The sequence below is a fragment of the Rhizobium sp. BR 317 genome, from assembly GCF_047445835.1.
Taxonomy (GTDB): domain Bacteria; phylum Pseudomonadota; class Alphaproteobacteria; order Rhizobiales; family Rhizobiaceae; genus Rhizobium; species Rhizobium paranaense.
In genome coordinates this window covers 56270-102109 of the sequence record NZ_JARWLB010000022.1, presented here as the reverse complement: position 1 = coordinate 102109, position 45840 = coordinate 56270, and the positions used below count along the sequence as shown (strand labels likewise).

Below are 45840 nucleotides of genomic sequence, written 5' to 3'. Positions count from 1 at the left end.
CTTCTCATTCATCACCAAGAACTGGCGTGGCAAACCGCTTGTCAGCTACCATACCATTGTCCAACTGATTGCCGCAACCACGACCAAAGCCGGTCTCACAGTCAAGTCCGAGATCGACACCAATATCTACCCCGCCGGCATCAAGGTCAGCGATGCCGAGATGGATGCGATCAACATCAACCGTCATCAATTCCATGGCGATTGGAACTACACAATCAGCCCAATCATCCCACCACCGGTGCGATAATTTATCAACAGTGCCTTAGCGGACGATCTGTCCCCGCTCAAGCATCGCGATGCGCTCCGTCAAGGATCGCGTCGATGCCCTCCATCAATTCGTCGTGGATGTGTTCCGGCGCATCCGCCAGCCGATAACTCTGCACTTGCTGCTGTCCCTTCAGCCGATCATAGGCTTCAGCCGTCAGGATCACCAGCTTCTGCTTGCCACGCTTGGTGAGTGCGACCGGCTCAATCAGTGCCGTCTCAAGGATTTCCCCGGAGGCGCGGTTCATATCGGAAAAGGTAAACTGCTTCATCGGGACCTAGTGAATGGTTTTACCTAAAATACGTATTTCATGCGAAATCTGCAATAGACGTTCGGATCGTTGAGATTGGAATAACCGAACTGGCATCATCTGTTCCCGCCGATAGCACGCCATCAACTCCGCGAACTGGGGCATGGCTGGAGCGCTTGGCGCGATCTTGTTGCTCTCCACAATCCTGCTCTACGGCATCTATAATCGCCTGCAACCGAACGAGGCTCGAACCTGATGCCTCGAACGATGATCATCGCCAAGCCGTTGTTCGGCGCTCTCATGATGGCGTTCCTGCTCGCTCCGCTTGCGGCAATCTTGCCGCTCGCCTTCACATCGAGTGTGTTTCTCGCCTATCCCATCCCTGGATATTCCATGCGCTGGTTTGAGGAACTCCTGACAGTTGATGTCTGGCGGATGTCGATCGTCAACAGTTTGCTGATCGGTGCCGGCACCACGCTTCTTGCAGGAGCGCTGGGAACATCGGCGGCGCTCGGCCTTCGGAAAGGCGGCCTTCTGTTCGCCGACCTATTCCGGACCGTGTTTCTCTTGCCGATGGTCGTCCCGGCCGTGGTTCTCGGCGTCGGTATGCAACTGATGTTCGTAAGGATCGGTTTGGCCAACACCTACGTCGGCGTGATCTGTGCCCACACGGTAGTTGCGGTGCCGTTCGTGATCGTGACGGTATCCGCTTCGCTGGCCGGGATTGATCGGCGTATAGAGCAGGCGGCTCAGTCTCGGTGCACCCGCAATCACCGTGTTCCGTCGTGTCACGTTCCCGCTGGCTTTGCCGGGCATTCTCTCCGGTGCCGTCTTCGCATTTGCTACCTCACTGGACGAGGTGGTCCTTACGCTCTTCGTTGCCGGACCGAACCAGCGTACCTTGGCCCGCCAAATGTTCTCCACGATTCGCGAGAATGTCAGCCCGGCAATTGCAGCTGCAGCGTTCCTGTTCATCATCGGCACTGTTGCTATCGTCGGCCTTGCCATGTCGCTTCGATCTCGCTCAAATCAACCAGTTGAGAGGCCCATGGACTGCTCACTCCTGTTTCCTATCCCCTTGCCGTTATACTGTTTTTGAAAAACAGTATAACGGTGGAGAAGCACCATAAGTGACGGTTTCGGAGTCTGCGAACGCCGCGGCGAGAAGGCTTGGAGATGGAGTAAGGCCTCACGAAAGTACTCCCGTGGTGGCCGGAAATGGCAACCGTCTTCCGTCAGGGCGCCTTTGGACGAACTACAGCGATTTGCCTTATTCGAAGATGATCGTCGTTATTCGCGTCTGATTTCACTGACCCAGCAAGCCGACAAACCTTGTTGTTACGTATATCCGCTTGACATATACAAACTTGAGATATACATCGTGTATATACCAGATGGAGGCCATCGCGATGTCACGAACCACCATTTTTCAATCAAACCGAACCCAGGCAGTTCGTTTGTCAAAAGATGTCGCTTTTCCCGACAATGTGAAGGAAGTGGCAATTCTACGAGATGGCAACCGCCGTGTAATTGTCCCGGCCAACAGTATCTGGGATGATTTTTTTGATGCGCCCGGTATTGATCTTGGTGAGCGTAAACAACCCGCAGCACAAGTCAGGGAAAACTTCTGAGATGTTGCGCTATATGCTCGACACCAATTTGTGCATCAGGCTTCTGCGTGACAGGCCACAGGGCTTGCGCGACCGTTTCAATGAAAATGCAGACGCACTTTGCATTTCAACGATCATCCTGAACGAACTTCTGTATGGCGCCGAAACATCTGCCGATCCTGTGAAGCATCGTGCAAATGTCGAGAATTTTGCTGCTCGCCTCGTAATTCTTCAGTTTGACGAAGCCGCCGCCGCTCATGCTGCGAATATTCGAGCGGTTTTGGAGCGAAAGGGACAAATGATTGGCGGTTACGACGTGCTAATCGCCGGACACGCCAGAAGTGCCGGCCTTTCAGTCATTACTGGAAACCTGCGTGAATTCACGCGTGTTGACGGGTTGATCGCCGAAGATTGGCTTCCCGAAAAGCCAGACTCCAACTGAGTTAAAAGAGGGGGGGATATTCCAATAATTTCGAGAAGAGATATCCCCGACTTGTGCGGAAGGTTTCCTAGCCGCGGCCGTTGATTTCCGTGACGATTTAACCCGGTTTTGCGTTTGGTTATGACCCAACCGGAAATTTAAATTATCAATCTTTTCAAGGTATTGCATCTATTTAGGCGGGTTGGTGCAAAATGACAGTCGGGGTCAAAATCTCGCAGAACTCAACAATTATAGGCTGGAGCAGATTGATTCGGAGAAGTTCATAATTCCTATTCGCCACAAAAATTGTCGCCCAACCACGCCGGCCTCGGAATACAACTCGGACGCTTGGACACCGAGCGGCTGGTCGTAGGGCCGGACACGCCAGAAACCTGCACTTCCTTCATTTCGAATTTTAATCGAAAGCCGCAATCGGAACGGACAAAAGTAAACATCGGTTGAAATTAATCCGCCACAGCCGCATTTCCGCTAAACGCACTGGTAAGCTTCGCGGTCAGTCGCCGCGCCGGAGATGCCGAAGGCCTCGATACCGTGCTGGCAGCGGCAATAGTCGCTGGTCTGTTGGGGGCKAACGTCGTTTKAGCGCTTATTCTGAATTGCGACAGCAGTTGGAATAAAGCCTCGGCCTCCGATGCAAGGTTGTGAGCCGCCGCGGTTGCCTGTTCGACCATGGCGGCGTTTTGTTGCGTGCCTTGATCCATCGTGTTTACGGAGGTGTTGATTTCCTTGAGGCCCGTTGCCTGTTCCTTCGAAGCTTCGACGATCGCCCCGACATTGCCGTCGACCTTTTGGACCTGGGTGACGATCTCTTCCAGGGCCTTGCCGGTTTCCCCGACCAGGGATACGCCGCTTCTGACATGGTTGTTGGAGGTGTTGATCAGATCCTTGATCTCTTTCGCGGCCTTTGCGGAGCGCTGAGCCAGCTCACGCACTTCCTGGGCGACGACGGCGAAGCCTTTTCCGGCTTCGCCGGCGCGTGCTGCTTCGACGCCGGCGTTCAATGCGAGGAGATTGGTCTGGAAGGCGATCTCGTCAATGACGCCGATGATATTGCCGATTTCGGTCGCAGAAGCCTCGATCTTGTCCATGGCTTCGACGGCGCTGCGCACGACACGTCCGGAGTGTTCGGCGCTTTCCTTCGTCTTGCGCACGAGATGGCCAGCTTCCTGGGCGCGGTTACTGGAGCCTGACACGGTTATCGTGATCTCTTCCAGGGCTGCGGCGGTTTCTTCCACCGAGGCAGCCTGCTGTTCGGTCCTCTTTGCAAGGTCGTCGGAAGCAGAGCGAATTTCCTGTGCGCCGGATGCGATGGCACTGGCATTCTCTGCGACCTTTTGCATCGCCAGTCGCAGTTTGTCGACAGCCTGGTTGAAATCGACGCGCAATTGGTCGAGCGACGGAATGAAGGGGCCGGCGATCTGGCGCGTGAGGTCACCGTTCGCCAAGGCCTGAAGGGCGTCTGCAAGCTGGTTCACCGCCGCATTGGTTTGTTCGGCAAGAGCCTCGCGCTCCGCCGCCTCGGTCTGTAGCCGGTTGCGTTCTTCGGTGGCTCGCCTTGCATCCGAATCCGCGTCGTGCTCCGCCTTTGCCGAGATTGCGTCGCGGAGCGATGCGACAGCGCGGGCCAGCATGCCGATCTCATCGCTGCGCTTTTCCAGTTTGCGATCGCCCTCCATATTGCCTTGCGCCATCGATACAAGCGATGTCTGGAGTTTAGCCAGCGGTCCAACAATGGAGCGGGCGGTCAAGGCAGCCGCCACGCTTGCCAGGAAAATCGCGATGGCGAGCGCTGTCAAAGCCAGCGAGTTGAAGCCGCCGGCGGCGCTTCGAACGTCACTTCCGATCGATTTGTTGAGCGCTTCCTGATAGTCGATGAACTTGTTGATCGCTTTCAGCCAGGCGACGAAATCAGGTCTTGCCTGTTCCAGAAGGATCTTACGCGCGCCTTCGCCATCGCCTTTTTCCTGACGTGCTATAATCTCGGCGACGAGCGGATTGGTCTTGGCCTGTATTGCGGCAATTTCATCGAGGATGGCCTTCTCCTCAGCCGTCGCACCGGCCGGCGAGGCGACCATATCCGCCATCTTCTTTTCATTGTCGGCATAGGACGAGGCCAGCGTCTCGATGAGCTTTTCAACCGCTTGGCGTTCTTCCGCTGACGTGACGAGGGTCACGTCCCTGATTGCAATCGCTCTGTCGTGAACACTGCCGCGGTAATTGATTGCAAAGCGCTGTTTCACACTGTTGGTGTCGTTGATGACGCTAAGATTGCGGTCGATCGTCTTGACCTGGCCGATCGAGTAGAGCGTCAAACCGATCATCAGGATGAGCAGAAAGCCAAATCCCGTTGCCAGACGCGCGACAATGCCGAATGTTTTCCAATTTACCATATACAGGTCCCCATCCCCGGATTTGGAATTCTGCTGTCAACGCATCAGCTGACAGGATCAAGGGAAGGTTGCGTCGGATAGGTCGGTGCTATCGACCCCTCATCCCGAAAGTTTCTGGGCGCTGAATCATGCGCCCGCACCACGGTTCCCATTTAATGTCACTCTTATGGGGTAACATAGTTTATATTGTGTAAATCGGCTCAATAGAGTCTCTAAAGGCGGTGGTTATACCTGACGGTGATAAATATTCATTCTGGCTACCTTCAGAAATCTACTTATAAAGGTCGTGATATGCAGCATTTTCAATGATTTATACAAAGATTCATTCTGATTTTCGCGGCGCGGAATTAGGCTGTAGCACTACGTCCTGATTCCGGGGCCGCAAACAACGACACACCGGCTTTGAACGATTTTTCAGTGGAATTTATACGGAGGTGTCTCGCGGTTTGCCTTGGGCTACTCAAGCCTGCGGCGGAAGAGCCATGACGCGGCGCTCAGCGTGACCGACGCAATCACCAGGAGCGGCCAGGTCTGATTGACCACCTCGGCAGCTGGGATGTCCTTGAGAAAAACGCCTTTGACGATCACCAGGAAATAGCGCAGCGGGTTGATGACGGTCAGCGGCTGCAGCCAGTCGGGCATATTCTCGATCGGCGTGGCGAAGCCGGAAAGCAGCATGGCGGGAACCAGAAAAAGGAAGGCGCCGAGAATTGCCTGCTGTTGCGTTGCCGAAAGCGCCGAAATGAAGAGACCGAGACCAGCGACGGACGCGAGATAGAAGAGCGAACTGCCGTAGAGCAGAAGCAGCGAGCCGCGCAGCGGTACGCCGAAAATGAAGATTGCGGCAAGGATATAGACCGTCATGTGAAAGAGGCCGATCATCATCGGCGGGATGAACTTGCCGATCAGGATTTCGTGGGTGCGCAAGGGCGACACCATGAGCTGATCAAAGGTGCCAAGCTCCCGCTCGCGTGCGATGGAGAGAGCGGTAACGATGAGGCCGATGAGCAGCGCGATGCTGGCAATCAGGTTCGGCACCATGAACCATTGAAAGATAAGATTGGGATTGAACCAGTTGCGCGGCACGACGGCGACGGATCGTGCGGCAGCGCGTGTCCCCGCCGGCGTTTCGGCGGAAAGCGTCGCCACGATCTGGTTGAGATAGCCTGCGACGATCTGCGAGGCGTTMGACCGGCGGCCGTCGAGAATGATCTGCAGGTCGGCGGGCCTGCCTGCCTCAATATTGCGCGAAAAATCAGGGCCGACGACGACAGCGGCGGTGACACGCTGGCGGTCGATCGCATCGCGCATTTCGGCGAGATCTTGCACCGGCGAGATGCTGCGGAAAGTCGGTGAACCTTCGATCTGCTGGACGAGTTCTTGTGCCCAATGGCCGCTGTCACGGTTCAGCAACGCGATATCGACATTGCGCACCTCCAGGGTCGCCGCATAGGAAAAGACCAGAAGCTGCACGATCGGCGGCCCGATCAAGATCAAGCGGCTCTTCGGATCGCGCATCACCGCCAGCAGCTCTTTTATGATGAGGGCCTTCAGCCTCGACCACCACATCTTAGGCGATCCTCTTTTTTGTGCTTCGCGCGGCAAGCAGGAAGAAGATGCAGCCGATCGCAAACATGATGGCGATCGCCTGCAGGAACATCGGCCAGATATCTCCGGCGAGAAAGACGGTCTGCAGGCTAGGAATGAGGTACCGGGCCGGGACGATGAAGGTGATCCACTGGATGACGGTCGGCATCGAATTGATTTCGAAGAGAAATCCGGAAAGCAGAAAGGCCGGCAGGAATGCCGAGATCAGCGCGAGCTGCGAGGCGAGAAATTGATTCTTGGTCACAGCCGAGATGAGCAGGCCCTGGCCCAACGCCGGCATTAGGAAAACCGCTGACAGAGCATAGAGCGCCAGGACCGAGCCGCGAAACGGTACGCCGAAGAGAAAGACCGCGAGCAGGACGCAGAGCGTCATCGAGGTCAAGCCGAGCAGGAAATAGGGCAGCAGCTTGCCGGCAAGCAGTTCGGCGGCTGTCACCGGTGTTGCCATCATCGCTTCCATCGTGCCGCGCTCCCATTCGCGCGCGACGACCAGCGATGTCAGCAATGTTCCGACCAGCGTCATGACGATCGCTATGGAACCGGGGACCAGGAAGGAACGGCTGGTAAGCTCCGGGTTGAACCAGAAGCGTTGTTCGACGGCGATGGCCGGATTGCCCCTCATCATCTCCGCCTGCCGCTGTAGCTGCCAGTTGGTGACCGCGCCCTGGGCATAGTTCTGCACGAAACTGCCGGTGTTGGGATCGGAGCCGTCGACGATGACCTGAATCTGGGGGCGATTGCCGGCTATATAGTTCGCCGTGAAGTCTGCCGGTATGACGATGATGCCGCGGATGCGTGACAGGATCAGGTCTTCTTCGAACTGCCGGCGATCACGGCCGCTGACGACCGAAAAATAGCGGGACGCCCGGAAGCTCGCGGCAAGATCGCCGGTCAGCGGCGTCGTTTCCTCCATGACCAGGCCGACGCGCGTCAGCTTGGTATCGAGCGAGACCCCATAGCCGAACAGGAAGAGCAGGATGATCGGAAGCACGAAGGCAATCAGGATGCTGCTTGGATCGCGCATGACCTGGAAGCTCTCTTTGCGCACCAATGCGGCGAGCCGGCGCATACGCTCGCGCCATGAGGAAGCCGTAGCTGCCGGGGAAGGGGATATCATGCCGCCATCCTCTCCTCCGATGCCTGGACGAGGGCGATGAAGGCATCTTCCATGGTCGGATCGGGGTTTTCTGCATTGGCAACCCCAGCCTTCAATTCGTCAGGAGAACCCAGTGCGATCGAACGCCCGCGGTAGATCAGCGAAATGCGATCGCAATATTCGGCCTCGTCCATGAAATGCGTGGTGACGAAGACTGTGACGCCTTTTTCGACGAGCGCATTGATATGGGTCCAGAATTCCCGCCGTGTGATCGGATCCACGCCGGACGTCGGCTCGTCGAGGAAGAGCACCTCGGGCTCATGCATCACCGCGCAGGCAAGCGCCAGTCTCTGTTTCAGGCCAAGCGGCAGATCCTTCGCCGACATGGATAGCCGGGAACGAAAATCGAAGATCGATGTCATCAGATCGACCCGCTCGCGCTTGCGCGCGCCGCGCAGTCCATAGACGCCGGCGAAAAATTGCAGGTTCTGGGACACGCTGAGATCGCCGTAGAGCGAGAATTTCTGCGCCATATAGCCGAGACGATTGCGTGCCTCTGCCGTGTCGCGGCGCAGGTCGAAACCGGCAATCCGGCCTTCGCCGTTCGTCGGCTTCAACAGGCCGCAGAGCATTTTGAACGTCGTGGATTTGCCGGCGCCGTTCGGTCCGAGCAGTCCGAAGATTTGCCCGCGCGGGATCTCGAAGGTAATCCTGTCGGCTGCGATGAAATCGCCGAAACGCTTGGTCAAGCCGCGCGCCTCTATCACTGGTTTGTCGCCTTCAACGGTAAAGCTTCGCTGCGTCTCGGCCAGTTGCGAGCGACCGCCCGGTCCGCCGCCCAGCATGTCGATAAACGCGTCCTCGAAACGCGGCTCTGCAGCCCTGACCTCGGCGTCGCCGGCGGCCGCAAACCGGCTTTGTCTGTCTTTGACCGCAACAAGCCTTATCGCTTCTCCTTGAATGACGCCGTCGACCACGCCGTCTTCGTCAAGGAGTTTTGTCAGCATCTGGCGACGCCGGCCGGCAATGCCGCTGATCCGAAAAACGCGGCCGGCGACGCGTGCGGTCAGTTCCTTCGGCTCGCCGGCAAAAAGCAGTTTGCCTTCGTTGAACAGGAACACCCGGTTGCAGGCCTCGGCTTCGTCGAGATAGGCGGTCGACCAGACAACGCCGACACCCTCCTCGGTCAAGTTTTCGACCATCTTCCAGAGATCGCGCCGTGAAATGGGATCGACGCCGACACCGGGCTCGTCCAGCAGCAGAAGCTTTGGTTTCTTAAGAAGCGCGCAGGCAAGGCCGAGTTTCTGCTTCATGCCGCCGGAAAGCTTGCCGGCGAGGCGGCCGGTGAAGCGCTTGAGGTCGGTAAAGGTAAGCAACTCGTCGAAGGTCGCAGTTCTTTCCTGCCTGGGAAGCCCGCGCAGATCGGCATAGAGATCGAGATTTTCCTGAACCGACAGGTCCTCGTAGAGGCCGAAGCGCTGCGGCATATAGCCGATCCCCGCTTGGATTGCGGCGGGATCTTTGCGCGTGTCGAAACCAAGAACCTGCACGGTACCGCTTTCCGGCAGCATCAGACCCGTCATGAGGCGGATGAGCGTCGTCTTGCCGGCACCATCAGGGCCGACGAGGCCGGTTATCTCGCCGCCGCGGATCGCACCGGCGATGGCGTCAAGCGCCGGCTTTGCCGCGTCAAACCGTTTTGTGACCCCGTCGAGCCGGACAAGGTCGCCGCTGCCGGCTCTGTCGACCGCGTCGCTCATTTTTCCGCCGCCTGTAGTGTCGGGAAGTGAATGGTTACCGGCATGCCCTGGCGCAGATCTGGTCCGGGCTTGTCGATGGTGACCCGCAGCCGGTAGACGAGGTCCGTGCGCAGCTCGGGTGTTTCCACGGACTTCGGCGTGAATTCGGCAACAGGCGAAATGAAGCCGATCGTGCCGTCATAAGCTTCGTCCGGCTTCGTGTCCGACGTCACTTTGACCTTCATGCCGGGGTGGACCCGGCCGAGATCCGGCTCGGCGACATAGCCGCGCACCCAGACGGGCTCGGTCAGCGACAGCACGAAGACCGGATCGGTCGGTGCCACGATCGCTCCTGGCTCCTGCACGCGGGAGAGGATCACACCGTCATTCGGTGCGCGCAACTCGGTATCCCCGAGCGAGGTGCGGGCCGTTTCCAGTGTAGCTTCGGCGGCTTTTAACTGGGCTTCCGCTGCCGCGATATCTTCGGCGCGGCTGCCTTCTTCCAGCAACTTCAGCGCCTGATTGGCTGAATCCACGCGCGCGGCCGCCATAGCCCGCGCTGCCGTCGCTTGATCCAGGCTGGCTTCGGATATGTTGCCCGAGGGTCGTAGCTGTCTGGCGCGATCGTAGGCCAGATTGGCATTTTCCAGATCGGCAAGCTGCTCTTGATAAGAGGCGCGCGCCTGCGCGATTTCTGTCGGCCGCGCGCCTGCCTTGAGTTTGTCGAGCGTGGCGCGCAATGCTGCGGCATTAGCCTCGGCGGAGCGGACGGCATAGTCATAGGGCTCTGCATCGAGCCGGGCGAGCACGGTGCCGCGCTTTACGACATCGCCCTCATCGACAAGAGCCTCGCTAAGTTTGCCGCTGACGCGAAATGCAAGCGAGACTTGGCGAATGTCGACATTGCCGTAGAGTGCGAACTCCTTTTGCTGTTGCCATTTCCAGCCGAGTTTTGCCGGCGCGTCGGACCACCACGCGGCCGCACCCGCGGCTATGATGGCTACGACAGCAATCGGAATGATCCTGTTCACGATATTTCTCCTCTCGCCGGCCCGAGGGCGGCGACAAGCCTGCGCGCATGCTGCTGCAATATGGCGATCTCCTTCTCGCCGATCGCATCCCATTCCATCTGAGCGAGCACAGCCGCATTGGCCATTCTGAAAACCATGAGACTGCCGACGAAGGACAGGCAACGCAGGCGCACATTTTCGGATGCCGGGTCATCGGCGATAACAGCTCCGATCAAACGTCGCCCGAGAGCGATCATCGGCCCCATAATGCCGGAGTAGACCCGCTCGAATGCCGCGGTCGGCTCCATCTGCTCGCGGATGATGAAACGCGCCCAGGCTTCGGATCTCTTGCTGACGAAAAGGACGACCATCGTCTCGACGATCTCGTCCAGAAAGAGCCGCGCCTGCGCTTCGCCGAGCTTCGTACCGGTGGCATCGAGCGCCGCAATTTCCTTCGCAATGCGTTGTCGCATGCCGCCGACATGCTGACCGATCATGTCGGCGAGATATTCGGCTGTCGCGATGTAAAGCCCTTCTTTGTTGCCGAAATAGTAGGTGATCGCCTGAAGGTTCACGCCGGCCGCGTTTGTAATCTTGCGTGTCGAGGCACCGTCGAAGCCGTATCGACCGAACACGTCGAGGGCGTTTTCGAGCAATTTTTCACGCGTGATGTCGCTGCGCGCAGCCTCGGATTTTGTATCGTTTCTTGGTCTCATGCTCCCATAATGAACCGATTTTGAAATAAGTCAATCGATTGACTGAATTCGCGATAAACCGGCTCGGCTTTGCCGCCCGCAGTTTGCAGCACTAGCAATCTCAATGGCAAAAGCTCCGAGCCAAGCGCAATCGTCGAGCGAATTGTGCTGATGTTCGGTCTTCAGAGCAGAAGGGAAACAATGACGCGAGAATTGCTCGTCATGGCCCAGAGGACGGAAGACGTGACTAGCAAATGGACAACGAGCGGCATGTTCAAACACGATCGATGGGAGACTGCTCATGGTTTTGACCTGCGATCTTTGGCTTGGCAGGCCAGTGATTCGCCCACCGGCCGCTGCGTCCCGGTGGGATCGTCTGTAGATCTTTGTGCGAAGACTCTGCCGCAAGTGCAGGGTGAAAATATCTGATTAGCAATTGCAGAAATGGACGCTGCGACAAATTTCGGGATGCGTGTCTAACGACACGTCGCACTTAATCTTTTAGAAAATAAGCATAATCGCAGTGCAGGCAAAAACAGACGTGCAGGACAAAATTTTACAACTGGTCAACCTTAAGGGGGACGTATCAATGGAATCTACCCGACCGACAATACAAATCAGCGCCCCTCAACACGCTGCGAACAACCCGTATCGCGTCGTCGAGCGCGAGGAAGTACTCGCCGAGGCATTTCGAGAATTCGTGCTCACGGCAATGGCTGCAGGTTGGAAGGAATCGGAGGTCGCTTTGACCTTGGCCGATATCGCAGATGACTATGTGATGGCTCTCGCTCGAAGAATTGCGGCAAATTAGTATCGAGTTCCATCAGTGTTCGTCCGGAGCGAGCATAAGATGGCTGCCAAAATTCTTCATCCAGCCGACCGGCAAGTCGCTTCCAACCAGGCGGCTTGCCGGCGGGCAAAGACGAAATGCTGAAGGCGGCCGATCGCCCACGCATCGCCCTTTGAGTTCATACGAGAGGCCTGACGCTCTTCTCAGAAAGGGCAAGGTCGTCAGCGATAGTGACGGTCACCGATACCTGCTAATATCTGGCTATGGCCATCGAAGGTGATCTACCCCACCAACTTCAATTTGACCAAATTGTCGACCGTCTTCCCGCTGATTTCGGTGCCTTGCGCAGCGACGCGGCTTTCGAAGGCAAACGGTTTATTGAACGACTGCATGCTGAATGGCAAAGCGGCGAACAGCGCTTCACTCAAGCACACGAAGTTCTGCTGGTAATCAGGGTCAACCGTGACCTGGCGGGCATTGGAGGCATGACGGTCGATCCTTTTCTGCCGTCTGCTATGCGCCTGCGACGCTTCTTTATACGTCCCGCATACCGCCGTCGTTTCCTGGGACGTCAGTTGGCAGCGGCGATCTTGAACAGGACAATTCCGAGCGGCACGACTGTAACGGTGAATACGGACAACGCCGACGCGGCTATGTTTTGGGAGGCCTTGGGCTTTCAACGAGATCCGAAACTTAGCCACTCCCATTGGCTCATCTGGCAAGGTCTCTCGTGAGACGGCGCACATTACGTGTCTTTACGACTGACCTGCGTTACGTCAGCAAAGCCTGCAGGATGATGGCCGCAAAGAACACGATGATAACGGCTGCGGCCATCGTGATGACCTGGCGGTTGGCTCTTTGAAGGATGCGGGCTTGCCGCCCATGTTTCGCGCGAAGGCGATACCCTCGAGCCGGGGCGGTCCTTGAACGTCCCTGATCTTTTTTCCCGGACATATCTGCCTCCCTGCAGAAGATGCGCGCGGTTTTAATATAGCAGCCGATATTTTTGATGGGCAACGTCTCGCCATTCCGCCGAATGCTTGTGCGGTGGCGCATGACACTCGGGCGCGGCTGAAGTCGGCCGCGCCCGAATGCCTTCCTGTTCAGATCAGGCGATATCGAAACGATCCGCGTTCATCACCTTCGTCCAGGCAGCCACGAAGTCCTGCACKAACTTCTCCTGCGTGTCGCTCTGGCCATAGACTTCGGCAAGTGCCCGGAGCTGAGAATTCGAGCCGAAAACGAGGTCGACGCGGGTGCCGGTCCACTTGATTTCATCTGTACTGCGGTCGCGCCCCTCGAAGACATACTTCGAGTCCGCCGAAGCCTTCCACACCGTGCTCATGTCGAGCAGGTTGACGAAGAAATCGTTGGTCAGCGTTTCCGGACGCTTGGTGAAGACACCGTGCTGGGACTGTCCAGCATTGGCATTCAACGCACGCAAGCCACCGACGAGGACGGTCATTTCCGGCGCGGTCAGCGTCAGAAGCTGCGCCTTGTCGATCAGCAACTCTTCAGGCGAAATGGAGTATTCGCCCTTCTGGTAGTTGCGGAACCCGTCGGCGATCGGCTCCAGAACGGCAAAGGAGCTCACATCGGTCTGCTCCTGCGTCGCATCGGTCCGACCGGGCGTGAAGGGAACCTCGATGTCGTGACCGCCAGCCTTGGCCGCCTTTTCGATGGCGGCTGCACCGCCGAGGACGATCAGGTCCGCGAGCGATACCTTCTTGCCGCCGGGCTGGGCGTCGTTGAATGCCTTCTGGATGCCTTCAAGCGTTTCGAGCACGGTTGCGAGCTGGACCGGCTGGTTGACTGCCCAATCCTTCTGGGGCGAAAGACGAATGCGCGCGCCGTTCGCTCCACCGCGCTTGTCAGAGCCGCGAAAGGTTGAGGCCGAAGCCCAAGCGGTCGAGACCAGTTGCGAGATCGACAGTCCCGATGCGAGGATCTTGTCCTTGAGACCGGCAATGTCCTTTGCGTCGATCAGGGGATGGTCGACGGCAGGGATCGGATCTTGCCAGATCAGTTCCTCAGCCGGAACCTCCGGACCGAGATAACGCACGCGGGGGCCCATGTCGCGGTGGGTCAGCTTGAACCACGCGCGAGCGAAGGCATCCGCGAACTGATCCGGATTTTCGTGGAAGCGCCGCGAAATCTTCTCGTAGGCAGGGTCGAAGCGAAGCGCTAGGTCGGTGGTCAGCATGGACGGTGCATGACGCTTGGACTTGTCATGCGCGTCCGGCACGGTGCCGGCACCGGCGCCATGCTTCGGGGTCCACTGATGTGCACCAGCTGGGCTCTTCGTCAGTTCCCATTCATAACCGAACAGGTTCCAGAAGAAGTTGTTGCTCCATTTTGTCGGCGTCGTGGTCCAGGTGACTTCCAGGCCGCTGCTGATCGTGTGACCGCCCTTGCCTGTTTCGAAGCTGCTTTTCCAGCCGAACCCCTGTTCTTCAATGCCTGCGCCTTCGGGCTCGGCGCCAACATGGGCGGCATCGCCCGCGCCGTGGGTCTTGCCGAAAGTATGTCCGCCTGCAATGAGGGCGACCGTCTCCTCGTCGTTCATGGCCATACGCGCGAAGGTCTCGCGGATGTCCTTGGCAGCGGCAAGCGGGTCGGGATTGCCGTTCGGGCCTTCCGGGTTGACGTAGATAAGCCCCATCTGCACCGCGGCAAGCGGGTTTTCGAGGTCGCGTTCACCGGAGTAGCGCTTGTCGGCCAGCCAAGTTTCCTCGGCGCCCCAGTAGACGTCTTCCTCGGGCTCCCAGACATCCGGCCGGCCGCCGGCAAATCCGAACGTTTTGAAGCCCATCGATTCCAGCGCAACGTTGCCTGTGAGGATCATCAGGTCGGCCCAGGAGATTCTGTTGCCGTATTTCTGTTTGATCGGCCAAAGCAGCCGGCGCGCCTTGTCGAGGTTGACGTTGTCAGGCCAACTGTTGAGCGGCGCGAAACGCTGCTGACCGGCTCCAGCGCCGCCGCGGCCGTCGCCGGTGCGGTAGGTGCCTGCGCTATGCCAGGCCATGCGGATGAAAAGCGGACCGTAATGGCCAAAGTCTGCGGGCCACCAATCCTGCGAATCCGTCATCAGCGCATGCAGGTCCTGCTTGACGGCGTTAAKGTCGAGCTTATTGAACTCCTCGGCATAGTTGAACGCATTGCCCATCGGGCTCGACAGCGCAGAGTTCTGGTGGAGAATCCTGAGGTTCAACTGGTTCGGCCACCAGTCCCGGTTCGACCTGCCGCCATGGGCCGTGTGTGTGTGCACCACCGGACATTTACCGGCTGCATCGGTTTTCGTATCCATATTTCTCTCCCTCGCGATTACTTGGAAATTGAGCCATCCAGAGGAGGATCACCGTCGATCCTCTGAAAAGCAGTAGGGTTGCATGGTCAGCACGATGACGAAGTACCAGACACATGAAACTTCCTTGTTTGTTGGCAAGCAGACCGTCCCGAAGCAACGAGCTTGGGAGGCACCGGTGTCCGGACAGCCTGGACGCCAATGAGCTGCGCATCGTCCCTGGCCATTTTATGGTCCAGACGTGACAATGGCTACACCTCATCGGCGCTTTTGCGACTATAGCCAAGCAGTTCCATTAATTTAAGTTGGATTTACTGATTGCGACGATAAGGTAAGGTTATGACGAATCTGACACTCAAGCAGCTTCGCTATTTCGAGGCTTTGGCACGACAAGGTCACTTCGGACGCGCGGCTGACGTCTGCGCGATCTCCCAGCCTGCCTTGTCGATGCAGATCAAGGAACTGGAAGAATCGCTGGGCACGGAGCTTTTTGAAAGAGGCGCGCGCCAGGTCCGGCTGACCAGTTTCGGGGAAGCGTTTGTGCTGCGCGTCCGCGACATTCTTCGCTCGGTCGACGAGCTCGCAGATATGGCGCGGGCCTCCCAGGATCGGCTCGTGGGGCGGCTGCGCCTGGGTGTCATTCCGACGATCGCACCCTATCTGCTGCCTGCGATCATCGGCAATCTAACGCGCATGCACGACGGGCTCGACATTCACGTCCGCGAGACGCTGACCTCGAAGCTGGTACAGGAGCTGGCCGAGGGCCGGCTTGACGCGGCAATCGTCGCGTTACCTGTATCCGAACCTTCACTGACCGAGGTTACGCTGTTTTCGGAAAATTTCGTCCTGGTCCGGCCAAGCGAGGATGAAGGCAAGCCGGTACCCAATCCCGAAGCGCTTCGCGAGATGAGGCTGCTTCTGTTGGAAGAGGGCCATTGTTTTCGCGATCAGGCCTTATCGTTCTGCAATCTGTCTTCGGCACTGCCGCGCGAGTTGATGGATGGCAGCTCTCTATCCACACTCGTCCAGATGGTCAGCGCCGGCATTGGTGTCACCTTGATCCCGGAAATGGCAGTAGCGGTGGAAACGCGTTCGGCGTCCGTATCCATCGCCCGCTTCCGTAACCTCGAACCGTCGCGAACGATCGGCATGATCTGGCGCAGGACAAGTCCCTTGGCCAAACAGTTCCTCGAGGTTTCCGAAGTCGTTCGCCAATCAGCCGACGCGATGCGCGAGCGGCACAATTTGCTGTCGCAACCGCACGGTCCAGGAGTGAGTACGCGCATGCCGTCGTTCGACAGCTAAATAGCGAACAACGTAATCGGTGTTTTGACCGTACCTTCCGGATCGGCTTACGGCCTCATTTGTTGCCGCTCTTTTTGCGAGAGGTTTTGGCCTTCCGGTGAGTGATGGGCGTGCACCGCTGTCCGACCCCTGATTGCGGCATCAGATACCGCTGCCCGGTATGGTGACCTGCAGACGGGACCCCATCCCGGTTCTGGGCTTGCGGGATCTAGCGGTTACGCGGGCTTTCCTCTTCCAGACATGTTCGATCATTTGCCATCGAGGGCACCGAAGTTCTGGACGATGCACGGGATTGTAGAGCGCGCAAAGCTGTAACTAATCCTTTTGCTTGGGGTGACGAGCAAATTTCATTCTACTTTAGGCGGAATTGTTCTGCGGGTAGTGAACCATTAGCGTGCTGCGCTAGGTCTGCGCCTCCACCTTAAATTTTCTGGCGATCGCGCGAAGACCGATCCGCAGTGCCCACGAGGGGATGCAAGGGTATCTGCGGCTTGCTGCCGAAAGGACATTATCTCGAAAACGGGGGTTGAGATGTTTGCCGGTCCAGAGGTGTTTCAACAAGGGTTTGACGTGTGCGTCGCGGGCGCGGGACCGGTCGGTATCTCCGCTGCACTGGAACTGAGCAGGCGCGGCATGCGAACGCTGCTGATCGAAGCCGGGCCGAAGCAATCGAAGCGACCCGAACGAAACGAAACTGGGTTCGACATAGGAGAAGATACCCATCACGCTGCAGACCAAGTGACGTCTGCCACCGGACTTGGCGGCACGTCCGGACGATGGGGCGGGCAATGCGTCGAGCTGGATGACATAGACTTCGAGGCTAGAGATTATATCGCACACTCCGGTTGGCCTATTGCTCACGAAAAGATTTCGCCTTTCTATCCACGGGCGCGGGCTCTTTTGAGCAGCAATATTGCCGGCGAGCGATCGGAACCGGAGCCGGAGGCAGATTTTCCAGAATCTCGGGAAACCTGGACACGGATACGCAATACGGCAAGAGCCAACAGGGCAGAGATCGCTTCTTCGGAGAACCTCTTCGTCGCCCTCGACGCCAGGGTCAAAGCTCTGGTGTTTGATCCGGTGGAGGGACAGCTACAGTCCATATCGGTTGCCTGCCGCGACGGTTCGTACAAGGTGCGCGCCGACCACTATGTGTTGGCCTGCGGCGGCAGAGGCAATACGCGGTTGCTGCTGAACCTCCAAGTCGCGTTTCCGCAATTGTTCGGCGGAAGCGACGGGCCGCTCGGGCGCTTCTACATGGGACACATCGCCGGCCAGATCGCGCAGATCGAATTCGCCGCCAAGGAGCATGCCGAACAGTATCTTTTTAAGCGCACATCCACCGGAACCTTCGTGTGTAACCGGTTTCAACCCGGCCCCAAGCTGCAACGGGCACTCGAACTGCCGAATATCGCCTTTTGGCCGACGAACCGAAGGGCCGCTTTGGGCGAGACCGATGCGGCGCTCTCGTTGCTATATCTCTGGAACAGTCGGAAGGCCGTCGTCCACAAGGCGGCATGGGGCGAAGCCGATCGACACCGTTACCATAACGTTCTGCGCAATGTACTGCGCAATCCGCTCGGCGCGACCCTTTCCGCGCTAGGGCTGCTTCGCCAAAAATACGGCGCGGCCGAACCGTATCTTGTGCTGCGCAGGCCTGACATGAGATATGGCCTTCGCTACCACGGGGAGCAAATTCCAAGCAGCTCCAATCGCGCCTTCCTCAAGCCCGAGAAAGATGCGGACGGCCAGTTCAAGCTCGATGTCTCATTCCGATATTTGCCTCAGGATATCGGCGGCACGCTGCAAGCGCATCTCGCTCTCGATCGATGGCTCAAGGAACGCAAAATCGGCAAGCTGATATTCGATACAGCACCCGAAAAGCTTGAAGAGCATATCAATGCGCAAGCGAAAGACGGCTATCATCAGATCGGGTTGACCAAGATGGGCGTTGACCGCAAGCACGCCGTCGTCAATCAAAACTGCCGCGTCATCGACGTTGCTAACCTCTATATCGCCGGCAGCTGCGTTTTCCCGACGTCCGGACAAGCCAACCCCACGCTTCCCGCCGTCGCATTCGCCGTCAGGCTTGCCGACCATCTCGTCACTGAGATCCGCCGTCAAAGTACGCCGGTGGGTCTGTCGATAAGCACACGCTTTGAGCCCAAAATGGCATTGCCTCTGAGTGTCCCGCGACGCATTTGCTGATGTCTCGCAAAATAGTATTGGGGCGTCGAGTGGCAGAGTTGGAGTAGCTAAGCGGGTTTGCGTCACGGCTGTGCGGCCGGATGCGTGCACACGAGAACATCGTTGGTCGCCATCAGAGAGTGGTGCAACACGTGCGTGCGAAAATCTAAGGAAGTGTTTCCGAAGCTTGGATAGTTGAAGAAAACGCTAAGTCCATGTAGAATTCACTATCCTAAAAATATAGAGAGCGGTCCTATGAGTGGCCGATTTGTCAGATTCGCCGAAATCGCCGGTATTTCTGCAGGCTTATCTATCATATTTTCCGATTTTGCCTCGGCTGGCTGTTGGTCGGCTTTAAAAAGTCCGGAATGGCAACAAATCAGTTCAATAATTGCGACTGCGAAACTGTGCGAGCAGATGCCTGCTGGGCCAAATCGCACCAGGAGGCTTGAGGTAACAGGGGTCGACTTCTGCACAGCTCCAAGTGGTGTTTCTGTTACTGCAAACGTATCTCTTACTTGCGGATCGAGCACGGAATCGTTTCTCCAACTATCACCCATGGACGGCAAGGTGGTGGCGACGGTGACGCTGGATATCGGCGCATGCCGGATAACGGATTCGAATATTAATATAAGCGGCCAGGCTGGCGAAGTCTTATCGAAGCTGCCTCAAACACAAGAATTCCTACGCACATGGGCGCAGATACGCCTTTCAAATTTGTGCGGAATGCGATGATCTGCTTGTGCGCTTGGCGCAATCGCCGGCAAGGGTACCACTTCATCGTCAACATGTACCGCGCAAACGCACGCACGTCGCCGCGCTTGCCGCCATCAGCAAGCGCCACCGAAATCGTCTCTTTGTGAACATCCAATCCAACATATGTGATAGTCTCGTTTACGGCCCGTCTCCTCCGCTTGAGGCTCTGTGCGAGGATAACGCACGCAGCCCTCGATACCTGCATATCGTAAGACGGGTCACCCGGTCCCAGGCGAACATTTAGTCCAGCCTTTGGGCGTTAGCCGAGTTATTACAACGCTATTGCAGTTTCGGAGCGACGGTTGACGCTGAATTGACCTTCGGAACGAAGCCGAGCGTGAAGCCGAACAGACCCGCAATCCGCTCAAGGGTTTCGACCGTCGGATTAGCTTTTCCAGTTTCGATTTCGAGGACTTGTCGTTTTGTGATGCCTGTGATCGAGGCGAACTGTGCCTGCGTCAAACCGAACGACCTCCTAATCTCGGCGACGGCCGCAGGGAATATCAGCTCTCCTGCGGCCGCCTTCTCACGAAGGATCGCCCGCCCGGCGCTGATCTCTTCTTTGTTAGGTTTTTTCCACCTTGCCATATCTACTTCCCCAAAGCGTTTTCAGCCACCGAGATACAATCTCTCATTGCGAGTTCGGTCGCTTCTTCCGGAATGCCGACAGCCGCCGCAATCGAAGGCGCGTCCAGAAGGCGTACCGCAAATGCCGAGATCTCTTCGCGGAGCGCGCTCGCCGCAGCTTCGTCTTCGAAAATAGCTCTGCATACCGCATCCCAGTCAGGCGTCGTATCCCGATGCAAATCCCTCATGGCGGCCCACCGAGTTGAGCGCGCGACACCTTCGACGGCAAGCTTCATAGGTGCGAAATCGAACAGTGGAGAAAGTCTAACGCTTCCATCGCCCCGTTTGGACAGCGCGCTATTGCGGCCATGGTTGTCCGGATTGCCAAGCGCTCTGTTGGCGATGTCCCTCTTCACGTATTCGACGATATCGGCAAACGCATTGTCCGAATGCCGCTTGAGCACTCCGATATAGTCTTCATGGCTTGCAAGATGACCGAACGCGGCAACCCCCAGAGCGGAGACCATGCTTTCTTGCCCGATACGTGCCAGTTCGCCGCCCGCAACCTCGCGATCAAAACGCCTGATCATCAGAACGCCGTTCTCGTAACGCGACGTGTCGTGGACGTTCAACCCGAGTGTCTTCGCGAGAACCGAGTAACCCGCCTCAGCTTCGAGGATCAGGCGGTCTCGCTTCTCGCTGCTCCGGAGAAGCTTGACGATATAGTGTTCCACCGCCTCGCCATCGCTCACCAGCATATCGGGGTAATATAATCCGTCGGTCGCTAGGGTAAGCGCAACCTTGGGCCATTCGCCCTGCAGGCCGCTTGACCCCGATGCGATCATCGAGAAACGGTCGAGCACTTCAATGAAGTGCTCGGTGCGCTGGAAGATTTCATCTTCCGTGACTCCTTCCCGATCAACGCGCGCCAACCGATAAAGCTCGTCCGTCACGGCTTCGGTAACTCTCATGTTTCCGACGGGATTTCCACCTGCCCTTAGCAGCAGGGCGACGTCCGAAGCGCGAGCGTCTACGTCGAGCCGCAGATGCTCCGCAAGCTTGCGGCGGGCATGGCCCTGCGGCATGAGGTCGAGGAGAAAGGGCGGCCATGTGTCCCGGTATCGATTTTCGAGATCGACTGGGTGATTGACCGACATAGCTCGCGCATCTGTCACTTGTTTTTCAAGGCGCGCTACGGCAGCGAAATTCATGAAGTAGTCGATGTCGTATTCCACGATCGACGGTCCACGAAAGCCGAGGCTTTTATCTTTGATCGTAATAAAGCCGCTTTGGTGCCAGTTCCCCTCCAGAAATGTCTCGATGCCGAGTTGCATTCAAAAGCTCCTTTTAGTGGATATATAAAGCGAATATTTGAAATATTCAAACCACCAAAGGGATATGTAGGACGGGCTAGTGTACCCGTCACCGAGATTCTGAGTCGTTGAGCAGTGGTGTGGGATAAGACTTAGCCATTTTTTCGCGTGCTTGGTCGATTGAGACCATCCATCGGATTTGGGCGCCGCTATTGGTTCTGCGACGCTCCCATGCCTGAACCTCACTTTCGAGCAAGTTTCGGTTGTCGATGCGGCGGTCAAGACAGGGACGGCGCATCACGCCGATCTCGATCTCGGCCATATTGAGCCAACTCGCGTGGCGGGGCGTGTAGTGGAATTCAAGACGTCGCAAAATCCGACGTGCCTCGGCGGCTGGGAACGTCTGATAAAGTGCAGAGGCCGTGTGGGTCGATAGGTTATCCATCACCACACGGACCCGGTGGGTGTCGGGATAATCGCCATCGACGAGATCGCGCATGCAGACCGCAAAGTCCTCGTTGGCGCGCCGATCGGTGACCTTGACCTTGCGCCACGACCTATTGGCATCGACCGTAACGAAGAGGTTGGCCGTGCCATTGCGCTTGTATTCGGAATCGTAACGGTATCGCTTTCCCGGTTTCTGGACGATCGGCACGCGAACTTCGCCGATGAGCTGGATCGGACTTTCATCGAAGCAGACGACCGGTCGCTTAGGGTCGTGTGGCTCAGCGCAGAGGTCGAGAAGATCCTCCATCCTGGCGATATATTCGCCATCGATTTTGGCGATGCACCACATTTTCTTCTGCCATGGCTTCAGGTCGTTGTCGTCCAGTCTGCGGCGGATGGTTTCGCGTGATATACTTTCATGTTCGACCACTTCCAGCAGCGGGTTGGCCAGAAGCGTCAAAGTCCACCGGGTGCAGCCCTCGGGCGGATACGAGCAAGCCAGAGCAACGAGTTGTACCTCGTCCTTGCCGCTCAGCTTTCGAGCAACCCCGGGGCGCGGCTCTTCGCTGAGGGCCGCCTCCAGGCTGATCTCTACAAAGCGTTTCTTGGTGCGGTAGATGATCGAGCCGCTGGTCCGCACCGATGCTTCGATCGCCTTGTCGCTGACGCCAGCGTCCGCTGCCAACAGGATCTGCATACGCTTGAGCCGCCGAACTGGCTGCTTGCCGCCACTCACCGAAACGCGAAGCTCGTCGCGTTCGATCTGGCTAAGATCGACCCGATATCGTACGTTCATCACAACGACCCTTCATATTGGAGGGGCTTGGGATGAATCCGAAATGAATCAATTGCTTGACCAAGACAAGCCCGCCAAGCGAGCCGTTTTCACTGCCAAACAGGGCCAGTACCTCGCCTTCATATGGGCCTATTCGAAAATCAATGGTCGAGCCCCAGCAGAGGCAGACTTTCAGCGCTACTTCAAAGTCACCGCACCCTCAGTTCACCAGATGCTAAAGACCCTCGACCAAATTGGTTTGATCCAAAAGCAACCAGGAGTGGCGCGCAGCATCMAACTGCTTGTCCCGCCTCAAGAGCTCCCAATCCTCGGCATAGACAACCCGTCATAATCTCTCAGACGAAACACTAGGCGATGCCGTCTGTGCGGTTCACTGCGGCGACAAAATCCCCAACCGCCCAGACCCGGGCCGGTTTCTTCACGGTGATCGAGAAACCGCATCCGCAGCCCTCGCTCCTCAATGTTGCCCAGAACATTGGAGGTGACCGACCCTCTAGCCATTTTTTGAAGTACTGCGCGAAATTCCGATGTTGGATCGGATCGGGAAGACGCCTATGTTCGACTGCGCACCGCCAGATCTCGATCGCTCCCTTCGATCGACATGGCAACCAATAGAGGCATCCGTCATGACCAAAGGCTCTGATCTCCTCGTCGCCGCGCTCGAAAACGAAGGGGTCGACCGCATTTTCGGTATTCCAGGCGAAGAGAATCTCGATGTTGTCGAGTCTATCCGCAAATCGTCCATTCAGTTGGTGCTGACCCGGCATGAGCAAGCGGCTGCATTCATGGCTGCGACCTATGGCCGGCTGACGGGTAAACCGGGTGTCTGCCTGACGACGCTTGGCCCAGGCGCCTTGAACCTTTCGACGGGCGCAGCATACGCGCTGCTCGGAGCCATGCCATTGGTAATGATCACCGGACAGAAAGGGATATTGTCGTCCAGGCAGGCCCGGTTCCAGGTGGTCGACGTCGTGGCATCGATGAAGCCGCTCACMAAGCTTGCCAGGCAGATCGTCTCGCCGCAGATGATCCCGACAATGGTCAGGGAGGCATTCCGGATCGCACAGGAGGAACGGCCGGGGCCGGTTCATCTCGAGCTTCCGGAAGACATCGCCGCCGAGGAATGCGAACCGGTCGCGTTGATTGCTCCGCATCAACTGGAGTTGCCGATCGCGAGTGGCGCGGCCCTCGATCGTGCAGCCGCGCTCATCACAGCGGCGAAACGCCCGCTACTCATGCTCGGGGCCGCGGCCTCGCGCCCCCGCTCGACGTCGGACATCGCACAGTTCGTCATCCGCAGCGGCATCCCGTTCTTCACGACGCAGATGGGCAAGGGAACGGTTCCAGGCGGAACGGAGCTTTACATGGGCACCGCCGCCTTGTCAGAGCGGGATTATGTCCACGAGGCGATCGAACAGGCTGATCTCATCATCACCATCGGCCATGACACGATCGAGAAGCCGCCGTTCATCATGGGCAAGGACGGTCCGCATGTGGTCCATGTCGGATATCAGCCAGCGACCGTCGAACAGGTCTATTTCCCCCAAGCAGAAGTTATCGGCGATATCGGCCCATCGTTGAAGGCGCTGGCGGATCGTCTCGAAGGCAAGCTGCCGAACGCCCAGGCTCTTCTTCATCTAAGGGAGCGCATCCTCGAGCGTATCGCGACTCGGGCGACGGAGGATCGCTTCACGCCGCAGCGCCTGGTCCACGACATCCGGGAGGTCATGCCGCATGACGGCATCCTTGCGCTCGACAACGGGATGTACAAGATCTGGTTCGCGCGGAACTATCGGACGCGCATGGCGAACACGCTGCTGCTCGACAACGCTCTTGCAACCATGGGCGCCGGGCTCCCGTCGGCTATGGTCGCTTCGATGCTCTATCCCGATCGCCGCGTCATGGCGGTCTGCGGGGATGGCGGCTTCATGATGAACTCCCAGGAAATCGAGACGGCGGTCCGGTTGAAATTGAACCTCGTCGTCCTCGTCATCGAGGACGACGCCTATGGGATGATCCGCTGGAAGCAGGCTGTGGACGAGTTCCCGGATTTCGGAATGACATTCGGCAATCCGGATTTCGTGAAATATGCAGAGTCCTACGGCGCCAAGGGGACAAGGGTCGACGATATCAGTCAGTTCAAGCAAGCGCTCGAAAATGCCTTTGCTGGTGGTGGCGTTCATCTGGTGAACGTCCCCGTCGACTATTCGGAAAACGAACGCGTGCTGGTGAGGGAATTGCGCGAACGGCTTCCCGCMATCCTGGAGGATCAAGATGACGCCTAACCTGAAGGTCTATCAGGCATACGATCGCGAGGTGATTGCGGAAATACCGGCCGATGACGCTGCTGCCCTCGAGCACAAGCTCGACATTGCCGCGAAAGCCTATGCTGATCGTGACGGCTGGCTGCCGACCCATCGCAAGATGGCGATCCTCAGAAGGGCGTCCGAGCTTCTTTCGGAGAACCGTGACCGCTTTGCAATGATGATCGCCCGCGAGGGTGGCAAGCCGCTGACGGATGCCATCATCGAGGTCACGCGCGGGATCGATGGTCTCGTCAATACGGCGGACGAGCTGCGCAATTTCGGCGGCAAGGAAATCCCGATGGGCCTGACCGCCGCCAGCACCAACCGGTGGGCCTTCACCACCAAGGAACCTATCGGCGTCGTGGCGGCAATATCGGCGTTCAACCACCCCCTCAATCTCATCATCCACCAGATTGCGCCTGCTGTCGCCGTTGGCTGTCCGGTCATCGTCAAGCCGGCGGCAACCACACCGATTTCCTGCGTCGAGATCGTCAAGCTGTTCTGGGAGGCGGGACTGGACGAGCGCTGGTGTCAGACGCTCATCACCGAGGACAACGCGCTTGCMGAGCGCTTTGCCACAGATCCGCGTGTCGCCCTCATGAGCTTCATCGGCTCGGCAAAGGTCGGCTGGTATCTAAAAAGCAAGCTGCCTCCCGGCACGCGATGCGCGCTGGAACACGGCGGAGCAGCTCCCGTCATCGTCGATCGTACTGCCAACATCGACCTCATCGTCGGGACGATCGTCAAAGGCGGCTATTATCACGCAGGCCAGGTCTGCGTATCGGTGCAGCGAATCTTCGTTCACACTGACATCCTGGACAACTTCACCGCGGCGCTTGCCTCCAGGGTTGCGAGCCTTCGTGTCKGTGATCCCACTCTGAAAGAGACGGAGGTCGGACCGCTGATCCTGCCGCGCGAGACCGAACGGGTCGCAAACTGGATCCAGGAAGCGACCGATGTCGGAGCAAGGCAATTCGGGGGAGGGCGGCTGTCCGAGACCACGCTCCTGCCTTCTGTCCTGCTCGATCCACCGGCGGACGCCAAGGTGTCGCGACTTGAAGTCTTCGGGCCGCTCACCTGTGTCTATGGTTATAGCGACGTTGACGAGGCGATCCGCATGGCCAACTCGCTGCCATTCGCATTCCAGGCGAGCGTTTTTTCCACTGACATAGCCGTTGCGCTTAAGGCGGCAAGGCATTTGGATGCATCGGCCGTGCTTGTGAATGACCACACGGCCTTTCGAACCGACTGGATGCCTTTTGCTGGGCGCAGGCAGTCGGGATATGGAGTCGGCGGTATTTCGTACACGATGGGAGAGATGGCCGACGACAAGATGGTCGTGTTCAACGGCGTCAATTGATCGGCGTAGTCGCTTCCAGGGGACAGGGTTGACGCAGTTTCAGGCCGACCAAGCCGTCCAGCAAGATCGGAAATGCCACGACTGTAATTGCCTCCGTGGTGTTCATGATTATAGATCCCGTACGATCCACTCGCTCTTCGGCTCTTGTTGTGCGCGCGTGCCACGATGGCGTGGCCGTGCATGTGAAAGGACGCAAGATCCGGGCACATCAAGCCTCGGCACATTGCTAAATGGGAGAGCAACACCCGGCTCGCCAAGTTGCCGATTAGGTGGAAGATGGGATATCGCAAGCCCGTATCGGATCAGCCGTGCCCGGGAATTGCCCGTTTCCGTTTTCATCGATGGCGCTTACATTCGCGCGGTTCCGGCCTACCAAATCTGGCAATTCGAGGTCGCCATGGGGATTGTCGCGCTCGCGCGCAAGCTGCTCGTCGCGCTGTGGAAATACGTCAATGCCGGCGTCGTTATCGAGGGCGCGGTCATAAAGACCGCCTGATCGGTTACCCKAACTGAATTCTGCAATCTTCCAGGATCCGATTGGTCCTGGGGGATCCGGGTTGGACGAACCGAGCAGTTGCATGGCCCTGAAAATGGGCCGCTGTGTAGAATGGTCCCGTCCTCCTGAGCCCTTGTCCGCCCGCAAGCGGGATGTTGGTGCGGCTGTCTCGGACAGCGACCGTATATAAGTTGGATTTGGCTTGGCAACGAGCCTCGTCGCGCAGTCGGGCTCAGACCATGGATGCCGCAATAATCGACGGAGTGCAAAAAATGTCACCTTGACGACAGTTCCGTGTTGACCCCCTCATATAAGCAACTGCCACCAACGAAGCGAGTCTTCAGGCGTGAGCATGCGACATCCTGTGATGGCGCACGCGAACTCCCATTTGTAAATCGCTGCCTTTGAAGGTATATAGGAATGATGTATTTCTATAGGAGTTTGTGATGTCCTCCACCCTTTCGGCGAATGTCGATGGCAGAACGGCCACGAAATTGAAGATGGTGGCTTCGATGGAAAACAGGTCCGTATCAAACGCGGTTTCCAGCGCAATCACGGTCTTCGTTGGGCTTCCCAAGGGTGTCCGCGATTTCTTGCTCGAGTTGAATGCACAAGACGACCAAGACACTATCATCAGGCTTGGCCGCGAAATGATGGCAGCGGCGGCGCGCGTTCGTCTCGAGAAGGCAACTACCGACCTAGCATCCGAGCACCGGTTCGGGGGGCCGGAAGACGCGTCCAGCGAGATCGACATGTTGGAAGAAGCGACGGCCCTCACCCGTGCCGCAACGCACCGGAAATAAGGTATGGATCGTCCTGTCCGAGTGCTGCTCGATGTCAACGTCTTCGTCGGGCAGCATAATGGCGCACGACCGTGGTCGTAAAGGAACTGCAACCCAGACCCTGGTGTCCATGATGAGCAGCCAAAAATGGGGCATAGATGACAGAGCTCAGCTAGTCATCTCGTTCGAGATGATCGAAACCCTTGAAACGGTTCTCCGTCGGCTGCAATTCACGGAAGACCGCATTAAGGCATATACCGGCTCCATTATCGACATCATGAAATATGGTCCAGATTCGCTTGATCCCTATCTTATCCTAGGTGGAGAAGAGCGCTTCGCCATGTCTGACGTGGAGGATGCAGGCGTGTTAGCTACGGCCTTCGGTGCCGGAGCTGACATTCTTGTTACGGACAATCTGATGGATTTCGCGACCAAGGATGCTTCTGTCGTAGACACGCAAGTGGTGAACACTACTTCTTCGGGCCAGCGAAGCCTGCAGGCTCTAAGATATGAGATTGGCAGCGCGGATCCCATTGTCGCGCACCCGTTCGATGTAATGCAATGGTTGCGCTTGGGCTATGATTTTACGCCGGGCACCCTCTGGAGCGCCATTCAGAAACCCGGCAATGAACCTGGCCTATGATTACGGGCAGCGTTCTCACTTTTGTAGTTCTGGTGGCACTTGCTACATAATTCCGGAAAATCGTTGTGCGTGGCGTGCCATTATTTCTGATGTCGCTGGATATACGTCTGGCGTTGGAGCGGTAGCATAGACCTGCTCTCGTTCATAAGGTCTTGACGACATCTCTCATCCATCATCGTCTATGGTAAACATTTCGGGTTGTGAATTGAGGAGGGTTCGGGTTTCGACGTCGTGACGAAGGACGAACAAGAAGCTCAAACCCTCCTCGATAGCCCCGGAAACCACTTAGAAATGGGCACCAAACTGTTCAAAAAAGCCGTGCCACTTCTCTGCGCACCACGCAGGCAAGCCCATCGTCCATAAGATGTTGGACGACGAGGTTATCAGGCGGATCTACGATCCGGCCAAGTACCATGGCGGTGGTACCGGAAACGATGCCGGTTTCGGCGAGATCGTTGCCAAATGGCGTCATGCGGAGCTTGATGCCGGGCGCTAGCTCGAGCATTCTCGCTGCAAGCGCGGGCATCAACACAAGCTCCACATAGCTATTGGGCGCAAGCGTGAACAGTCGTTCGGCCTCAACTGGGCGAAACTCCTGCTGGTGGCGACGAATAGGAACGTTGTATGGAAGGGCGGGCGCGAAAGGCCGCCCTCGGTTGTCAGAACCCTTCGAGGACGACCTTGCCGATGGTCGAGCCGCTCTCGAGCTGAGCATGCGCCTTCTTCAGGTTGTCGGCATTGATCGCGCCGAGGCGCACCGTCGCCGTGGAGCGGATGCGGCCAGCATCGGCGGCGGCACCGACCTCGTCGAGAATCCGTCCCTGGTCGATCATGTCGGGCGTCTGATAGATCGAACGGGTGAACATCAGCTCGTGATGGATCGACACAGCCTTGCGCTTGAACAGCATGATGTCGAAGCTCTTCGGGTCATCGATCAGCCCGAAGCGGCCCTGCGGCGCTATCAACTCTGCGATTTCCACCACATGCTTCTCCGTCTGGGTGGTTGAGAATACAAAGGCAGGCGCGCCGATGCCCAGATCCGCGATCTGCTGTGCCAGGGGCTTCGAATGGTCGACGACGTGGTGGGCGCCCATCTTCGTCACGAACTCGCGCGTCTGCGGACGCGACGCGGTGGCGATGACGGTCAGGTCTGTGAACTGTCGGGCAATCTGGATGGCGATCGAGCCGACGCCGCCGGCACCGCCAATGATCAGAATGGCGTTCGCAGCACCCGACACCGGCTTCTTCACATTTATCCGGTCGAAAAGAGCTTCCCAGGCTGTCAGTGTGGTCAGCGGCAAAGCGGCGGCCTCGGACCAGTCCAGCTTGGAGGGCTTGTGGCCGACGATGCGCTCGTCGACGAGATGGAACTCCGCGTTGGTGCCCGGCCGAAGGATCGAACCCGCGTACCAGACCTCGTCGCCCGGAGCGAACCTGGTGACCTCGGGGCCGACGGCGGCGACGACGCCCGCAGCGTCCCATCCGACAACCTTCCAGTCCATGCCCTGTGCCGGGGGCGTGCTGCGGCGGATCTTGAAGTCGACGGGGTTCACCGAAACCGCCTTCATCTCGACCAGGATATCGTGGCCTTCAGGGACCGGCTTGGCGATCTCGATGTCTACGAGGGAATCTGCCCCGTCGATGGCCGAGGGGGTCTTATATCCGACTGCTTTCATTTTCTGTGCTCCTTGAACTGCTTTCACTTKGCGAAGTTGCGAAGTGCTTCTTCGCCAGCTTCCTGGTCCTGCGCCCAACTTCCGCCGGAGATGCCGAGGCCGCCGATGATCATGCCGTCTTCCATTATTGGGAAGCCGCCGGCCGCCGCCATCACACGCGGGACGTGGCGAAGGTTCGACGCGCCTCGGTCTTCAAGGAGGTCGACCCACTGTGCGGTCGAGAGGCCGAAGGAGGCTGCCGTGTAGGCCTTGTCGATGGCGATGTTGACGGCGAGGTACGAGCTGCGGTCGCTGCGCTMGAAGGCCTTGAGGTTTCCTGCGGCGTCGACGATGGCGACGACGGGTTCGAAGCCGACGCGTTGCGATGCGGCGATGGTTTCTGCGACGAGCCTTGCGGCGGCTTCGCGTGTAATTGAACGGGAGGTGAAGCTGATTTCTGACATTGGAAATTCCTTGAGGTTGCTTTCCTGGGTGGGGCTTGAGCGGTCCCCCCACTTGGTGGGATCGTCGAACCAGTCACCTCCATATAGCCGTACGGGCGTTCTGTTTGGATACGCACAACGATTGCCAATAGTATCCCTCTGGATACCGCGAAGCAGACCGCAGGAAGCGGCGACTGCTCGTCTTTACGATGTAAATTCAATAGATTGCTTGCGCAGATGATCGTCTTTGCGCGGTCGCCGCAGGGCGTGGAATACGAATCTTGCATCTTGCATCCGAGCAGAAACCTGAAATAACTACAATACGACGAACTACATGCGAAGATGCCTCTAAGGTCAAAAGGATACTCTCATGGCCAAGGCCCGTCATTCCCGCTTCGATTGCAATCCGGGCTGCTCGGTCGAGGCGGCGATCAGCCTGATCGATGGCAAGTGGAAATGCGTCGTCCTCTTCCATCTTCTAGGAGGAACCATGCGGTTCAACGAGATCCGCAGGCAGGTGACGGGTGTCACGCAGCGTACGTTGACAAACCAGTTGCGCGAGCTCGAAGACGACGGCCTCATCGAGCGCAAGATCTACGCGCAGGTTCCACCGAAGGTCGAATACACGATCTCGCCGCTGGGACGCAGCCTCGAGCCTATCCTTATCGCATTGAAGGCATGGGGCGACGGGAACATCGGCAGGTTCGGGAAGCCTGTCGCGGCGAACGCTGCCTAGCTCGTCGCCAGCCCTGCAAGGCATGGAAACTGCGTCCCGCACCGGTCTCCATCCGGCCCGGTCATGTGCTTACACCCCAGCGCGGCCCGACGATGAAGCCGCTTGAACGACAGATCAGCTCCGAAGACCTTCACGAGCTCCGACTGCTCGTAAGATCCCTTCCGGTCACAGTGGGCGCACTCGACTTCGATTACGGGCGTCCGCACGTCTCGCAGGGTAGGGCCCCGACGTTGTCGGGTGGGGGGCTTCGTCTTGCCAAGCCATCTCTCCGATTGAAACGGCGGCTCACTACCGGATGCGATTTGACAGGCAAGGCGCCGACGGTGACAAAAATATTTTCAACGGCGGACGCCTCAAGATTATGCTTCTAGGTTTTGATTCCGCTCCAGAATCTGGATTGTCTATGTCCTTTGCCAGTTAAAGGGGTTACGAAGGCGCTTGCGTCAACCGGGCTCTCGCTGATGAGACGCCAGCACTCCAGGCCGCGGCCAAGGCTGAATAGGCTGGCAAGGCCGAAGGGCAGGCGTATATCTGCCCGATACCCGACCATGTGACGCCCGGATCGGTTCATAGTGGTAACTCACGTCATTCTGTTAGCGATGACTAACCCAGTACCTGCGTCCAACCCGCTTGCGACATCACATGGAAACGCACTAAGGGTAGGGAAATCGAATGCGCGGGATTGAGAAATTCCCCGCTATCGAACCTCCAACGACGTCCGAAGAGGCGAAGATGACAAGCTCCGAATGGCGGGTGGGAGTGCTATTTTCCAGAAGTGGAATTAGCGAAATTACCGAAACCGAGCACTTTCTTGGCACTGCGCTTGCGATCGAAGAGGTCAATGCGGCCGGAGGCGTGCTTGGCAAGCCCATCGTTCCGATCGCCTATGATCCGGGCGGGGATCAAACCGCCTATCGTAATCTGGCGCGGCGTCTCTTGGCCGACGACGACGTCAATATCATCTTCGGCGCGTCGATGTCGGCCAGTCGCAAGGCCGTGCTGCCGATTGTCGAGCGGCACAATGGACTGCTGTTTTATCCGTCGATGTATGAAGGCTTCGAGTATTCGGAGAATGTGATCTACACCGGCGCCACCCTCAACCAGAACACCTTCGCGCTCGCGGAATACCTGCTCCGCAACCATGGGCGCCGGATCCTCTTCGTCGGAGCGGACTATATTTATCCGCACGAATCCAATCGGGTCATGCGGGATGTGGTGGAGGCAAAGGGCGGCGAGGTTGTCAGCGAGCGCTATCTTCCTCTCCATGCCGACGAGCAAACGCTGCGTTCCGTTATTTCCGATATCGTTCGTCTCGAACCCGATGCCATCTTCTCGACTCTCATCGGGCGGCCGGCGCAGCGTTTTTACCGCATGTATGCCGAGGCGGGAATCGATCGTAGGCGGGTTCCGATTGCCAGTCTGACCATGGCCGAGAGCGAGATTCGCGAGATCGGAGCCGAGGCGTGCACCGGCCATATTCTTTCGGCGACTTATTTCCAAACGGTCGAAAACGAGGCGAACGAGCGTTTCGTAGCGGCATTCAAAGCCCGTTTCGGCCAGGAGTTCACCACGAGCGTATGGTCGCAACCGGCCTATGCGCAGGTCCACCTGTTCGCCCGAGCGCTTGCCCGGGCCGGATCGCTCGATACCCATCGCATTTCCGAGGAAATTCTGCTGGAAGATTTTCTTGCTCCGGAAGGCCGGATCAATTTCGACGCCGATACCCGTCATCTATGGCTGCACCCCCGCATCGGCGTGGCGCGGGCCGACGGGCTTTTCGACATTGCCTGGCAAGCGCCTGGACCGATCCGACCGGACCCGTACCTGACGGCTTCGCGGTTCGAAGACGTTTGGCTGGAGGCCTGAGATGGCGGGACCGAGCAGGATCGTTCAGGATTTGCGGCGCGCACGCGTTCTGGTTGTCCATCCGCGCGACGAGGACGGCAACTTGCTGATCGCCCACCTCAAGCGCCTTGGGTGCGAGGTTCGGGCGACCTGGCCCCTTCCGCCTGCCTTGCCTCCCGACATAGACACCGTCTTCCTGCATGTCGAGGATGTCCATATCGAGCACGCGCTTGAGATCATCGACCTCCAGCAGACGGCGGTCATCGCGATCCTGACCTATGAGACTCCGACAGCACTCCAGGCGATCATCGACCTCAACGCCCACGGCGTTATCAGCAAACCGTTACGGCCGCTCGGCATTCTGACGCAATTTGCACTTGCACGATATCGGCAAAGCTACGAAAAACGGCTCGCCGGCAAAGTGCAGAAACTCGAGGAAACGTTGAAAAGTCGCCGGCTGGTCGAAAAAGCCGTTTCGGCGCTGCGGGTCATGAATGGTCTCGACGAGGACGCCGCCTATAAGCTCTTGCGCGATCAGGCGACGTCAAAGCGCGTTCCGATGGCGACCATCGCCGAATCCATAATTGCCGCGCAGGACACCATGAAAAGCCTTGGGCTATCCATCGGCGGAAAACCTCAAACTTAAACCCTCAGTTGTATCTACGCACCTTTTGAAAGGGCCCGATAAACGGCTTGACGGTACCATTCTTTCGTGCAAGCCTAAAGATAACGAGCAGGTTTGCTCAGCGGCAGGGCTGCCGTATTCACATCATGGCTATGTAGCCTCTGGTTCACGGATTGAATTCCGTGCCAGGGGTTTTTTGCGTTTGGAGACGAGATTGAGCATCAAGACCTCGACCGCGCGGACGGTAACCGTCGCAACCGTCCAGTTCGAACCGATCGTCGGTGATCGCGCCCATAACCTCACAGCCATCGAGCGGCTGGCAAGGGCAGCGAAGGCCAAGGGTGCGGAAATCGTCGTTCTGCCGGAACTGGCCGACAGCGGCTATAGCTTCCGTGACGGCGACGAGGTTGCCGCATTGGCCGGCCCGGTACCCGGCGGCCCGAGCGCCGAGACGCTTTGCCGCCTTGCCGGGGAGCTTGGCCTTTACATCGTCAGCGGCGTCGCCGAACAGGATGGCGACAGGTTTTACAACAGCGCTCTCCTTTGCGGTCCCGAAGGGTATATCGGCAAATATCGCAAGCTCCATTTGTGGAACAACGAAAACCGCCTTTTCCGAAAAGGTGATATCGGGCTGCCGGTATTCGACCTGCCCTTCGGCCGTATCGGCATCGCCATCTGCTATGACGGGTGGTTTCCGGAAACATTTCGCGAATTGGCGCTGGCCGGCGCGGAACTGGTCTGCGTGCCCACCAACTGGGTACCGATGGCCGGGGCGGAAAGCGCTGCTGAGCCGATGGCCAATATCCTGCACAAGGCGGCCGCCCACACCAATGGCCTTTATATCGCCTGCGCCGACCGGATCGGTATTGAGCGCGGCCAGACCTTCATCGGCCGCAGCCTTATCGTCGGCCCGCAAGGTTGGCCCATATCCGGTCCGGCCAGTGCCGATCGCGAGGAAATCCTCCTTGCACAAATCGATCTGTCGAGCGTCACGGAAACCCGCGCGCTTAACAGCTTCAATCATCTGCTCGGCGACCGCCGAGACGATATCTACGGGTAATATCAACCCAACTCAAGAAAGGGGAACAAAATGCAAATGAAAACCATCATCCTGACACTGGCATCCGCGGCATTCGCCACCGCAGCTTTTGCCGAGGATCCAATCAAGATCGGCGTGCCGGTGGGGCTGTCAGGCGCCAACAGCGTCGTCGCACCGTCCGTCGTTCAAGCCGCCGAACTCGCCGTCGAAGAAATCAATGCCAAAGGCGGCGTGCTCGGGCGGCCTTTGGCGCTTGAGATTGCCGACGATGCATCAGGAGCAGCTGGCGCGCAAAAGGCTTTCGATTCCCTGGTTTTCCAGAAGGAGGTGAATGTCGTCATCTCCATGGAGACGAGTGCTGCACGCAATGCCGGACTGCCGATCATTTCCAAGGGTGATGTGCCGTATATCTATACGTCATTCTACGAAGGCAAATCCTGCAACGCCAAGCTTTTCGTCGATGCCTGGGTTCCAGAACAGCAGGTGCCGCCTGTCGTTGATAATTTCATCGGCAAACAGGGCGCAAAGAAGTTCTTCCTGATCGGCTCGGATTATGCTTTCGGACGCGGCATGCTGACCTTCGCCAAGGGCTACATCGAAAAAGCCGGTGCTCAGGTCGTCGGCGAGGAATATCTGCCGATGGACGGCAGCGACTGGACCGCCATCATCTCCAAGGTCCGCTCCTCCGGCGCCGACGCCATCATTACCTCGACGGCCGGCGGCGCACCGAACGTGACCTTGACCAAGCAGTTGCGCTCGTCCGGCGTCACCCTGCCTTACGGCAATCTCGCGGTCGACGAAGGTACCGCCAAGAGCATGGGCGCGGATGCCAAGGACATCTTCCTCTCCGCATCCTACGTCACCGGCATCGACAGCCCTGAAAACAAGGCGTTTCTCTCGGCCATGGAAAAGAAATTCGGCAAGGAACTGCGAACGCCGAACGATCTTTCCGTGCCGCAATATGAGGCGATCTACCTTTACAAGGCAGCCGTCGAGAAGGCCGGCAGCGCCGATACGGCTGATGTGCTCAAGGCCCTTCCCGACGTATCCTTCACCGGCCCGCGCGGCAAGATCTCCATGAACAAGCAGCATCATGCGCCGCTGACGATGTATCTTGGCCAGGTAAAGGACGACGGCAGCGTTGCAGTTGTCGATAGCTTCAAAGACGTCAATCCTGGCGATCAGTGCCCGAACCTCTGAAATCAGCGGGGCGGGGCAGGGGCCCCGCCTCCAGCATCGGAGTTCCAGAAATGACCCTCTTTCTCGATATCGTCAGTACCGCGGCCATTCTCTTCATCGTTGCCGCCGGGCTGCTTGCGATCTTCGGCGTGCTGAAGATCATCAATTTCGCGCATGGCGCATGGCTGACCATCGGGGCTTACTGCGCCGTCGTCGTCAGCGGGTTCGGCCTCAATCCATGGCTTGCCATTCCTTTCGCATTTCTGGTCGGAGCGATCCTCGGCGGCGTTGCCGAACGGTTCGTCGTGCGGCCTCTCTATCGTCGACCGCTCGACGCCATTCTTGCAACCTGGGGGCTAGGCATCGTCATCGGCCAACTGCTCACGCTTTGGTTTGGCCGTGACGTGCAATTTACGCCGGCACTGCTGCCCGGCACCGTCGACCTCTTTGGCACCGGTTATTCGGCCTACCGCCTTTTCGCCATTGCCGCGGCTATCGGTCTGGGTCTCGGCTTCACCTCGCTTCTCGATGGGACAAGGCTTGGTCTTTCCGCGCGGGCAGTCATCATGAACGAAACGCTGGCGCGTGGGCYCGGTATCGACACCGAAAAGGTGCGGCTCGCAACCTTCATGATCGGCACCGGCCTTGCCGCCCTTGCAGGCGTGCTGCTCGCGCCATTGACCAGCGTCGATCCCAATATGGGCGTCGCCTGGCTGACCGGCGCCTTCATGCTAGTGATGGTCGCGGGCTCTTCTTTCGGCGCGCTTGCCGCCGCCTGTCTCATCTTCGGCGCCGCTCAGGTGTTCGTCAGCACCTATTTCAGTCCGATCCTCGGCGGCATCACCGTCGCCGTCCTTTGCGCAGTCACATTGCGCATACGTCCGAAAGGATTTACCCGTGCCTGACAAACAGAAACTCCGGCTTGTTCTTTTGCTGGTGCTGGCGTCTGCCGCAATTCTGCTGATCGTTTTCGGACCGATGTTCCTCGGCCGCTTCAGCCTCAACGTCCTCACGCGTTCGATGATCTACGCCATGCTGGCGATCACCGTCGATTTGCTGTGGGGTTATACGGGCGTTCTCACCTTCGGGCAGGCAGCATTCTTTGGCGTCGGCGCCTATGCCACCGCCATGGTTCTCACCCATATCGGCGCAAGCCCGGCGCTTTTCGTCGTCGCCCTTGTCGCCGCCGTGCTCGTTCCGCTCCTGCTTGGTCTCGCGGTCGGCTGGCTGTCATTCTATCACGGATCGACACCGCTCTATGCCACCGTGATCTCGCTCGTCGTGCCGCTCGTCGTCACACAGCTCATCTTTTCGGGTGGCATCTGGACCGGTTCATCGAGCGGCCTCGTCGGTTACGAAACTCTCCCGCTCGGGCTTCCTGGCTATTTTCGCCTGTCAGGCACCTGCCTGCTGGCTTTGGCCGTGCTTGGGATCGTCTTTGTCCGGTCGGACGCCGGCCGTCTGCTCACCGCAATCCGCGACAATGAAGCCCGCGTCGCCTATCTCGGCATGAACCCCGCTCGGTTGAAAATAGTCCTCACCGGCGTTCTTGCCGGCGTATGCGGCCTTGCGGGCTTCCTCTATGCCAATGCATCCGGTGTCGTCGCGCCCGAGAACACCGGCTTTGTATTCGGAACCGAACTGGTCGTCTGGACGGCGCTTGGCGGTCGGGGAACAATCGTCGGGCCCTTGTTCGGCGCAATCGGCATCGATTATCTGAGCGCCAGCCTGTCGGGCGATCTGCCCTTCCTCTGGCAACTGATCGTCGGTGCGCTCTTCGTCGTCATGATCATCCTTTTGCCGGGCGGCCTCGCCTCCCTGGTGACGCGTTTCCTCAAGACCGCAAACTCCAACAGCACGCTGAAGTCCTTGCCGACGCGCATCGTCGCCAGGAATGGTGCGGCGGCAGGCAAAAGCCTTCTGTCGATCCGCGGTCTCGGCAAGTCCTATGGCAGCCTCTCCGTCCTGAAGGGCATTGACCTTGAAATCGGCGCCGGAGAACTCGTCAGCCTGGTCGGCCCAAACGGCGCCGGCAAGACCACGCTGATGCGTTGTCTGTMGGACGGCACCGAGAAGGTCGAAGGTCAAGTAGATGTCATCGGCACCAATATCGCCGGTCGTGCACCGGAACGGATCGTCGCCCTCGGCGTCGGCCGGAAATTCCAGGTCGCCAGCATCTTCGACAGCATGACGATCGGCGAATGCCTGAAGATGGCACGGCTCAGCCGCGAAACACCCAACCCAATCCGATCGTCCGCCGAGATCATACTGCCGCCAGCTGCAGCCGAGATCCTGACGCTCACCGGCATGGCCGGCATGCTGGACAAACCGGTCGTGCTGCTGTCGCACGGTCAAAGGCAGGCTCTCGAACTGGCGATGGTCGTCGCGCTGGAACCACGCATCATCCTGCTCGACGAACCGACGGCGGGTCTTACCAAGACCGAGCGCATGACCATCGGCACCATCCTCAAGAAACTGACGGACGAGATGGGTTTTGCCGCAATCCTGGTCGAACACGATCTGGATTTCGTACGCGACATATCGAGCCGCATCGTGGTTCTCCACCAGGGCAAGCTCGTTCTCGACGGCACGGTGAATGACGTGGTCAATTCCGAAACGGTTCGCACCATCTACGCAGGAGGCGCCCATGGCTGACCCGTTCAAACTCAAGCTCAGCGGCGTATCAAGCGGATATGGTGCGGTCGATGTCGTCAATGGCGTGTCGCTCGCCATCCGGCCCGGCGAGATCTTCGCCCTCATGGGCAAGAACGGCATGGGCAAAACGACACTGCTGAAGACGATCCTCGGCTTCCTGCGCGTCGGCAAAGGCAAGATCGAGGTCGACGGTGCCGCTATCATCAACAAGAAGCCAGCCGAGCTGGTCGCCTCCGGGATAGCCTATGCCCCTCAGGAATTGCCGTTGTTTCAGGATCTATCCATCCGCGATAATCTGCGCCTCGCACTCAAAGGCGATCGGGATCTGCCATCCGCACTGGAGCGGGTCTATGGCTATTTCCCGTTTCTGAAGGATCGGCTGACACAGAAGGCCGGCACGCTTTCGGGCGGTGAGCAGAAAATGCTGATCCTCGCGCGGGCACTGATGCTGCGACCAAAGCTGCTGCTGATCGACGAAATCTCCGAAGGCCTGCAGCCCTCTGTCGTCCAAAACATTGCCAGAGCGTTGAGGCACGACCGTGAGCAGCGCGGCACGACGATCCTGTTGGTCGAACAGAACCTGGACTTCGCCCTTTCGGTGGCGGACCGCTGGGCCATTCTCAAACTTGGAGCGATCGAAGACGAAAGTCCCAATGGTCCAGACAGCCGCAACCGTGTCCTGCAGCATCTGAAGATCTAGGGAGCGGTCAAATGCAGGACCGGTGGAATGCATTCATGCCCTATCCGGATGCCAATGTCGGGCATGCCGCCACCGGCCCGCTTTCCGGTCTTCGCCTGGCGGTAAAGGACCTTTTCGACGTCGCCGGCTACCCGACGGCGGCCGGCAATGCCGTGTTGCTCGCCGCCTCCGGCATCAAGACATCGACGGCGCCCCTGGTCCAGACACTTTTGGATGCCGGTGCCCGATTCGTCGGCAAGACCAATACGGACKAACTTGCCTATTCCCTTATCGGCGGCAACCTCCATTTCGGAATGCCGAAAAATCCGCGCGATCCAGACCTCATTCCCGGCGGGTCGTCGTCGGGTTCAGCCGTGGCGGTTGCTGCTGGCCTCGCGGACCTCGGTCTTGGAACAGACACGTCCGGCTCGGTCCGGCTGCCCGCCGCCATCAACGGCCTCATCGGCTGGCGGCCGACACACGGAAGCCTCGACATTGGAGCGTTGCGTCCGCTGGCGCCAAGCTTCGATGTGCCGGGTTTCATGACGCGGAGCCTGGAACCAATGGCCGCGGTGATGAGCGCCGTCGGCATGCCTGAGGCCGATGACCGACCATCATCCATTCTCATTCCCGAGGATGTTTTCGAAATCATCGATGACGCGATCGCCGACGAGATGATCGCCGGTCTTCGATCGGCGGCCATGCCTATTCGCGAAGCGGGCTCCATCGCCTCGTTCTGCTTGGACGAGCTTGCTCTGGCATTCGTCACCATTCTCCAAAAGGAAGCCTGGGAAAGCAACAGAGCGCTTTTCGAACGAAGCCCGCAGGCTATCTCGCCCGACATTGCCGCGCGTCTTCTAGCAGGATCGCGCCTATGCGAGGAGGAGGTGCACGAGGCGCGTCGGGTTCGAGAGCACTTTTCCAGGGAGATTGATCGACTGTTTGGCGAAGATGCCATCGTGGCTGTTCCGACATTGGCTATGCGTCCACCAAGGCGCGATGCCCCGCCGGAAAGCCACGCAACGTTTCGCTCCGCCTGTATCAAACTTCTGTGTCTATCTGKACTTAGCGGCCGCCCGCAATTGGCATTTCCGATTGCCGGTTCTGACAGGAGGATTTCATTCTCTTTGATAGGTGGAAGGAGCACCGACAGAGCGCTGGTGAATGTGGCGAAGCGACTACGATTTGAGTGAAGAAGCTGCCGTTTCAGAGAAACGAATGGGGTGCAGCCTGTTCGAAAACATTGGAAACCTGCGAGCAGCCAAACCAGCAGGTGGATGCACGGCTAACACCGCGGGTTGATAGACAGATACGTGGCGTTTCTATTTCACGGGTCGCTCGCTCAGATCCCGTCACAGGCGGGCATTGCTTCGCAGCCAGCAATAACCTATATGTAGGCATGTTCCTACATGGAGGCTGCTATGAGCATCACGAGTTTCTCTAGCCGGGAGTTGAACCACGACGTGAGTAAGGCAAAGAAGGCTGCCAATAAAGGGCCTGTAGTTATCACAGATCGCGGGAAGCCGTCCCATGTGTTGATGACCTACAGCGAGTTCGAGCGCCTGACCGGCAAACGCCGCAATCTTGTCGATGCTCTTTCAATGCCCGGTTTGTCAGCCATCGATTTCGATCCACCCCGAGCCGACATTGCACCTCGCGGAGTCGATCTGTCTTGAAGTATCTGCTGGATACAAACGTCGTCTCCGAGCTGCGTAAAGTCGGAGACGGTAAAGCTGATCCGAATGTGACGAAGTGGGTCGGTGCTCAAGGTTCCAGCGACCTATTCATTTCCGCGATTACGATTCTGGAACTTGAGCGCGGGATATTGAGCATCCAGCGTCGAGATGCTTCCCAAGGTTCTCGCCTGCGGGCATGGATGGACAGCCGTGTCCGCCCTGAGTTCGCGGAGCGAGTTCTGTCAATTGATGACGCGATAGCAACGCGTTGTGCCCACTTACATATTCCAGATCGCCGTAACGAAGCCGATGCCTTGATAGCGGCGACCGCGCTGGTTCACGGTTTAACGGTGGTCACACGGAATGTTCAAGATTTCGATGGAACCGGCGTGATCCTCGTCGATCCATGGCGCGAATAACATCGGGTGCGCGCTTCGCGAGCCGATGTCTTTTTCGGGGAATTCCTGGGATCGCCTCAGCCACTTTGCCAGCATCGTAAGGGCGGAAGGTTCGTTTCCGTTGTTCAAGAGCTTGGATAGCCGGCAATGCGCTTGGCCAAGCGACCACCGATACACTTCTCGACGTTTTCGATGGGCTATTGGAAGGCGCGCCGGCAAAATGGAGCGTGGTATTCGATTGCGTCCTTTGCGACACCAGCCGATCGTCTCGTAAGGAACGACAAACGCCGCGTCCGAGCCTCAAGTCTTCGACTTTGCGCACAGGCTGACATTGAAGCGGAAATAGAGCCAGATCGCACGCGCGCGCCGCCGCACGGCGCCAAATCAATACAGGGAGGTTGATTATGGACACACTCCTCGTCGTGAATGCCGGTTCCTCCAGTCTAAAATTCGAGATCTTCGCCGTGGCGGGTTCGCTCACGCGACAGATCAAAGGAAAGTTGGATGGGGTCGGCACCGCGCCGCACCTGACCATCAAGGGCGCCGGCGGCGACCGGCTGGCGGACGAAGATTACCCACGCGAAACCGTTCCCGATTTGCCGGCGGCGATGCGTCTGGTGGGGGATTGGCTGCGGGAGCGTCACGAGGTCCGTTTGATCGCCGTCGGTCACCGGGTCGTCCATGGCGGCCCAGACCATATGCGTCCAGCGCGTATCAACGACGACCTTGTGCGGGAACTGGAGCGGTACACGCCGCTTGCGCCACTGCATCAGCCAAACAATCGTGCGCCCATCCGCGCCTTCCTAGAGCACCAACCGCATTAGCCCAAGTCGCCTGTTTCGATACCGCATTCCATCGCGGCCATGATCCGATGGCCGACCACTACGCCATTCCGGCGCATTATTTCGATGAGGGTGTCCGTGAACTTGCCATGAACTTCAGGCGCATAATCGCCATCAACCGCAACGTCGGTTTCTTCACAACGGGCTACAATTGGATGGTTCGGATCATTCCGGTCTTAATCATCGCCCCGGCATTTATCCGAGGCGACATGGAGTTCGGCGTCATTACCCAATCTGCCGCCGCCTTTGCGATGCTTGTCGGGGCGTTTTCATTTATCGTCAGCCAATTCAAATCGATTTCCAATTTCGCGGTGGTCGTGGCGCGCATCAGCTCCCTCCTTGAGGCGATCGAAGATGCCAGTCAGCCAACGAAAACCAATCTGGAAATCATTGAGCACGATGGCCATCTCGCCTATGACCACGTTACGCTCACCTCTCCGACGGGTCATACGTTACTCAAGGATCTCTCGACGATCTTTCCTGCTAACACCCGTGTGGTTGTAGTGGGAGACGACAATGCGGCGGCCACCGCATTGTTTCGTGCAACGGCGGGGATCAGCACATCCGGGGAGGGGCGCATCGTTCGTCCCACACGCGACCAGTTGCGTTTTCTCGGCCAACGTACCCATCTTGCTCCTGGCACTCTGCGGCAGGTACTTGTGCCATCGGGGCGGTCGAGCGAATTGTCGGATGATCAGATCCTTCTTCTCCTCAAACGGCTGGGATTTGTACCCGTTCTGAACATCGACGATCTCGATAAGGAGGACGATTGGTCGACCCGGTTGTCACCACGCGACCAGCAGATTGTGGCAATCGCCGGGGTTCTTATCGCAGCTCCCTCTTATGTCTTTTTTGAAAATGCAGACGTGATCTTCGGTCACGACCTGCTACTCGACATCCTTACACTCCTTGCCGAGCACAAGATCGCCTGCGTAAACCTGGCAGAAGCGGATAGCCCGCGAGAGGCATATGATGCTGTGCTAGAATGTCATGAAGACGGATCCTGGACTTGGATCGCTCAACAAGGACGCTCGTGACCGAAAAGCGGCTGTCGCCTGGCACTTAAACGGGTCTTCCTTAAACACTCTCACGCACATCGCGGCATTGGCTCGGAGCCGACAGGATAAGACGCGCCTTATGCCGCGCCCATGAAGATCCTCGTTTGCCAAGACCTGGCTCAGAAACTCAAAATGCAACTAGGTCGGACCTGCTGTTCGTTGGGAATTCTACTCGGAGGAGCGTCAAATGATCAGACACCACGTTGCGATGGGCCTTGCCATCAACATCAGCCCGGTGGCCGCAATCCGCAATTCCGTTCTCATTGCCGAGATCTGAACGACGCCGTCGTTTCCGTTAATTGACCACATACCGTGCCTGTCGGCGGGGCTTTCTTGCTTGGACGAAGAGGGGGGCGACGTCCAGCCGGCATCGCGGACATGTTCTCTGCCTATCAAGGTATCGCCGCGACAGCCATTAACGCTATGCGCACAGATGGCTTCGACGTAGCCCCCGTCCACGGAGTTGCCGCGGCGTTTGAAAAATCAGTGCATCTGGGAAGAGCCCCTCTGGCGATCACTGGATCGACCGGTCGCATCCCAGCATCTGAGGCAAGCCACAGCGATAGGAAATGCGTATCGCCAGCTAAAGGAGGAGACAATGTTACTAGAGAGGGAAGCAGCGGCCACAGGCGTGGCCATAGGGGAGGAGACGTCCACGGCGTTCAAAAGACGCTTCATGATAAGGATGATCGCCGTTCTCACGGGCGGGATGCTGCTCGACGGCTACATCCTCGGCGTCATCGGCCCTGTAACCACGGTGATGAAGCAAGACATGGGAATGTCGACGGCCGACATGGGCCTGATCGCCTCGGCTGCACTGTTCGGGATTCTGATCGGCTCGCCGCTCGGTGGTTGGGCCGGCGACAAGTTCGGCCGAAAGCCGCTCTTCATGATCGACATGGCGTTGTTCGTACTCGCATCGGCGATGCAGTTCTTCATCGACTCGGTAGAGATGCTGTTCGCAGTGCGGCTGTTGATGGGCGTCGCGATCGGCGCCGAGTATTCCGTCGGCTGGCCGCTGATGTCGGAGTTTGCACCCGCCCGTTTGCGGGGGCGCCTGATGGGTGTCACGATCCTTGCCTGGTATGGCGGATTCATGATCGGTTACACGGCGGGTTACATTCTGAACCTGCCGACACCGCTGCCGTGGCGTTTCATCATTGGAACGAGCACGCTTATCGCGGTCGTCTTGTTCGTCGCCCGGCTCGGCCTGCCGGAGTCGCCGCGCTGGTTGTGGAGCAAGGGCCGCAAGAATGAGGCCCGCGCCATTGCGCGCAAGTATCTGGAGAGCGCCGGGGATATGGCGGACATGGAGAACGAAGAGGTTCGTCAGGGCCGGTTCTCCGAACTCTTCTCCGCGAAGTACTGGCGGATGACTGCTTTTGTTTCGTGGTTCTGGTTCTGCAACGTCTTGCCATATTTCGCGATCGCGACCTTCGCAGACAACGTGCTGGAGCGCTACGGCCTCAATGGCGGGCTCGCCGGTGGTGTCGGATTGTCGATGGTTGCTGTGATCGGGGTCGCCGTCACTGTGGCATTGATCGACAAGGCCGGTCGCCGCTTATTCACGGTCCCGCCGCAGTGGATCACCATGGTCGTCTTTCTCGTCATTGGCCTTTGGTCGAGTGCGCCTCCAGCCGTGGTATTGGGTCTCTTCCTTGTCTTCTCGTTCTTGAATGCGATGAATGGGACGCTGACGAGTATCTATCCCGGCGAGGTGTTCCCCACCGAGGTCCGTGGCGTCGGCACCGGTTTTGCAGCCGCAGTCAGCCGGATTGGCGCGGGTATGGGCACGTTCCTGTTGCCGATAGGCGTGGAGAAATTCGGCGTTTCGGCCGCGATGCTGGTCGCAGCCGGCGTCGTCTTCAGCGGCGCGCTGGTGTCGCAGCTATGGGCTCCGGAGACAAGAGGGAAGAGCCTTAGTGAAACGGCAGCCGGGTATTCGCACTAGCCGGCGCTTTTCTTTGACAAATTTGTGAAGCCGCTAATGGCTATTGCGCGACAGGCTTCTGTGTGAGGCTGGGGGTGTAACATCCCATTCTCACACAGAAGGTCTCATGAGGTTCAGTTGCAAGCGGAATCGCAAATCGCATGCCGCGCGCCATAGGTCTTCTGTCGCGACTATGAAATGTTGCACCGCCCGTTGCGTGTCGGAAAAGACATGCAAAACTGTTATCGATGATCCCTCTGACGACGATATTATCGGATGCTACTCAAACGCCGCTATCTTCCTTCCCTCGGTTCGTTCGCCACTTTCGAAGTTGCGGCGAAGCATCTCAGCTTTACGCTCGCCGGGAACGAGCTCAACGTGACCCAGGCTGCCATTAGTCAGCAGATCCGCGGTCTCGAAAAATCACTGGGCGTTACCTTGTTTATCCGCAAGCACAACAGCCTCGAACTGACATTCGACGGTCAACGGCTCCTGACTGCCGTCAGCGGCGGGCTGGACAAGATTTGCGATGCGATCAACGATATCAATGCTCCATCTGATCTTCCCATGATCACCTGTTCGGGTACCCATGCTGCGATCGCCTTCTGGCTGAAATCCCTCGTGGACAGGTTCCGTTCCGAGCGGCCTGACGTGAGGTTCGTGCTTCTGGCCTCGGACGAGGACGACACATTGAGGAACTTCGACGAGGTCGATCTTTCCCTGATATGTGGAAACGAACGCTGCGAGGTCGGGGAAAATCTCCGTTATCTCTTTCCGGATATTGTTCAACCGGTTTGCAGCCCGGATTATCTGCAGCGCCACGGGCCATTTCCGGACCCCTTAAGCCTGGGGCAGGCGGATTTGCTGGACCTGCACCGCAAGCACTGGACTTCTGACGCCATCGGCTGGCATCCTGTTACTTG

General features: G+C 58.1%; 41 protein-coding genes and 4 pseudogenes (1 of these 45 running past the window's edge). 30 read left to right on the top strand and 15 right to left on the bottom strand.

Translation table 11 applies throughout. The features are described 5' to 3' along the window. Positions 1-247, top strand: a 247-nt coding sequence (locus tag QD357_RS26810; protein WP_414125442.1) for an ISAzo13-like element transposase-related protein, incomplete at its 5' end; no start/stop codon positions are given. A 37-nt stretch (positions 248-284) separates the two neighbouring features. Here QD357_RS26810 and QD357_RS26805 read toward each other — a convergent pair. After that, complete coding sequence (locus tag QD357_RS26805; protein ID WP_183940426.1) at positions 285-536, bottom strand: type II toxin-antitoxin system prevent-host-death family antitoxin; 252 nt, start codon at positions 534-536, stop codon at positions 285-287. 115 nt (positions 537-651) lie between these two features. On the opposite strand from QD357_RS26805, the pseudogene QD357_RS26800 reads away from it, so the two are divergent. The 4 genes and pseudogenes from QD357_RS26800 to vapC form a co-directional block, all read left to right on the top strand. Next, positions 652-771, top strand: a pseudogene (locus tag QD357_RS26800) (ABC transporter permease); the annotation flags it as partial. A gap of 11 nt (positions 772-782) precedes the next feature. Continuing rightward, a pseudogene (locus tag QD357_RS26795) lies at positions 783-1614 on the top strand (ABC transporter permease). A gap of 310 nt (positions 1615-1924) precedes the next feature. Then, complete coding sequence (gene vapB, locus QD357_RS26790) at positions 1925-2146, top strand: type II toxin-antitoxin system VapB family antitoxin (RefSeq protein ID WP_183940420.1); 222 nt, start codon at positions 1925-1927, stop codon at positions 2144-2146. Between the two features lies 1 nt (position 2147). After that, positions 2148-2567, top strand: a complete 420-nt coding sequence (gene vapC, locus QD357_RS26785; protein ID WP_414125441.1) for a tRNA(fMet)-specific endonuclease VapC — start codon at positions 2148-2150, stop codon at positions 2565-2567. Between the two features lie 443 nt (positions 2568-3010). Here vapC and QD357_RS26780 read toward each other — a convergent pair whose 3' ends face one another. The 6 genes from QD357_RS26780 to QD357_RS26755 all read right to left on the bottom strand — a co-directional run bounded on the left by QD357_RS26780 (position 3011) and on the right by QD357_RS26755 (position 11126). Then, positions 3011-4957 (bottom strand): methyl-accepting chemotaxis protein, encoded by a 1947-nt coding sequence (locus QD357_RS26780; RefSeq protein WP_414125440.1) that lies wholly within the window; start codon positions 4955-4957, stop codon positions 3011-3013. A 456-nt stretch (positions 4958-5413) separates the two neighbouring features. Then, positions 5414-6526 (bottom strand): ABC transporter permease, encoded by a 1113-nt coding sequence (locus tag QD357_RS26775; protein ID WP_414125439.1) that lies wholly within the window; start codon positions 6524-6526, stop codon positions 5414-5416. 1 nt (position 6527) lies between these two features. After that, positions 6528-7682: an ABC transporter permease gene (locus QD357_RS26770; protein WP_414125438.1), complete on the bottom strand. Its 1155-nt coding sequence runs from the start codon at positions 7680-7682 to the stop codon at positions 6528-6530. Continuing rightward, the gene (locus QD357_RS26765; protein WP_414125437.1) at positions 7679-9421 is read right to left on the bottom strand and encodes an ATP-binding cassette domain-containing protein; all 1743 of its coding nucleotides are present in this window, start codon (positions 9419-9421) and stop codon (positions 7679-7681) included. Before QD357_RS26765 ends, QD357_RS26770 begins: the two co-directional genes overlap by 4 nt. Next, positions 9418-10431 (bottom strand): secretion protein HlyD, encoded by a 1014-nt coding sequence (hlyD, locus tag QD357_RS26760; RefSeq protein WP_183940410.1) that lies wholly within the window; start codon positions 10429-10431, stop codon positions 9418-9420. The genes QD357_RS26765 and hlyD overlap by 4 nt, the downstream gene beginning before the upstream one ends. Next, a complete protein-coding gene (locus QD357_RS26755) occupies positions 10428-11126 on the bottom strand; it encodes a CerR family C-terminal domain-containing protein (protein WP_183940409.1) in 699 nt (232 codons plus the stop codon). Before QD357_RS26755 ends, hlyD begins: the two co-directional genes overlap by 4 nt. 568 nt (positions 11127-11694) lie before the next feature. Between QD357_RS26755 and QD357_RS26750 the strand changes: the two genes are divergently transcribed. Both QD357_RS26750 and QD357_RS26745 read left to right on the top strand, forming a co-directional pair. After that, positions 11695-11916: a hypothetical protein gene (locus QD357_RS26750; protein ID WP_183940447.1), complete on the top strand. Its 222-nt coding sequence runs from the start codon at positions 11695-11697 to the stop codon at positions 11914-11916. 242 nt (positions 11917-12158) lie between these two features. After that, the gene (locus tag QD357_RS26745) at positions 12159-12629 is read left to right on the top strand and encodes a GNAT family N-acetyltransferase (protein ID WP_183940408.1); all 471 of its coding nucleotides are present in this window, start codon (positions 12159-12161) and stop codon (positions 12627-12629) included. A gap of 37 nt (positions 12630-12666) precedes the next feature. Here the strand turns inward: QD357_RS26745 and QD357_RS26740 are convergent, their stop codons facing one another. Then, on the bottom strand, positions 12667-12912 hold the full coding sequence (locus QD357_RS26740) for a hypothetical protein (protein WP_183940407.1): 246 nt from the start codon (positions 12910-12912) through the stop codon (positions 12667-12669). Positions 12913-13003: 91 nt separating this feature from the next. Continuing rightward, entirely contained in the window at positions 13004-15202 is a 2199-nt protein-coding gene (gene katG / locus QD357_RS26735) for a catalase/peroxidase HPI (RefSeq protein ID WP_414125436.1), read from the bottom strand. Positions 15203-15538: 336 nt separating this feature from the next. Between katG and QD357_RS26730 the strand changes: the two genes are divergently transcribed. Together QD357_RS26730 and QD357_RS26725 are read left to right on the top strand one after the other, a co-directional pair. Next, entirely contained in the window at positions 15539-16504 is a 966-nt protein-coding gene (locus tag QD357_RS26730) for a hydrogen peroxide-inducible genes activator (RefSeq protein ID WP_183940405.1), read from the top strand. A 531-nt stretch (positions 16505-17035) separates the two neighbouring features. Beyond that, positions 17036-18712: a GMC oxidoreductase gene (locus QD357_RS26725; RefSeq protein ID WP_414125435.1), complete on the top strand. Its 1677-nt coding sequence runs from the start codon at positions 17036-17038 to the stop codon at positions 18710-18712. 1014 nt (positions 18713-19726) lie between these two features. Here QD357_RS26725 and QD357_RS26720 read toward each other — a convergent pair. From QD357_RS26720 to QD357_RS26710, 3 genes are all read right to left on the bottom strand, one after another. Continuing rightward, positions 19727-20035, bottom strand: coding sequence for a helix-turn-helix domain-containing protein (locus QD357_RS26720; RefSeq protein ID WP_414125434.1), 309 nt, complete (start codon positions 20033-20035; stop codon positions 19727-19729). A 2-nt stretch (positions 20036-20037) separates the two neighbouring features. After that, a complete protein-coding gene (locus QD357_RS26715; RefSeq protein ID WP_414125433.1) occupies positions 20038-21348 on the bottom strand; it encodes a type II toxin-antitoxin system HipA family toxin in 1311 nt (436 codons plus the stop codon). A gap of 88 nt (positions 21349-21436) precedes the next feature. Beyond that, complete coding sequence (locus tag QD357_RS26710) at positions 21437-22570, bottom strand: IS630 family transposase (RefSeq protein ID WP_414125432.1); 1134 nt, start codon at positions 22568-22570, stop codon at positions 21437-21439. Positions 22571-22613: 43 nt separating this feature from the next. Between QD357_RS26710 and QD357_RS26705 the strand changes: the two genes are divergently transcribed. The 6 genes and pseudogenes from QD357_RS26705 to QD357_RS26680 all read left to right on the top strand — a co-directional run bounded on the left by QD357_RS26705 (position 22614) and on the right by QD357_RS26680 (position 28157). Continuing rightward, a complete protein-coding gene (locus QD357_RS26705; protein ID WP_414125431.1) occupies positions 22614-22901 on the top strand; it encodes a LexA family protein in 288 nt (95 codons plus the stop codon). A gap of 295 nt (positions 22902-23196) precedes the next feature. After that, positions 23197-24855 (top strand): acetolactate synthase large subunit, encoded by a 1659-nt coding sequence (locus tag QD357_RS26700; protein WP_183940402.1) that lies wholly within the window; start codon positions 23197-23199, stop codon positions 24853-24855. After that, on the top strand, positions 24845-26236 hold the full coding sequence (locus QD357_RS26695) for an aldehyde dehydrogenase family protein (RefSeq protein WP_414125430.1): 1392 nt from the start codon (positions 24845-24847) through the stop codon (positions 26234-26236). Before QD357_RS26700 ends, QD357_RS26695 begins: the two co-directional genes overlap by 11 nt. Before the next feature lie 28 nt (positions 26237-26264). Next, positions 26265-26657: pseudogene (locus tag QD357_RS26690) on the top strand (ISKra4 family transposase); the annotation flags it as partial. A gap of 521 nt (positions 26658-27178) precedes the next feature. Beyond that, entirely contained in the window at positions 27179-27535 is a 357-nt protein-coding gene (locus QD357_RS26685) for a hypothetical protein (RefSeq protein WP_183940400.1), read from the top strand. Between the two features lie 58 nt (positions 27536-27593). Further along, positions 27594-28157: a PIN domain-containing protein gene (locus QD357_RS26680; protein WP_414125429.1), complete on the top strand. Its 564-nt coding sequence runs from the start codon at positions 27594-27596 to the stop codon at positions 28155-28157. A gap of 325 nt (positions 28158-28482) precedes the next feature. On the opposite strand, the pseudogene QD357_RS26675 reads toward QD357_RS26680, so the two are convergent. The 3 genes and pseudogenes from QD357_RS26675 to QD357_RS26665 form a co-directional block, all read right to left on the bottom strand. Beyond that, positions 28483-28758, bottom strand: a pseudogene (locus QD357_RS26675) (LysR family transcriptional regulator); the annotation flags it as partial. Positions 28759-28816: 58 nt separating this feature from the next. Then, positions 28817-29833, bottom strand: a complete 1017-nt coding sequence (locus QD357_RS26670; protein WP_414125428.1) for a zinc-binding alcohol dehydrogenase family protein — start codon at positions 29831-29833, stop codon at positions 28817-28819. A 23-nt stretch (positions 29834-29856) separates the two neighbouring features. Then, complete coding sequence (locus tag QD357_RS26665; RefSeq protein ID WP_414125427.1) at positions 29857-30276, bottom strand: GlcG/HbpS family heme-binding protein; 420 nt, start codon at positions 30274-30276, stop codon at positions 29857-29859. 349 nt (positions 30277-30625) lie between these two features. Between QD357_RS26665 and QD357_RS26660 the strand changes: the two genes are divergently transcribed. The 15 genes from QD357_RS26660 to QD357_RS26590 all read left to right on the top strand — a co-directional run. Further along, on the top strand, positions 30626-30991 hold the full coding sequence (locus tag QD357_RS26660; protein WP_183940396.1) for a winged helix-turn-helix transcriptional regulator: 366 nt from the start codon (positions 30626-30628) through the stop codon (positions 30989-30991). A 732-nt stretch (positions 30992-31723) separates the two neighbouring features. Then, positions 31724-32857 carry a transporter substrate-binding domain-containing protein gene (locus QD357_RS26655; protein WP_183940395.1) on the top strand — a complete coding sequence of 378 codons (1134 nt, stop codon included), beginning with the start codon at positions 31724-31726 and terminating at the stop codon, positions 32855-32857. Position 32858: 1 nt separating this feature from the next. Beyond that, a complete protein-coding gene (locus QD357_RS26650; RefSeq protein WP_414125426.1) occupies positions 32859-33482 on the top strand; it encodes an ANTAR domain-containing response regulator in 624 nt (207 codons plus the stop codon). 193 nt (positions 33483-33675) lie between these two features. Beyond that, entirely contained in the window at positions 33676-34521 is an 846-nt protein-coding gene (locus tag QD357_RS26645; protein WP_414125425.1) for a nitrilase family protein, read from the top strand. Between the two features lie 30 nt (positions 34522-34551). Continuing rightward, the gene (locus QD357_RS26640; protein ID WP_183940389.1) at positions 34552-35700 is read left to right on the top strand and encodes a substrate-binding protein; all 1149 of its coding nucleotides are present in this window, start codon (positions 34552-34554) and stop codon (positions 35698-35700) included. Positions 35701-35750: 50 nt separating this feature from the next. Beyond that, the gene (locus tag QD357_RS26635; RefSeq protein ID WP_414125424.1) at positions 35751-36584 is read left to right on the top strand and encodes a branched-chain amino acid ABC transporter permease; all 834 of its coding nucleotides are present in this window, start codon (positions 35751-35753) and stop codon (positions 36582-36584) included. Continuing rightward, positions 36577-38334 (top strand): ABC transporter permease subunit, encoded by a 1758-nt coding sequence (locus QD357_RS26630; RefSeq protein WP_414125423.1) that lies wholly within the window; start codon positions 36577-36579, stop codon positions 38332-38334. The genes QD357_RS26635 and QD357_RS26630 overlap by 8 nt, the downstream gene beginning before the upstream one ends. Further along, entirely contained in the window at positions 38327-39034 is a 708-nt protein-coding gene (locus QD357_RS26625) for an ABC transporter ATP-binding protein (protein WP_183940382.1), read from the top strand. Before QD357_RS26630 ends, QD357_RS26625 begins: the two co-directional genes overlap by 8 nt. An 11-nt stretch (positions 39035-39045) precedes the next feature. Further along, positions 39046-40206, top strand: coding sequence for an amidase family protein (locus tag QD357_RS26620; protein ID WP_414125422.1), 1161 nt, complete (start codon positions 39046-39048; stop codon positions 40204-40206). A 228-nt stretch (positions 40207-40434) separates the two neighbouring features. Further along, positions 40435-40689, top strand: a complete 255-nt coding sequence (locus QD357_RS26615; protein WP_183940378.1) for a type II toxin-antitoxin system Phd/YefM family antitoxin — start codon at positions 40435-40437, stop codon at positions 40687-40689. Further along, positions 40686-41108, top strand: a complete 423-nt coding sequence (locus QD357_RS26610; RefSeq protein ID WP_183940375.1) for a type II toxin-antitoxin system VapC family toxin — start codon at positions 40686-40688, stop codon at positions 41106-41108. Before QD357_RS26615 ends, QD357_RS26610 begins: the two co-directional genes overlap by 4 nt. Before the next feature lie 383 nt (positions 41109-41491). Next, positions 41492-41911 (top strand): hypothetical protein, encoded by a 420-nt coding sequence (locus QD357_RS26605; RefSeq protein WP_414125421.1) that lies wholly within the window; start codon positions 41492-41494, stop codon positions 41909-41911. Positions 41912-41958: 47 nt separating this feature from the next. Then, positions 41959-42966 (top strand): hypothetical protein, encoded by a 1008-nt coding sequence (locus QD357_RS26600; RefSeq protein ID WP_414125420.1) that lies wholly within the window; start codon positions 41959-41961, stop codon positions 42964-42966. Between the two features lie 706 nt (positions 42967-43672). Continuing rightward, the gene (locus QD357_RS26595; protein WP_414125419.1) at positions 43673-44938 is read left to right on the top strand and encodes an MFS transporter; all 1266 of its coding nucleotides are present in this window, start codon (positions 43673-43675) and stop codon (positions 44936-44938) included. 255 nt (positions 44939-45193) lie between these two features. Next, on the top strand, positions 45194-45840 hold the 5' portion of the coding sequence (locus tag QD357_RS26590) for a LysR substrate-binding domain-containing protein (RefSeq protein WP_414125418.1). It continues 334 nt past the right edge of the window; 647 of the gene's 981 nt are visible here — the first part of the coding sequence; the start codon lies at positions 45194-45196; its stop codon lies beyond the right edge, outside the window.

Coding starts and splice junctions, on each gene's coding strand:
- QD357_RS26750 (WP_183940447.1), top strand. CDS start 11,695: ATGGAATCTACCCGACCGACAATACAAATCAGCGCCCCTCAACACGCT.
- QD357_RS26770 (WP_414125438.1), bottom strand. CDS start 7,682: ATGATATCCCCTTCCCCGGCAGCTACGGCTTCCTCATGGCGCGAGCGT.
- QD357_RS26660 (WP_183940396.1), top strand. CDS start 30,626: ATGGCCAAGGCCCGTCATTCCCGCTTCGATTGCAATCCGGGCTGCTCG.
- vapB (WP_183940420.1), top strand. CDS start 1,925: ATGTCACGAACCACCATTTTTCAATCAAACCGAACCCAGGCAGTTCGT.
- QD357_RS26670 (WP_414125428.1), bottom strand. CDS start 29,833: ATGAAAGCAGTCGGATATAAGACCCCCTCGGCCATCGACGGGGCAGAT.
- QD357_RS26805 (WP_183940426.1), bottom strand. CDS start 536: ATGAAGCAGTTTACCTTTTCCGATATGAACCGCGCCTCCGGGGAAATC.
- QD357_RS26655 (WP_183940395.1), top strand. CDS start 31,724: ATGACAAGCTCCGAATGGCGGGTGGGAGTGCTATTTTCCAGAAGTGGA.
- vapC (WP_414125441.1), top strand. CDS start 2,148: ATGTTGCGCTATATGCTCGACACCAATTTGTGCATCAGGCTTCTGCGT.
- QD357_RS26715 (WP_414125433.1), bottom strand. CDS start 21,348: ATGCAACTCGGCATCGAGACATTTCTGGAGGGGAACTGGCACCAAAGC.
- QD357_RS26600 (WP_414125420.1), top strand. CDS start 41,959: ATGGCCGACCACTACGCCATTCCGGCGCATTATTTCGATGAGGGTGTC.
- QD357_RS26720 (WP_414125434.1), bottom strand. CDS start 20,035: ATGGCAAGGTGGAAAAAACCTAACAAAGAAGAGATCAGCGCCGGGCGG.
- QD357_RS26615 (WP_183940378.1), top strand. CDS start 40,435: ATGAGCATCACGAGTTTCTCTAGCCGGGAGTTGAACCACGACGTGAGT.
- QD357_RS26765 (WP_414125437.1), bottom strand. CDS start 9,421: ATGAGCGACGCGGTCGACAGAGCCGGCAGCGGCGACCTTGTCCGGCTC.
- QD357_RS26625 (WP_183940382.1), top strand. CDS start 38,327: ATGGCTGACCCGTTCAAACTCAAGCTCAGCGGCGTATCAAGCGGATAT.
- QD357_RS26725 (WP_414125435.1), top strand. CDS start 17,036: ATGTTTGCCGGTCCAGAGGTGTTTCAACAAGGGTTTGACGTGTGCGTC.
- QD357_RS26595 (WP_414125419.1), top strand. CDS start 43,673: ATGATCGCCGTTCTCACGGGCGGGATGCTGCTCGACGGCTACATCCTC.
- QD357_RS26710 (WP_414125432.1), bottom strand. CDS start 22,570: ATGAACGTACGATATCGGGTCGATCTTAGCCAGATCGAACGCGACGAG.
- QD357_RS26755 (WP_183940409.1), bottom strand. CDS start 11,126: ATGAGACCAAGAAACGATACAAAATCCGAGGCTGCGCGCAGCGACATC.
- QD357_RS26680 (WP_414125429.1), top strand. CDS start 27,594: ATGGCGCACGACCGTGGTCGTAAAGGAACTGCAACCCAGACCCTGGTG.
- QD357_RS26730 (WP_183940405.1), top strand. CDS start 15,539: ATGACGAATCTGACACTCAAGCAGCTTCGCTATTTCGAGGCTTTGGCA.
- QD357_RS26605 (WP_414125421.1), top strand. CDS start 41,492: ATGGACACACTCCTCGTCGTGAATGCCGGTTCCTCCAGTCTAAAATTC.
- QD357_RS26650 (WP_414125426.1), top strand. CDS start 32,859: ATGGCGGGACCGAGCAGGATCGTTCAGGATTTGCGGCGCGCACGCGTT.
- QD357_RS26640 (WP_183940389.1), top strand. CDS start 34,552: ATGCAAATGAAAACCATCATCCTGACACTGGCATCCGCGGCATTCGCC.
- QD357_RS26685 (WP_183940400.1), top strand. CDS start 27,179: ATGTCCTCCACCCTTTCGGCGAATGTCGATGGCAGAACGGCCACGAAA.
- QD357_RS26745 (WP_183940408.1), top strand. CDS start 12,159: ATGGCCATCGAAGGTGATCTACCCCACCAACTTCAATTTGACCAAATT.